The organism is Noviherbaspirillum sp., from assembly GCF_035627455.1.
Classification (GTDB): domain Bacteria; phylum Pseudomonadota; class Gammaproteobacteria; order Burkholderiales; family Burkholderiaceae_D; genus Noviherbaspirillum.
This window is the reverse complement of record NZ_DASPLS010000101.1, coordinates 1-57199: the sequence shown is the minus strand read 5'-3', so window position 1 is coordinate 57199 and position 57199 is coordinate 1. Positions and strand designations below refer to the sequence as shown.

General features: G+C 64.3%; 51 protein-coding genes and 2 tRNA genes (1 of these 53 cut by a window edge). 25 read left to right on the top strand and 28 right to left on the bottom strand.

Features of this window, described 5'->3' with window-relative positions:
- Both VEC01_RS19690 and VEC01_RS19685 read left to right on the top strand, forming a co-directional pair.
- A protein-coding gene (locus VEC01_RS19690) for a sulfite exporter TauE/SafE family protein (protein ID WP_324902619.1) crosses the window boundary here: on the top strand, window positions 1-480 show its 3' portion. Its footprint begins 324 nt before the window's first position; the window shows 480 of its 804 coding nt (coding positions 325-804); its start codon lies off the left edge, out of view; it ends in the stop codon at window positions 478-480.
- Window positions 481-669: 189 nt separating this feature from the next.
- A complete protein-coding gene (locus tag VEC01_RS19685) occupies window positions 670-2376 on the top strand; it encodes an ATP-binding protein (protein ID WP_324902618.1) in 1707 nt (568 codons plus the stop codon).
- 58 nt (window positions 2377-2434) lie between these two features.
- Here the strand turns inward: VEC01_RS19685 and VEC01_RS19680 are convergent, their stop codons facing one another.
- A complete protein-coding gene (locus VEC01_RS19680) occupies window positions 2435-3070 on the bottom strand; it encodes a response regulator transcription factor (RefSeq protein ID WP_324902617.1) in 636 nt (211 codons plus the stop codon).
- Between the two features lie 323 nt (window positions 3071-3393).
- Window positions 3394-3549 (bottom strand): hypothetical protein, encoded by a 156-nt coding sequence (locus tag VEC01_RS19675; RefSeq protein WP_324902616.1) that lies wholly within the window; start codon window positions 3547-3549, stop codon window positions 3394-3396.
- Window positions 3550-3632: 83 nt separating this feature from the next.
- Here VEC01_RS19675 and VEC01_RS19670 point away from each other — a divergent pair, with 83 nt between their 5' ends.
- Entirely contained in the window at window positions 3633-3857 is a 225-nt protein-coding gene (locus VEC01_RS19670; protein ID WP_324902615.1) for a hypothetical protein, read from the top strand.
- Between the two features lie 275 nt (window positions 3858-4132).
- On the opposite strand, the gene VEC01_RS19665 is transcribed toward VEC01_RS19670, so the two are convergent.
- From VEC01_RS19665 to VEC01_RS19625, 9 genes are all read right to left on the bottom strand, one after another.
- Window positions 4133-5416, bottom strand: a complete 1284-nt coding sequence (locus VEC01_RS19665) for a glycosyltransferase family 4 protein (RefSeq protein ID WP_324902614.1) — start codon at window positions 5414-5416, stop codon at window positions 4133-4135.
- 24 nt (window positions 5417-5440) lie between these two features.
- Window positions 5441-6979 carry a class I SAM-dependent methyltransferase gene (locus VEC01_RS19660; protein ID WP_324902613.1) on the bottom strand — a complete coding sequence of 513 codons (1539 nt, stop codon included), beginning with the start codon at window positions 6977-6979 and terminating at the stop codon, window positions 5441-5443.
- 223 nt (window positions 6980-7202) lie between these two features.
- Window positions 7203-8561, bottom strand: a complete 1359-nt coding sequence (locus VEC01_RS19655; protein WP_324902612.1) for a glycosyltransferase — start codon at window positions 8559-8561, stop codon at window positions 7203-7205.
- Window positions 8558-8947, bottom strand: a complete 390-nt coding sequence (locus VEC01_RS19650; RefSeq protein WP_324902611.1) for a hypothetical protein — start codon at window positions 8945-8947, stop codon at window positions 8558-8560. Before VEC01_RS19650 ends, VEC01_RS19655 begins: the two co-directional genes overlap by 4 nt.
- 168 nt (window positions 8948-9115) lie before the next feature.
- A complete protein-coding gene (locus VEC01_RS19645; protein ID WP_324902610.1) occupies window positions 9116-10636 on the bottom strand; it encodes a glycosyltransferase in 1521 nt (506 codons plus the stop codon).
- A 166-nt stretch (window positions 10637-10802) separates the two neighbouring features.
- Window positions 10803-12311 carry a malonyl-CoA synthase gene (locus VEC01_RS19640; protein ID WP_324902609.1) on the bottom strand — a complete coding sequence of 503 codons (1509 nt, stop codon included), beginning with the start codon at window positions 12309-12311 and terminating at the stop codon, window positions 10803-10805.
- Between the two features lie 10 nt (window positions 12312-12321).
- A complete protein-coding gene (locus tag VEC01_RS19635; RefSeq protein WP_324902608.1) occupies window positions 12322-13095 on the bottom strand; it encodes an enoyl-CoA hydratase/isomerase family protein in 774 nt (257 codons plus the stop codon).
- A 52-nt stretch (window positions 13096-13147) separates the two neighbouring features.
- Entirely contained in the window at window positions 13148-13951 is an 804-nt protein-coding gene (gene lgt, locus VEC01_RS19630; protein WP_324902607.1) for a prolipoprotein diacylglyceryl transferase, read from the bottom strand.
- The gene (locus VEC01_RS19625) at window positions 13952-14848 is read right to left on the bottom strand and encodes a LysR substrate-binding domain-containing protein (protein WP_324902606.1); all 897 of its coding nucleotides are present in this window, start codon (window positions 14846-14848) and stop codon (window positions 13952-13954) included.
- A gap of 128 nt (window positions 14849-14976) precedes the next feature.
- Between VEC01_RS19625 and ilvD the strand changes: the two genes are divergently transcribed.
- A complete protein-coding gene (gene ilvD / locus VEC01_RS19620) occupies window positions 14977-16851 on the top strand; it encodes a dihydroxy-acid dehydratase (RefSeq protein ID WP_324902605.1) in 1875 nt (624 codons plus the stop codon).
- Between the two features lie 24 nt (window positions 16852-16875).
- On the opposite strand, the gene VEC01_RS19615 is transcribed toward ilvD, so the two are convergent.
- The gene (locus VEC01_RS19615) at window positions 16876-17097 is read right to left on the bottom strand and encodes a TIGR04438 family Trp-rich protein (RefSeq protein ID WP_324902604.1); all 222 of its coding nucleotides are present in this window, start codon (window positions 17095-17097) and stop codon (window positions 16876-16878) included.
- Window positions 17098-17237: 140 nt separating this feature from the next.
- Between VEC01_RS19615 and VEC01_RS19610 the strand changes: the two genes are divergently transcribed.
- Window positions 17238-17546: a c-type cytochrome gene (locus VEC01_RS19610; RefSeq protein ID WP_324902603.1), complete on the top strand. Its 309-nt coding sequence runs from the start codon at window positions 17238-17240 to the stop codon at window positions 17544-17546.
- Window positions 17547-17757: 211 nt separating this feature from the next.
- On the opposite strand, the gene VEC01_RS19605 is transcribed toward VEC01_RS19610, so the two are convergent.
- Window positions 17758-18903: a branched-chain amino acid ABC transporter substrate-binding protein gene (locus VEC01_RS19605; protein WP_324902602.1), complete on the bottom strand. Its 1146-nt coding sequence runs from the start codon at window positions 18901-18903 to the stop codon at window positions 17758-17760.
- Window positions 18904-19144: 241 nt separating this feature from the next.
- On the opposite strand from VEC01_RS19605, the gene VEC01_RS19600 reads away from it, so the two are divergent.
- A complete protein-coding gene (locus VEC01_RS19600; protein WP_324902601.1) occupies window positions 19145-19654 on the top strand; it encodes an Lrp/AsnC family transcriptional regulator in 510 nt (169 codons plus the stop codon).
- A gap of 244 nt (window positions 19655-19898) precedes the next feature.
- Here the strand turns inward: VEC01_RS19600 and VEC01_RS19595 are convergent, their stop codons facing one another.
- From VEC01_RS19595 to folD, 6 genes are all read right to left on the bottom strand, one after another.
- The gene (locus VEC01_RS19595; RefSeq protein ID WP_324902600.1) at window positions 19899-21215 is read right to left on the bottom strand and encodes a D-amino acid dehydrogenase; all 1317 of its coding nucleotides are present in this window, start codon (window positions 21213-21215) and stop codon (window positions 19899-19901) included.
- Window positions 21216-21353: 138 nt separating this feature from the next.
- Window positions 21354-21752: a hypothetical protein gene (locus tag VEC01_RS19590; RefSeq protein WP_324902599.1), complete on the bottom strand. Its 399-nt coding sequence runs from the start codon at window positions 21750-21752 to the stop codon at window positions 21354-21356.
- Window positions 21749-22174, bottom strand: coding sequence for a DNA polymerase III subunit chi (locus VEC01_RS19585; RefSeq protein ID WP_324902598.1), 426 nt, complete (start codon window positions 22172-22174; stop codon window positions 21749-21751). Before VEC01_RS19585 ends, VEC01_RS19590 begins: the two co-directional genes overlap by 4 nt.
- Window positions 22175-22178: 4 nt before the next feature.
- Entirely contained in the window at window positions 22179-22808 is a 630-nt protein-coding gene (locus tag VEC01_RS19580; RefSeq protein WP_324902597.1) for a glutaredoxin family protein, read from the bottom strand.
- A gap of 18 nt (window positions 22809-22826) precedes the next feature.
- A complete protein-coding gene (locus VEC01_RS19575) occupies window positions 22827-24902 on the bottom strand; it encodes a M3 family metallopeptidase (RefSeq protein WP_324902596.1) in 2076 nt (691 codons plus the stop codon).
- Between the two features lie 3 nt (window positions 24903-24905).
- Window positions 24906-25751: a bifunctional methylenetetrahydrofolate dehydrogenase/methenyltetrahydrofolate cyclohydrolase FolD gene (folD, locus tag VEC01_RS19570; RefSeq protein WP_324902595.1), complete on the bottom strand. Its 846-nt coding sequence runs from the start codon at window positions 25749-25751 to the stop codon at window positions 24906-24908.
- A gap of 252 nt (window positions 25752-26003) precedes the next feature.
- Between folD and aceE the strand changes: the two genes are divergently transcribed.
- From aceE to lpdA, 4 genes are all read left to right on the top strand, one after another.
- Complete coding sequence (gene aceE / locus VEC01_RS19565; protein ID WP_324902594.1) at window positions 26004-28715, top strand: pyruvate dehydrogenase (acetyl-transferring), homodimeric type; 2712 nt, start codon at window positions 26004-26006, stop codon at window positions 28713-28715.
- A 109-nt stretch (window positions 28716-28824) separates the two neighbouring features.
- Window positions 28825-30465, top strand: coding sequence for a dihydrolipoyllysine-residue acetyltransferase (gene aceF / locus VEC01_RS19560; RefSeq protein WP_324902593.1), 1641 nt, complete (start codon window positions 28825-28827; stop codon window positions 30463-30465).
- Between the two features lie 101 nt (window positions 30466-30566).
- On the top strand, window positions 30567-31151 hold the full coding sequence (locus VEC01_RS19555) for an MFS transporter (protein WP_324902592.1): 585 nt from the start codon (window positions 30567-30569) through the stop codon (window positions 31149-31151).
- A gap of 27 nt (window positions 31152-31178) precedes the next feature.
- Window positions 31179-32969 carry a dihydrolipoyl dehydrogenase gene (gene lpdA, locus VEC01_RS19550; RefSeq protein WP_324902591.1) on the top strand — a complete coding sequence of 597 codons (1791 nt, stop codon included), beginning with the start codon at window positions 31179-31181 and terminating at the stop codon, window positions 32967-32969.
- Window positions 32970-33217: 248 nt separating this feature from the next.
- Here lpdA and VEC01_RS19545 read toward each other — a convergent pair whose 3' ends face one another.
- Both VEC01_RS19545 and VEC01_RS19540 read right to left on the bottom strand, forming a co-directional pair.
- The gene (locus VEC01_RS19545; protein WP_324902590.1) at window positions 33218-34420 is read right to left on the bottom strand and encodes an acetylornithine transaminase; all 1203 of its coding nucleotides are present in this window, start codon (window positions 34418-34420) and stop codon (window positions 33218-33220) included.
- Window positions 34421-34641: 221 nt separating this feature from the next.
- On the bottom strand, window positions 34642-35682 hold the full coding sequence (locus tag VEC01_RS19540) for a CDP-6-deoxy-delta-3,4-glucoseen reductase (RefSeq protein WP_324902589.1): 1041 nt from the start codon (window positions 35680-35682) through the stop codon (window positions 34642-34644).
- Between the two features lie 12 nt (window positions 35683-35694).
- On the opposite strand from VEC01_RS19540, the gene VEC01_RS19535 reads away from it, so the two are divergent.
- The 3 genes from VEC01_RS19535 to cueR all read left to right on the top strand — a co-directional run bounded on the left by VEC01_RS19535 (window position 35695) and on the right by cueR (window position 39505).
- Window positions 35695-36597, top strand: a complete 903-nt coding sequence (locus VEC01_RS19535; RefSeq protein WP_324902588.1) for an SDR family oxidoreductase — start codon at window positions 35695-35697, stop codon at window positions 36595-36597.
- 71 nt (window positions 36598-36668) lie between these two features.
- Window positions 36669-39098 carry a heavy metal translocating P-type ATPase gene (locus tag VEC01_RS19530; RefSeq protein WP_324902587.1) on the top strand — a complete coding sequence of 810 codons (2430 nt, stop codon included), beginning with the start codon at window positions 36669-36671 and terminating at the stop codon, window positions 39096-39098.
- Entirely contained in the window at window positions 39095-39505 is a 411-nt protein-coding gene (gene cueR / locus VEC01_RS19525) for a Cu(I)-responsive transcriptional regulator (RefSeq protein WP_324902586.1), read from the top strand. The genes VEC01_RS19530 and cueR overlap by 4 nt, the downstream gene beginning before the upstream one ends.
- Window positions 39506-39531: 26 nt before the next feature.
- Here cueR and VEC01_RS19520 read toward each other — a convergent pair whose 3' ends face one another.
- Window positions 39532-39738 carry a heavy-metal-associated domain-containing protein gene (locus VEC01_RS19520; protein WP_324902585.1) on the bottom strand — a complete coding sequence of 69 codons (207 nt, stop codon included), beginning with the start codon at window positions 39736-39738 and terminating at the stop codon, window positions 39532-39534.
- A gap of 120 nt (window positions 39739-39858) precedes the next feature.
- Window positions 39859-40959: a helix-turn-helix transcriptional regulator gene (locus VEC01_RS19515; RefSeq protein ID WP_324902584.1), complete on the bottom strand. Its 1101-nt coding sequence runs from the start codon at window positions 40957-40959 to the stop codon at window positions 39859-39861.
- Window positions 40960-41459: 500 nt separating this feature from the next.
- Here VEC01_RS19515 and VEC01_RS19510 point away from each other — a divergent pair, with 500 nt between their 5' ends.
- The 12 genes from VEC01_RS19510 (at window position 41460) to VEC01_RS19455 (ending at window position 53575) form a co-directional block, all read left to right on the top strand.
- Window positions 41460-42005, top strand: a complete 546-nt coding sequence (locus VEC01_RS19510) for a hypothetical protein (RefSeq protein WP_324902583.1) — start codon at window positions 41460-41462, stop codon at window positions 42003-42005.
- Between the two features lie 92 nt (window positions 42006-42097).
- Window positions 42098-42415, top strand: a complete 318-nt coding sequence (locus VEC01_RS19505) for a hypothetical protein (protein WP_324902582.1) — start codon at window positions 42098-42100, stop codon at window positions 42413-42415.
- A 5-nt stretch (window positions 42416-42420) separates the two neighbouring features.
- Window positions 42421-43968 (top strand): DUF4384 domain-containing protein, encoded by a 1548-nt coding sequence (locus VEC01_RS19500; RefSeq protein ID WP_324902581.1) that lies wholly within the window; start codon window positions 42421-42423, stop codon window positions 43966-43968.
- Window positions 43952-44281, top strand: coding sequence for a hypothetical protein (locus tag VEC01_RS19495; protein ID WP_324902580.1), 330 nt, complete (start codon window positions 43952-43954; stop codon window positions 44279-44281). The genes VEC01_RS19500 and VEC01_RS19495 overlap by 17 nt, the downstream gene beginning before the upstream one ends.
- Window positions 44247-44960 (top strand): head GIN domain-containing protein, encoded by a 714-nt coding sequence (locus VEC01_RS19490; protein WP_324902579.1) that lies wholly within the window; start codon window positions 44247-44249, stop codon window positions 44958-44960. The genes VEC01_RS19495 and VEC01_RS19490 overlap by 35 nt, the downstream gene beginning before the upstream one ends.
- Before the next feature lie 22 nt (window positions 44961-44982).
- Window positions 44983-45879: a hypothetical protein gene (locus tag VEC01_RS19485; protein WP_324902578.1), complete on the top strand. Its 897-nt coding sequence runs from the start codon at window positions 44983-44985 to the stop codon at window positions 45877-45879.
- Window positions 45880-45907: 28 nt separating this feature from the next.
- Complete coding sequence (locus VEC01_RS19480; protein ID WP_324902577.1) at window positions 45908-46606, top strand: OmpA family protein; 699 nt, start codon at window positions 45908-45910, stop codon at window positions 46604-46606.
- Window positions 46607-46616: 10 nt separating this feature from the next.
- Window positions 46617-47177: an RNA polymerase sigma factor gene (locus VEC01_RS19475; protein ID WP_324902576.1), complete on the top strand. Its 561-nt coding sequence runs from the start codon at window positions 46617-46619 to the stop codon at window positions 47175-47177.
- Window positions 47178-47189: 12 nt separating this feature from the next.
- Entirely contained in the window at window positions 47190-47864 is a 675-nt protein-coding gene (locus VEC01_RS19470) for a hypothetical protein (protein ID WP_324902575.1), read from the top strand.
- 18 nt (window positions 47865-47882) lie between these two features.
- The gene (locus VEC01_RS19465) at window positions 47883-48779 is read left to right on the top strand and encodes a caspase family protein (protein ID WP_324902574.1); all 897 of its coding nucleotides are present in this window, start codon (window positions 47883-47885) and stop codon (window positions 48777-48779) included.
- Window positions 48776-51748, top strand: coding sequence for a caspase family protein (locus tag VEC01_RS19460; protein WP_324902573.1), 2973 nt, complete (start codon window positions 48776-48778; stop codon window positions 51746-51748). The genes VEC01_RS19465 and VEC01_RS19460 overlap by 4 nt, the downstream gene beginning before the upstream one ends.
- A 75-nt stretch (window positions 51749-51823) precedes the next feature.
- On the top strand, window positions 51824-53575 hold the full coding sequence (locus VEC01_RS19455; protein ID WP_324902572.1) for a hypothetical protein: 1752 nt from the start codon (window positions 51824-51826) through the stop codon (window positions 53573-53575).
- Between the two features lie 149 nt (window positions 53576-53724).
- Here VEC01_RS19455 and VEC01_RS19450 read toward each other — a convergent pair.
- From VEC01_RS19450 to VEC01_RS19430, 5 genes are all read right to left on the bottom strand, one after another.
- Window positions 53725-53799 (bottom strand) — tRNA-Thr (locus VEC01_RS19450).
- 62 nt (window positions 53800-53861) lie between these two features.
- A tRNA-Lys gene (locus tag VEC01_RS19445) sits at window positions 53862-53937 on the bottom strand.
- Window positions 53938-54017: 80 nt separating this feature from the next.
- Window positions 54018-55748 (bottom strand): GspE/PulE family protein, encoded by a 1731-nt coding sequence (locus VEC01_RS19440; RefSeq protein WP_324902637.1) that lies wholly within the window; start codon window positions 55746-55748, stop codon window positions 54018-54020.
- An 83-nt stretch (window positions 55749-55831) separates the two neighbouring features.
- Entirely contained in the window at window positions 55832-56668 is an 837-nt protein-coding gene (locus VEC01_RS19435; protein ID WP_324902571.1) for a methyltransferase, read from the bottom strand.
- Between the two features lie 54 nt (window positions 56669-56722).
- Window positions 56723-57199, bottom strand: a 477-nt coding sequence (locus VEC01_RS19430; RefSeq protein ID WP_324902570.1) for a DNA-deoxyinosine glycosylase, incomplete at its 5' end; no start/stop codon positions are given.

Genomic DNA, 57199 nt, shown 5'->3' with positions numbered 1-57199 from the left:
CTCGCCGCCTTCTTCGGCGTGTTCGTCGCGTTCTCCGCCACGCAGATGCTGCTCGATAAGAAGCCCGCCCCGCATCGCAACCTGCCTAAGGCGGCCGGCATGTTCGGCGCCGGTAGCGGGATAGGGGTGCTGTCCGGGCTGGTCGGCGCCGGCGGCGGCTTCATCTCGGTGCCGTTCATGGCATGGTGTAACGTACCCATCCATACCGCGGTCGCCACCAGCGCCGCGCTCGGCTTTCCGATTGCACTGGCCGGCACGCTGTCGAACATCTATTATGGGATGCAGACACCGGGGCTGCCGCCCGGATCGCTCGGCTTCATCTACGTGCCGGCGCTGCTCGTGATTTCGCTCGCCAGCGTAAGCACTGCCCCGCTCGGAGCGAAGACCGCGCACAGCCTGCCGGTGAAGTCGCTGAAGAAGGTTTTCGCGGTGATGTTGTATTCACTGGCAGCATACATGTTCTACAAGGCGTTCGGTTAACCGCGGCCGCTGTCGCGATCCTTCCACGCAGCGCGGATCATTCGTTCCGTTGTATTGACATATTGCAAATTTGCGAGCGTAATGATCACATGCTTGCATGTGTCCATGCGGCGGTAGACAGGAACTGTTAGAACGAAGCTGCGTATGCTCCCCGGTTTTTCACCTTCCCCGCACCCAGACCATCCGCTCGTGAAGGCGGAACTGATCAACCTGTTGTATCGGGTGGCGCCACCCATGCTGTTCAGCTCGATCGTGGCTTGCATTCTCCTGGCAGCAGTCTTGCATGGCCGCGTCCCGGATAACCGCTTGTGGCTCTGGGTCTCGTTGAGCCTTCTCGTCACACTGGTGCGGATAGGTCTGGTCCTGGTGTTCATGCTGCGAAAACCGAAGCACGAGGAGGTCGGGCCATGGGGCCTCGCCTATACCGTTCTTGCCGGCGTGGCCGGGTTCGTATGGAGCCTGCTCGCTGTACTGTTCTTCAATCCGTCCGACCTGTTCCTGACGGTGTTGCTGTCCATCGTGCCCGCGGCATTGACCAGCAACGCCGTCGGTACGCTGGCACCCCACCTTCGCGCATATCTGGCGTTCGCGCTGCCGGTCGCCGTGGCGATCGAATACGAGTTGTTTGTGCACGGTGGCGTTTATTCTGCGATCGGCATACTCGGGCTGCTTTTCTTCGCGGTTAGCTTCGGCAACTGCCTCAACGCCCATCGGACCCTGCGCAAGTCGATCATTCTGGGTTTCGAGAACACGGAACTGGTGCGCCAGCTGACCGAAGAAAAGGAACGCGCCGAGGCCGCCACCAGGGACAAGTCACGCTTCCTCGCGGCCGCCAGTCACGACCTGCGACAACCTATCCATGCGCTCGGCCTGTTCGGCGCGGCGCTGCGCAACATCGCCCGCCGCCCGCAGATCTCCCCGTCCGACGTGGCCGACATTTCCGAGCGCCTGCAAGCGTCGGTCAAGCATCTCGGGCAACTGCTTCACGCGATTCTCGATACCTCTCATCTCGATGCGGGCGTGCTCAAGCCGAAGATCGGTCCGGTGGCGGTGATGGATGAGTTCGAGGGCTTGAACGACAAGTTCATGGAAGTTGCGGCGCGCAAGGGGTCGCGCTTTGTCGTGCGCCGCACGTCGGAATACGTGCTGACCGACCCGATCTTTCTCAGGCGTATCTTGTGGAATCTGATCTCCAATGCCCTCCGTTATACGACCCGGGGCGGTGTGCTGGTTGCGTGCCGTCGACGTGGCGAGTCAGTCGAAATCCAGGTCTGGGATACCGGCGTCGGCATTGCTGAGGATCACCAGGGCCGGATCTTTGAGGATTTTTACCGGGTCGCGCACCAGGGCCGCGAACCGGAGCATGACCAGGGCATGGGTCTCGGTCTTGCCATTGTACGGCGGTCGGCGCAGTTGCTCGGCGCGCCAGTCAGGGTGCGCTCGCTGCCCGGACGCGGCTCGATGTTTGCCGTGACGCTGCCGCGCTGCGCCGCGCCGGCGGTGCAACCGGTGAGCGAACTCCTGATCGCGCCAGAATGCCTGCGGATTCTCGTGATCGATGACGACCCGGTGGTGCTGCACGCGACGGCGTCGCTGCTTGCGGAATGGGGGCATGACGTGGTTGCGGTCGGCGACCTCGCGTCGGCGCTGAAGGCAGCGCGCACGGAGACGTTCGACCGGATACTTTCCGATTTCCGTCTGGCCAATGACGTCACGGGCGTACAAGCCATCCATGCTGTACGCAAGCAAACCGGGCGCTCTATCCCGGCTGTCATCGTCAGCGGCGATATTGCGGTCGAGAGCATGCGGGAAATTGCGGCCAGCGGACTACGCCTGCTTCAAAAGCCGATCGAGCCCGACGAGCTGCGGCTCGCGGTGCATTCCCCGGACGCGTAGCGCATCTTGCCGGGCACAGTGGCGGCGGCGGTTGTCGTGGCCCCCGATTCAGGCGATCTCAGCCGTCATAGACGCCGTACTTGATCGCAAAAGCGGTAATCTCGGCAGCATTATGCAGGCCCAGCTTTTCCATCAGGTTCTGGCGGTGGGTCCGCACCGTCAGCACGCTGATATGCAGGGTTTCGGCAATTTCATGATTCCCCAGCCCGTGTGCAATCAAGCGCAGGATCTGGCTTTCCCGCGGCGAGATGCGGTACGTGGTTCCGCCGGCGACGGCCGGCTCGAACGCACCCGCAATACAACTGCTGACATAGCGCTTCCCGGCCATCACGGCCTCAATCGCGTTGAGCAGCTCGGCGCTGTCCTCATGCTTGACCACGTAGCCGTTGGCGCCTACCGAAAGCGCCTTCTGCACCGTTTCGCGTGAAATGTTACCGGTCAGGACGATGATCTTGAGCGCAATCTGGTTCGCCCGGATCCTGGCCGCGATTTCGATGCCGCTCAGTCCGGGCAGCGTCAGGTCAAGCAGGAGAATATCCGGCTTGGTCGCGGCGATCAGCTGTTCCACGGCGCGGCCCTCGCCGGTTTCGCCGACCACCTCAATTCCCGGGACGGTCGACAATAACAGCTTCAGGCCTTCGCGCACGAGCGCGTGGTCTTCCGCGATCAGAAGCCTGGTCGTTATAGGTTGCATGTTGTCCGCACATTGGAGCATTGCGCCGTCGGAACGGAGGGCTGTGCCGCCGCCGGTGCTTGGGCCGTATGTAATTTATGGTTGGTGAAACCGGCCTCTTAAGAAAACAGTATATACGTTGCTATAGGTTTAGCATTGCTATTCGGCAAAAATTTGCGATTGTTTTTCACAGGGACCGGCAGAGGCATTCTGCCGGCTCGCAATGCCATTTCTTTCTTACCGAAGTATAAAGCGCTGACCGTGGGCGTGCCGCCTTCCGGCGGCAGGCGGACACTGCCCGGTGCCTGCAGAATCCGGTCGCCCGCGCTCATCGAGTATGCATTCTACGACAGCAGCAAAACCTTTCCAGCCGCGTGGAGGCAGCTGAGCCGGCGCGCAATTACGACCACCGTCTTGCCGAATGCGCGCAGGTCGAGCAGTACGAGGGCCGGTGCGTCTTCTCCGGCCTCGTCCTGGTGTGCATCGGGTTCGTCAAGCACGATCATGCTCCGGTTGCCGTAGAGCGCACGCGCCAGCGCGATTCGCTGCGGTTCGGCCTGCGGCAGGCCGCGAGCAGGAGAACGTGAATACGGCTGCGGCGTACAACGGCGCAGTGAATGCGTCGATCAGGGGCGCGAGCATGCTGCCGGAAAGGAAGCGGCGCAACTGGTCGATATCGCGCCATCAAATCGAATACCAGGCACTCACAGCCGCTCTCCCGCTCACTTCATGGTTCCCGCTCCTGAACTACGTTCAGTGGTTCACCGTCATGCCGGCATTGGGCTTGCTCAATGCTGAATCGGCATGAAAGGTCCTTTTTCGTCTCTGCTTGTCCTGGCTATCATGTCGGGCACAATGGGACGACCACTGCAGTGCATGGCAGGTATCCGGGAAAGAAGCGAATGGAGCCAGCTTTTCTGCATTACTGCCTTAAAAATGGCCCCATATTGCCGCTTTTCAATGATGAAATTAATACTGCCGGTACAGTATTTTTCTGCACGTCCGCTTGGTTCTCGCACGCGATACCGGATGTGCACGGGCGGTGGCGATTCCGGCGGGGGAGCGGGTACGCCCGGCAGCCGGTCAGCAGGTGGTGACGCCGGGTGTCTGGAATGGCGCGGCGACGGGTAGCGCAGGCGGCACCTGCTCCGCCAGCGCCTCCACCAGAGCGACCTGCCGGGGCAGGCAGACGCCGTGCAGATCATATTTCGCGAGCGCGTCGGCGCGCGCCCGTTCGCGCAGCGGCAGGCAGGCGCCCGGGTCGGCAAGTGCGTCAGCGATGGTGCATGCCAGCGCTTGCGGGTCGAAGAAGTCGACCAGCAAGCCGTTCCGTCCATCGTCGATGACCTCTTCGACTGGTCCGGTACGCGAACCGATGACCAGGCAGCCGCTGCTCATCGCCTCCAGCGCCGACCAGGAAAGCACGAAGGGGTAGGTGAGATAGACATGCGCGGCAGAGACCTGCAGCAGGCGCAGAAATACCGGATAGGGAACCGTTCCCAGGAAGTGCACGCGCGCGAGATCGATATCGGCACGAACTTCGTCCAGGAAAACTTCTTTCCAGGTACGCCCGGCGGGGGGCGGCGCGCCGTACCCCTGCTTGTCGCCGCCGACAATCAACACCTGCGCCTTCGGGCGCCGGCGCAGCAGTTCGGGCAGCGCACGCATGAACACGTGACAGCCGCGCTGCGGCTCCAGGTTGCGGTTGACGAAGGTGACGACTTCATCGCCGTGGCGCAGGTCCAGGCCGAATTCCTCCAGTTGCAGGCGCGCGCGCGGATCCGGGCGCGCGAGACTGGTATCGATGCCGTCGTGAATGACGGAGATGCGGGACTGTGCCCATTCAGGGAAAAGACTGCGCTGCCAATGCGTGGGACTGATACCCCAGTCGGTCGCTTCGAGCGACAGCAGGTTGCCCGCATTCTTGGCCCGGATCCGTGCATCCGCGCCGGTGCCGGGCGTGGCGAATTCCGGGTCGAAGTTCATGTCGGCCCCGTATGCCCGGTAATAGAACTCGCAGTAGGTCAGCAAGCGCGCGTCGGGCCACACGTCCTTGAGAAACAAGGCCTCGCCCCAGCCCGGATGGGCGCATATGACATCCGGCTTGAAGCCCTCGGTTCCCAGCTTGAGGGAAGCGAATGCCGCGCTCTCGCCGCGCAGGACCTTGGTTTCGAATTCCGCCGCCCAGGGATGCATGCCCGGCGCATTGCCGCGGCGGACGGTGTAGCGGACCACGTTCACGCCAGGCTGCGCCGCCGGCTTCGCGCCCATCGTCAGCGCCGCGACCTGGTGGCCGCGCGCTGCCAGGGCCGGGGCGAGATGACGGTACTGCCCGGGAAAGGATTGGTGGACGAACAGGATATTCATGAGGCGCCCCGAAAAGCCGCATCGCTAGGCGACGCGCAGCGCACGCAACAGCGGCAGCTGCTTGTCCGTGAAATGGGCTGCAAGACGCGCAAGCTCCGCGACGGCGCCTGCTTCATCGTCGATCGCGGCGCCATCCTTGATCAGCCGCTCTCCCTGCGCATCGAGAATCTTCCACACGAACGACGCCAGTTCCTCCGGCTGCGACAAGCCCTCGCCGGCTGCATGCAGGAACAACTTGGAAAAGCGGTGTACCGGAAATCCGCCGCCGATGAGCGGGCTGGCCAGGAAGTCGATGTCGCGCTGCGCGCCGCCGTCGCCGCACAGCGCCGCGTTCAGCTTGTCGGTATGCCGCCTCGCCTGTTCCACTGCGCTTTCTTCCTGCGCGGGCGAGAGCAAATTGGTGCTGATCAGCAGCATGACGGTGTCGACCAGTTTCTGGAAACTGATGTCCTTGCCGGCAACCGCCTGCTCGATCTGCTCCAGCGTTCTCGGCTCATGATCGGCCAGCACATCGAACACCGGACGCACGACCTCATCCGGTACTTGTACGGTTCCCAGTGGCGTGGAAAGCGTGATCGCAGGGATGTCGGCAGCCGGGAAGGTGAGAACCACGCGCTGCTTCCGCAATTCCTCCAGCTGTTGCGCCTGGCCGAGCCGCCTCGCGCCCTTTGTCCAGTAGTCGGCGCGGAACTGGCGATTCACCATCAGATCCCAGACTGTCTGCATGAACAGCGGATCGGGGATGTCGCGCAAAACCTTTCTCTGCTCGGACGTAAGACCGAGGCCCGGCACGTGATCGAAATAGGAGGCGGAACAGGCGAAGTTCATCCGTGCGCCCGCCAGCCAGCGCGAGGTGCGGGCAAAGGTGGTCGGCTGCCAGTGGCGGGTGAAGTACTCGTGGGCGAGATAGCTGCGGTTCGATTCCTTGAGGGACTTGATCCGCTCGGCCGCCTGCGGGTGCGCGCGCAGGTAGGCGGGATCGGCGGCCAGCAGCTTATCCGCAAAGTCGATCGCCGCGTCGATCTTCGAAACCAGGCTCTGCCCCGCGACGTTCATCTGTTCGACATGCTCGAACAGCATTTCCCGGACCGGAAGCATGGAAGCACATCCCGGAAGCGTGTTATAGCTGACGTATAAAACGCCGCCCGGCCTCAGTTTGCGCCGGACGAAATCGACGATGCCTGCGCGGTCTCGATCCGAAATCCAGCTCCACACGCCATGCAGGGCGATGTAATCGAATTCCGGCAGATCGGGACGACGGCAAAAATCGGCGAAGCTTTCATCGAACAGGCGCGCACCTGCGCCCGATGCGGCCGCCAGTTCACCGGCAACGGCTGCATGCGCGGGATTGAAGTCGGTGCCGTACCACTGGCCCGAGGTGGCTGCCGCATGGATATTGACGCTGACACCCTGGCCGAATCCGAGTTCGCACGCAGTGGCACAAGGAGGCGGCGTCAGCCCGGCTTTCAGGAAAGCGAGGCGCAGCCGCACCGGATTCATCTCGACCGTATAACTATAGGGATAAGCGACGTCGGTCCAGTCGCCGGCAGTCCGGTGATTCATGGCAGGCCTCCTTCAGGTTAGCGTGATACTGCTATTGCGACGCCGCGACATGCGGCGACAGGAAAGGATGTGGCGCAGGACGTCCGGCCTTCGGCTCGATCATCCCGTCTGTCCGCAAGAAATCGTCGATGCGCTGCCGGGAAAAATGAATACCGCGTTTGCAGTATTTGTCCGCATGCAGGCCGGCCCGGCCACAAGGATGCGCGTCTCTGCAGCGGATCTGCTACCCGCCGCCCCGCGCTCCCGGGGCAAGGACATCGCCCGCGATTTCAGGATGGCAGAAATGTTGTGCAACCGGTGTCGGCCCCTGTGCCGTCGCAACATCCAGGCGCGAAAAATGCGGCGGCGGTGGCAATGCCTGCGGCTGCAGCGACTCGATGAATGCGACTTGCTGCGGAAGGCAGACCCGGTGCAGGTCGTACTTCGCAACGACGTCGGCGCGCGCGGTCATGCGCAGCGGCAGAAATGCGTCCTGGTCGTCCAGCACCGCGGCGATTGTGCGCGCCAGCTCCGCGGTATCGAAGAAATCCACCAGCAGCCCGTTTCTTTCATGGTCGATGACTTCCTCGACCGGGGGGGTACGCGCGCCGATCACCAGGCAACCGGCGCTCATCGCCTCCAGCAAGGAAGCGGAGACCGGGCGGGGATACGCGAGATGGACATGCGCGGCGGAGACTTGCAGTAGCTGCAGCAGGAAGAGGTGCGGAACGCGACCGAGAAAATGAACGCGGGTACGGTCGATGCTGCTTCTGACTTCCTCGAAAAAGATATCCTTCCAGGTGCGGCCCCGGGGCGGCGCCGCGTCGCTCCGGTTGCCGTTGCCGCCCACGATCACCACCCGTGCCGCCGGCCGCAAGCGCAGCAACGCCGGCAAGGCGCGCATGAAGACATGATAGCCGCGTTGCGGGCAGAGGTCCCGGTTGACGAAGGTGACAATTTCGTCACCGGGGAAGAAAGTGCGGTCGAATCGCGCCGGTCTGAAACTTCCCTGTGGGTCGGGGCGCACCAGGTCGGTATCGATTCCGTGATGAATTACGGCGATGCGGGCCTGCGCCCAATCGGGAAACAATGCACGCTGCCAGTACGTCGGGCTGATTCCGAGGTCCGAAGCTTCCAGTGACAGCAGGTTGCATGCATTCCTGGCTCGCAGGCGCGCGCTGGTGGCGACGTCCAACGTGGAAAACTCGGGATCAAAGCCGGCTTCGGCGCCGTGCGCGCGGTGATAAACCTCGCAGTAGTTAACCTGTTTTGCGTCGCGCCAGACATCCTTGAGGAACAATGCTTCTCCCCATTCCGGATGAACGCAGATCACGTCAGGCATGAAGCCGTCGGCGCGCAGCTTCAGGGCGACGAATGCCACCCGCTCGCCATGCAGGACCTCGGTTTCGAACCCCGCCGCCCACGGGTGGACACCGGCTGCGCCGCTGCACCGCATCCCGTAGCGGATGATCTTTACGCCATACCTGCCGGATTCGACCGGCGCCATCGTCAGCGCCAGTACGCAGTGGCCGCGGGCGGCCAGCGCCGGTGCCAGGTTGTGATAGGGACCTGGGAAGGCCCGGTGAACGAAGAGTACGTTCATGGGCGCACCGCGTGAAGGGCGTGGTAGTAGAACTCGGCGTAATTGAGAAGCCGGGCGTCGGGCCACACGTTCTTGAGAAAAGTGCCTTCTTCGGTGCCGGCATGGGTACAAATAAGGTCGGGCGTGAAACCGCCGGCGCGCAGTCCAAACGCGGCGTGCGAGGCGTGTTCTGTCTGCACTTTGCCTGTATCAGGATCGGCGTCGGCTGCCCGGCTTTCCTGCAGGGCGACCTGTCCAGGCCGGTACCAGTTCACTTCGATGCCGGATACGTCATGGCCCGCAGGCGGCGTGCTCAACGCCACTAACTGGTGCCCGCGTGCTGCCGCAGCGGCGGCCAGATGCAGGTATTGTCCCGGGAACGCCTGGTGAAAGAATAGGATGGTCATGATCCGGCGCCTGCGGCAAGAAAGCAATGGTGCGTTGGCGGGGCGCCGTCTGCCGGCTCTGCGACGCGACAAGCTCCCCTTTACCAGCGCAGTTTCATATTGCTCCCCGCTGTGAACAAAAAAAATACTGCTTATGCAGTATTTTGAAATCGCAACCCGGAAGGCCTCTCAGGCGCCGGTGTAGCGTGCGCGCAGCAGGTTTTTTTGCACCGCGCCGGCGGTATCGCGCGGCAGCTCGGGCACGAAGAAAATATGACGCGGCACCATGAAGTTCGCCACCTTCGGTTTGAGTGCCGTCACGACTTCCTGTTCGGACAAGTGAACCCCGGGCTTGGGCACAATCACCGCCGTCACCGCTTCGCCGCCATCCGGATGAGGTACGCCAACCACCGCCGACTCGACGACGCCGTCGATCTCGTCGATGATGCACTCGATTTCTTCGGGATAGACGTTGTAGCCGCTGGAAATGATCATGTCCTTGCTCGCGAGAGATTCGACCATCTCGATATGCCGGGGCAGGCAGACCGTGCGCAAGTCGTAGTTTGCGATGATGTGGCTGCGCGCATTCTTTCGCAGTGCTGCGTACGCCCGCGGATCGGCGAGCACGGAAGCGACGGTGCGGGCAAGGGCGGAGGAGTTGAAGAAGTCGACGAGCAGTCCGTTTTGTCCACGTTCGACGACCTCCTCCACGGGCGGCGTGCGGGATGCGACGACCAGGCAGCCGCTGCTCATCGCCTCCAGCAACGACCAGGAGAGCGCAAGGGGATAGGTGAGATAGACGTGCGCGGCCGATACCTGCAGCAGGCGCAGCAAGTCTGAATGGGACAATTCGCCGACGAAGTGCACCCGCGACATGTCCAGCTTGCCGTCAAGCTCGTCCAGCAGGATCTTTTTCCAGCTCGCGCGCGAGGTCGCGCAACCGTTGTCGCGGCCGGCGACCAGCACCCGGGCCGCGGGCCTGAGCTCCAGCAGCTCCGGCAGGGCGCGCATGAATACATGAAAGCCGCGTTCGGGTTTCAGGTCGCGGCTGGCAAAGGTAACGACTTCATCGCCGCAGGCGAGTTCGAGATTGCCTTGCTCCACGCGGAACCGTGCATGAGGATCGGGATGCGCCAGTTCGGTATCGATACCGTCATGGATGACGGAGATGCGGGCGCGCGACGACTGCGGGAAAAGGCTGCGCTGCCAGTGCGTCGGGCTGACGCCCCAGTCCGCGGCTTCGAGCGAAAGCAGGTTGCACGCGTTCCTGGTGCGCTGCCTTGTCTGCTGCTCCACGCCGGCCGTGCCGAACTCGCGATCGAAATGCAGCTCCGCGCCATGCTGCCTCTGGTAAAACTCGCAGTAGCTGAGCAGGCGCGCCCTTGGCCACACATCCTTGAGGAACAACGCCTCGCTCCAGCCTGGATGGACGCAAATAACGTCGGGCGAAAAACCGCGGCTGCGAAGGCGTAACGCGGTATGCGCGGCCCGCTCCCCGAGCAGGACTTCAGTGTCGAATTCAGGCGTTTGCCGGCCGGCTGCCGGAGCGCTTGCGCCGCCCGTGCGGTAGCGCACGATCTTCACGCCCGGGACGCTGCTCCCGGTCGACGCGACGGTGAGTGCGATGACGGTATGGCCGCGCCGCGCCAACGCCGGGGCGAGGTGCAGGTATTGCCCCGGGAACGACTGATGAGCGAAGAGCATGTTCATGGCGGCACCCAGGGCGTGGAACACAAGGTGCACCAGTGGCGGCAGCGCCTTCCGCCAAGGCGGGAGAGGGCGCAGCCGCGCTCCGGTACAAGACCATCTTGCTACTCATTCGTGCGGAAATGGATACTGCGGTTGCAGTATTTTTTACCAGTAGTCGCTAGGGAAATCACGTATTGACGAGGCGCTCGCGCAGCAGGTTTTTCTGTACCTTGCCCATCGTGTTCCGAGGCAATTCCGGCACGAAAAGCACGCGCTTCGGTACCTTGAAATTGGCGATCCTGGACTTGAGCGCGGCGACGATTTCTGGCTCGGAAATCCGTGCGTCCGGCTTCAGCACCACCACCGCGGTCACCGCTTCCCCGAAGTCGGGATGCGGCACGCCGACCACCGCCGACTCGACCACGCCGTCGAGTTCGTCGATGAAGGATTCGATTTCCTTCGGATACACGTTGTAGCCGCCGGAAATGATCAGGTCCTTGCTGCGGCCGACGATGGACAGGTAACCCCGTTCGTCGAAGCGGCCGACGTCGCCGGTCTTGAAGTACCCGTCCGCGGTGAATTCCTCTGCGGTTTTCTCCGGCATGTGCCAGTAGCCCTGGAACACGTTCGGTCCCTTGACCTGGATGTCGCCGACCTCGCCCGCCGGGCAGGGCGAGCCGTCGCCTTTCACCACGCGCACCGATACGCCGGGCAGCGGCAGGCCGACGGTGCCGCCGACGCGTTCGCCGTCGCAGGGATTCGACACCAGCATCGTGGTCTCGCTCATGCCGTAGCGCTCGAGGATGGTGTGGCCGGTGCGGCGCCGGAATTCATTGAACGTATCCATCAGCAGCGGCGCCGAGCCGGAGACGAACAGGCGCATATTGGCGCACACCTCCCTGCCGAAGCCGGGTTCGGCCAGCAGCCGCACATAGTAGGTCGGCACACCCATGAAGACGGTGGCGCGCGGCAGCCGGCGCAGGACCTCGGCGGCGTCGAACTTCGGCAGGAAGATCATTTTGCTGCCGTTCAACAAGGCGCCGTGCGACGCGACGAACAGGCCGTGCACATGGAACAGCGGCAGCGCATGCAGCAGCACATCGCCCGGCTGCCAGCGCCAGTACTCCTGCAGCACCAGCGCGTTGGAAGCCAGGTTGTCGTGGGTGAGCATCGCGCCCTTGCTGCGGCCGGTGGTGCCGGAGGTGTACAGGATGGCGGCAAGCTCGCCCGGCTCCCTGTGCGCGGTGTCGAAGCTGTTCGATTGCAGCGCGGCGCGCTGGAGCAGCGATCCCTGCCGGTCTTCTCCCAGCGTGAAGACGTGCTTTGTGCCGGACTTGAAGGCGATCTGCGACACCCAGCCGAAATTCTGCGGCGAACAGACCACCACCGCCGGTTCCGCGTTGGTGACGAAGTACTCGATCTCCGCTGCGCGATAGGCAGTGTTGAGTGGCAGATAGACGTAGCCGGCACGGATGGTCGCGAGGTAGAGCATCAGCGCTTCGGGAGACTTCTCGACCTGCACTGCAATGCGCGCGTCCCTCGGCAGCTTCAGGCCCGCCAGCAGGTTGGCGATCTTTGCGGTCGCGCGGTCCAGGTCGTTCCAGGTGTAGTACAGGCCGTCGTGCGTTTCGATGCAGCAGGCGCTGCGGTCTTGCGGAAAGCGGGAGGCGAACAGGGCGTAGAGATTGGCATTCATGGGAATCGTGTTAACGGCCTTTGAAATCGGGCTGTCGTTTTTCGATGAAGGCGCGTACGCCTTCGCGGTAATCGTCGGAGTCGAGGAAGGCAAAGGCAGCGCGCAATTCTTCCTCGGTCAGCGCCGGCGGCTGCACGCTCAGGCGGCGCACCAGCTGCTTGTTCATGCGGGCGGCGAGCGGCGCCCCGCAGGCGATGCGCTGCGCCGCATGCCCGGCCTCGGCCAGCGGATCGTCGGCGATCCGGTGCAGCAAGCCTTTTTCCTTCGCTTCGGCGGCGCCGAAAACCCTTCCTTCGAGCAGGATTTCGAGCGCCACCGCCTTGCCGACAAGTTGCAGCAGGCCCTGCAACTCTCCCGGCGCCAGCGGAAAGCCGAGGCGGTTGATCGGAATGCCGAAGCGCGATCCCGGACCGGCGATGCGCAGGTCGCAGGCGCAGGCAATCTCCAGCCCGCCGCCCACGCAGACGCCGTCGATCGCGGCCACCAGCGGATGACGGCAGGCGGCGATGGCTGCCAGCGCGCTGGCGATGTCCTTCGTGTGGTAGGCGTAACCCTGTGCGAAGTTGCTGCGTACGCTTGCGAATTCGTCGATGTCGGCACCCGCCGCGAAGTTGCCGTCGGCGCCGGTCACGATCACGCAGCGCAATGCGTCGTCCGCATCGAGCGCGGCGAAGACGTCGGCCAGCGTACGCCACATCGACAGGTCGATGGCGTTGAGCTTGCCCGGATTGGAGAGCGTCACCGCGGCGACGGCGCCGTCGATGGCAACGCGGATTTCGGACATGTTTCCCCTTGTATATTCAATGCCGGCGCAGGACGTGCCTGCATGGCCGGCGTCAGGCCTGCGCGGTTTTTCTTCTGTACGCCAGCAGCAGCAGCACGATGCCGAGCGCCACCATCGGCAAGGACAGCATCTGCCCGGCCGAAATGCTCACCGCGCCGAACGCCACTTCATAATCCGGCGTGCGGAAATATTCGGTAAAGAAGCGCGCGCAACCATAGCCGACCGCGAACACGCCGCTGACCGCCATCATCGGACGCGCATGCCGCGCAAACAGCCAGAGCACGATGAACAGCAGCACGCCATCCACCAGCGCCTGGTAGAACGGAGACGGATGGCGCGGCAGGTTGTCGACGTTCGGCCAGATCATTGCCCAGGGCAGCGAAGGATCGGCAGTCCGGCCGGGCAGCTCGGCATTGATGAAATTGCCGATGCGCCCCGCCGCGTAACCGAGCGGCACCAGCGGCGCGATGAAGTCCAGCACTTCGAACATATGGCGTCCCTTCTTGCGCCCCCACAGCGCCATCGCGATCATCACCCCGAGAAAGCCGCCATGGAACGACATCCCGCCCTTCCAGACGGCGAAGATCTCCAGCGGATGCGAGAAGTAGTAGGCCGGATGATAGAACAGCACTTCCCCCAGCCTGCCGCCCACCACCACGCCGAGCACGCCGTAGAACAGCATGTCGTCCAGGTCCTCGACCTTCCAGCCGGCCGCCGCGACGTGCGGCTGGCGCACGCGCAGCCGCCCCAGCAGCAGGAACTGCGCGAAGGCGACCAGGTACATGAGCCCGTACCAGTGCACCGACAGCGGGCCGAGGGTGAAAGCGATCGGATCGGGAAGAGGGTGGGTCAGCATCTATCGTTTCTTTCGCAAGAGTTCCAGGAAGGCGCGCAGCACCGGCGACACGTTGTCGCGCCGCCAGGCCAGGCCGGTTTCGAAAGCCGCGGTGCGCTGCGACAAAGGCTTGTAGTCGACGCCCGGGCGCTTCAGATTCGACACGGATTGTGGCACAAGTGCAATGCCCATGCCGGCCGACACCAGGCCGACGATAGTCTGCATCTGGATGGCTTCCTGTCCGATGCGCGGCGTCAAGCCGGCGTCGCGGAAGCAGCCAAGTATCGCATCGTGAAAGGCGGGGGCGATGCGGCGGGGGAAGATGATGAGCGGCATGTCGGCCACCGCTTCCAGGCTGACGGCCGCCTTGCCGCGCACTGCCTTCAGTCCGCGCGGCGCGGCCAGCACCAGCGGCTCCGACAGCACGGTCAGGTAATCAAGTTCCGCCTTCGCCTTGTCGTGCAATGGCGGAATCAGCAGGCCGGCATCGATACGGCCCTGCATCAGGTCATCCAGCTGCACGTCGGTGGTCGCTTCCCGCAGGTCGATCTGCACCTGCGGATAGCGTTCCCGGAATTCGCGCAGCAGCGGCGGCAGCACGCTGTAGTCGGCGGTCGATACGAACGACAGCGACAGCAGGCCCGATTCGCCCGTTGCCGCGCGGCGCGCCAGTGCCGGTAGCGCCTCGGCCTGGTGCAGGATGCGGCGCGCTTCCGGCAGCAGGGCGGCGCCGGCCGGCGTCAGCGCGACGCTGCGCCTGGTGCGCAGGAACAGCGGCGTGCCGAGTGCCGTCTCCAGCGCCTGGATCGTCTGCGACAGCGGCGGCTGCGTCATGTGCAGGCGGGCCGCCGCGCGGCCGAAGTGGTTTTCCTCGGCCACGGCAACGAAATAGCGCAGTTGTCGCAGTTCAATGTTCATATGAAATACGTATCAGTTGGGAATGAATCATATATTTGACACGCATCTATAGGCAAGGCACTCTAATGGTCCCTTGCCCCGTTCCGTTCCGAACGGGCGTATACGAACAGAATTTCCGGAGATAGAAGATGCCGCATTACCGCTCCCGCACCACCACTCACGGCCGCAACATGGCCGGCGCGCGCGCCCTCTGGCGCGCCACCGGCATGAAGGACGGCGACTTCGGCAAGCCGATCATCGCCGTGGTCAATTCCTTCACCCAGTTCGTGCCCGGCCATGTGCACCTGAAGGACCTGGGGCAGATGGTGGCGCGCGAGATCGAAGCGGCCGGCGGCGTCGCCAAGGAATTCAATACCATCGCGGTCGACGACGGCATCGCGATGGGGCACGGCGGCATGCTGTATTCGCTGCCCTCGCGCGAGCTGATCGCCGACTCGGTCGAGTACATGGTGAATGCGCACTGCGCCGACGCCATGGTCTGCATCTCGAATTGCGACAAGATCACGCCCGGCATGCTGATGGCGGCGATGCGCCTGAACATCCCGGCGGTCTTCGTCTCCGGCGGCCCGATGGAAGCCGGCAAGGTGATCGAGGCGCTGCACGGCAAGCAGGAAGGCAGCCAGAAGATCATCAAGGTCGACCTGATCGACGCGATGATCCAGGCCGGCGATCCGACGGTGTCGGACGAGCAGGTCGCCAACATCGAGCGTTCCGCCTGTCCGACCTGCGGTTCCTGCTCCGGCATGTTCACCGCGAACTCGATGAACTGCCTGACCGAGGCGCTCGGCCTGTCCCTGCCGGGCAACGGCACCATCGTCGCCACCCATGCCGACCGCAAGCAGCTGTTCCTGCGCGCCGGCCGCCTGGTAGTGGAGGCCGCCAAGCGCTACTACGAACAGGACGATGCGTCTGTCCTGCCTCGCAACATCGCGACCAAGGCCGCTTTCGAGAACGCGATGGCGCTGGATGTATCCATGGGCGGCTCGACCAATACCGTGCTGCACCTGCTGGCGGCGGCGCAGGAAGCCGGTGTGGATTTCACGATGGCCGACATCGACCGCATCTCGCGCAAGGTGCCCTGCCTGTGCAAGGTGGCGCCGGCGACCCAGGATTACCACATCGAAGACGTGCATCGCGCCGGCGGCATCTTCGGCATCCTCGCCGAGCTGGACCGTGCCGGCCTGCTCGACACCAATGTCTCCACGGTGCACAGCAAGACGCTGGCCGAGGCGATCGCCGCCAACGACGTGATGACGAACCAGGACCAGGGCTTGCGCCAGCGCTTCCTTGCCGCGCCGGGCGGGGTGCCGACGCAAGTGGCTTTTTCCCAGGACAAGCGTTTCGACAAGCTCGATACCGATCGCGAGCATGGTTGCATTCGTGACAAGGCGCACGCGTATTCGAAGGATGGCGGACTGGCGGTCTTGTACGGCAATCTCGCCGAGAAGGGTTGCATCGTGAAGACGGCCGGCGTGGACGAGAGCATCCTCAAGTTCACCGGCCGCGCGCGGGTGTTCGAAAGCCAGGATGCGGCGGTCGACGCCATCCTCGGCGACGTGGTGCAGGCGGGAGACGTGGTAATCATCCGTTACGAAGGGCCGAAGGGCGGCCCTGGCATGCAGGAAATGCTGTACCCGACCTCGTACATCAAGTCCAAGGGGCTGGGCAAGGTGTGCGCGCTGTTTACCGACGGCCGTTTCTCGGGCGGCTCGTCCGGACTGGTGATCGGTCATGCATCGCCGGAGGCGGCAGAGGGCGGGACGATCGGGCTGGTCAACGACGGCGACGTGATCGAGATCGATATTCCGGAGCGCCGCATCCAGCTGAAAATCAGTGACGCCGAGCTCGCGCAGCGCCGCGCGGCGATGGAAGCGAAGGGCGACAGGGCATGGAAGCCGGAGAACCGCGAACGCGTGGTGTCGCAGGCGCTGCAGGCGTATGCGGCGCTGGCAACCTCGGCGGACCGCGGCGCGGTGCGCGACTTGTCGCAGTTGAAACGGTAACGGAAAACCGGCAGCGGGAGGCGATTACTTCTTGAAGGTTTTCGTCACCCGCTCCTTGCGGGCTTTTTCAAGTTGTTCCTGCGCGTCATTGCGCCTGTCGAGGCCAAAGAGGCGTTCGCCGAACTCGAACCAGAGGAAGGAGACGCAGAACAAGCCGACGATCCACCACCAGGACAGTTCCGCCACCGGCGCGACTTCGAGGTATTTCAGGATCGATAACAGGACGATTGCAAGAATTAGTGGCATGACGGCTCCCTTTCCGCCAGAATATTGCGAAAAATTGTAACGGTCAATTCACGCGGTCAACCGGCGTGGAGTGAACCGCGTTTCACAGTGGTAATCCCGGTTGTATTTTCCCGTTTCGGGTTTTTCGTATGGAGAGAGTAATGAAACGTTCTTTGTTGGTTTGTTTTGCCCTGGGCGCCCTGGCTTCCAATGCTGCGTTCGCGAATGCTGACCTGGCCAAGGCCAAGAACTGCATGGCGTGCCACGCAGTGGCAAACAAGCTGGTCGGCCCGTCCTTCAAGGATGTGGCAGCGAAGTATGCCGGCCAGAAGGATGCCGAAGGCAAGCTGGTGCAGAAGGTCCTGAAGGGCGGCAGCGGCGTCTGGGGCGCAGTCCCGATGCCGGCCAACCCGCAAGTCAACGAAGCGGAAGCCCAGACCCTGGTGAAGTGGGTCATGAGCCAGAAGTAATTCCGGTTTCCGGACAAAAGCGCTCCCTCGGGAGCGCTTTTTTTTTCGGCCTTCATTTTCGGCCAGGCAGCGCCGCCAGCACGTTTTCTCAGGAAGAGCATGGCCGAGGTTCACAGTAACTCGCCGTTGTTCAAAATCATGTGCGGCCGGCGCCACGGACGAAAAAAAGCCCCGTCCAAAGGACGGGGCTCCTGATGCGGCAGGAACAGAATTACTTGGTCACACCGATCACTTCACGCTTGCCGCCCTTGTAGGTGTACAGGGTCAGCGTACCGTCCTTGATGTCGCCCTTGGCATCGAACTCGACGTTGCCGGTCACGCCCTGGTACTTGATCTTGGCCAGTTCCGGCGCGTACTTCGCCGGTTCGGCAGAACCCGCCTTCTTCATTGCCTCGACCATCACCATCACCGAGTCATAGACGTACGGTGCATAGATCTGCACGTCGGTGTTGAACTTCTTCTTGAATGCGGCACGGAAGTCTTCCATGCCCTTCTTCTGGTTCTCTTGCACACCGCCTGCCTCGGCGCACACCACCTGGCCGTCGCCCATTGCGTCGCCGGCCAGCTTCGTCAGCGCTTCGGAGCAGATGCCGTCGCCGCCCATGAACTTGGCATTGATGCCCAGCGCCTTCATCTGGCGCAGCATCGGGCCGGCCACCGCGTCCATGCCGCCGAAGAACACCACGTCCGGCTTGGTGCCCTTGATCGTCGTCAGAATCGCGTTGAAGTCGGTCGCCTTGTCGTTCGTGTATTGCTTCGAAACGACCTTCACGCCCTTGGCCTGGGCACCCTTCACAAACTCTTCAGCCACGCCCTGGCCGTACGCGGTGCGGTCGTCGATGACGGCCACTTGCTTGGCGCCGAGCTTCTCGGCTGCATAGCGGCCCAGTGCACCGCCCAGCTGGCCGTCGTTGGCCACCACACGGAACGCGGTCTTGAATCCCTGCTGGGTGTACTTCGGGTTGGTCGCGGACGGGGAGATCTGCGGAATGCCGGCCTCGTAGTAGATCTTGGAAGCCGGGATCGTGGTGCCCGAGTTCAGGTGGCCAATCACGCCGTGGACCTTGGCATCGACCAGCTTCTGCGCCGCAGCGGTGCCTTGCTTCGGATCGGCTGCGTCGTCTTCGGCCAGCAGTTCGAACCTGGCTTTCTTGCCGCCGATCGTCACGCCCTTCGCGTTGAGCTCGTCGATCGCCATGCGCGCGCCGTTTTCATTGTCCTTGCCCAAGTGAGCGATGGCGCCGGAGATCGGGCCCACATGGCCGATCCGGACGACCAGTTCCTGCGCCGATGCCGCTCCTGCAAAGGCAAATGCAATCGCGCCAGCCAGCGGAATCATTTTTGTCTTGAACTGCATAAAATATCCTCCTAAGGATTGTAAATACACAAGGTTGCTGCAAGACTCACTTGTTTTCTACTTGCCCCGCGCAAGGCAGGGAGCGGTAGCCCATCGGTCAGAACCGGCGTTTTGACTGCATCGGAGCCGGAGCATGACAAACTGTAATGATTCATTTCTCTTAACACGCAGACGGTACAACAGATAAAAGGGTTCGCAAAGAGTTTTTCTGCGGTTTTTTGTAAGTTTTTTCAATTTTTATATGTCTAAATTTCACGTGCTGGACAAGGTCGACCGCAAGCTTTTGAACCTGCTGCAAAAAGACAACCAGATGCCCACGCGCACCCTTGCCGAGAAGGTTCACATTTCCCAGCCGACATGTTTGCGCCGCATCCGCGAATTGCGCGAATCCGGGGTGATCAGCGCCGACGTCGCGCTGGTCGATCCGTTCGCGCTCGGCTACGGCATGCTGGCCTTCCTCGAAGTGTCGCTGAACAACCAGTCCGACGAACACATGCAGGACTTCGAGGCGCGCATGGCGAAGGAGGCGGAGGTCATGCAGTGCTACTTCGTTTCCGGCGAATACGACTACTTCCTCGTGGTCCATGTGATCGATATGGATGCGTACTACCAGTTCGTGCGGCGGGTCATCTCCGGCTCCGGCAACGTGCGCCATTTTCAGTCGCGCTTTCCAATGAAGCGCGCCAAGTTCGCCACCCGCATCGCCTTTGATGAAAAACTTGCCGAGGTGCAGGTGAAGGTGGGGAAGTAGGCAGCGCTGCTATACAGGCTATAACGCGTGGCGCAGGAAGGGGATGACAGCACGCAGGGATCGTGCATCGATTTTTTTGCGCTTGCAGCCGGGCCTGCAGTTGACGCTTTCAGATAGCCGCTATCGCATTCGGCGTCTTCCGTACCCGGCCCGCTTCGACGATTCGACGGCGACATGCAATCGATTCCCGCCTTCGCATATGCCCCCTAAACCGGCGTGCGGAAACTGCCTGCGATGTTCACCTTCAGGCGCGCGCTGCTTGCCGTGCGACCACACGATCCTGCCCGTGTGCACTCATCCCGGTAAACGCAAAATCCACTTCCGGCCGTCGCCCCGACACGATGTCCGCGATCGCCCGTCCCGAGCCGCAGCCCATGGTCCAGCCGAGCGTGCCGTGGCCGGTATTGAGGTACAGGTTCGGGTACCTGGTCCTGCCGATGTAGGGCACGTTCGATGGCGTCAGGGGACGCAAGCCGGTCCAGTACACCGGGTCGCCGTAGTCGCAGGCTTCCGGGAACAGTTCCCGGGTACGCCGCGTGATCGCCTCGCAGCGGGTGCTGTTCAGTTCCCGGCCGTAGCCGTTCAGTTCGCAGGTGCCGGCGACCCGCAGCCGGTCGCCCAGGCGGGAAATCACCAGCTTGTGGCCGTCGTCCGTCAGCGATACCCGCGGCGCCGCATCCGGCCGCGTGATCGGATAGGTCGCCGAGTAACCCTTGCCCGGGTAGATCAGCAGGTCGATGCCAAGCGGCTTGAGCAGGGGAACGCTGAAGCTTCCCATCGCCACAACAAAGGCGTCGGCCCGCAGCAGCTGGTGCCGGCCCTGTCCGTCGATGACTTCCGCGCCGGTGATCCTGGCAGCCTCGCCCGCGCCTTCGGTCAGCAAGCGGGTGACGCTGGTGTTGAAGCGGAAGTCGACGCCGGCATCGGCCGCCTTGCGCGCCAGTCCCGCGGCGAACTTGTAGACGTCGCCGGATTCGTCGGTCGCCGTATAGTCGCCGCCGACGATCTTGTCGCGGATCGCCGCGAGCGCCGGCTCGATGCGCACGACTTCGTCGGCATCGATCGACTGCCGCGGACAGCCGAGTTCGCGCATCAGCCGCGCTGCATCGAGCGCATGCGCAAATTCGCGCCGGTCGGTATAGAAATGCAGGATGCCGCGCGTCAGCTGGTCGTACTCGATGCCGGTTTCGGCGCGCACCGCCTGCAGCGTCTGCCGGCTGTATTCCGCAATCGCGACGATCTGCCGGATGTTGGCCGCGGTGCGGCCCGGGGTGCACTCGCGCAGGAAGCGCAGCCCCCATTTCCATTGCAGCCATTCGGGACGGAAGCGGTAGAGCAGCGGTGCGTCTTCCTTGCCCAGCCACTTCAGCACCTTGAGCGGCGCCGACGGATTCGCCCAGGGTTCGGCGTGCGACACCGAGATCTGGCAGCCGTTGGCGAAACTGGTTTCGAGCGACGCGCCGGGCTGTCGTTCGACGACGGTGACCTCGTGGCCCGACTTGTTCAGGAACCACGCCGAGGCGGTGCCGACGATGCCCGCACCAAGCACGATGACTTTCATGACGACTCCTGAGCGAAACGATAACAGGATTGTAGGAAGTTATCGTTTTTCCAGGTATTCAATCCGGTCCGCGAAATTTTCGCGGATCATCAGCGCAGTCAAAAATCTGCGCAATCAGAAAAGAATACTGAAGTATTTTTATTTTTTTGTGGATTTCAGCTTGGCGATTTCCTGCGACACCGCGCCGCTGACGGCGTCGCGCACGGAGTTGTACAGCCCGGCACGGATGTCGGTCGCCAGGCCTTCGACCGCGGTCTGCAGCGCATCGGCCAGGCTGTCCCTGACCCGTTGCACCAGCACGACGTCGATGCGCTCGAGCAGCTGCAGCAGCACGCGCTCGCGGATTTCGCGTTCCAGCCGGTCCCATTCCGCTTCATCCCAGACGCCTGCCGAGCGCGGGTCTCCCAGCGCCAGGCTGTCCTCCAGGGGCACGATCGCCGGCTGTGCCGGCGCGGTCCTGGCGATGTCGACCGGGGCCGGGCCGGGAATGACTTCCGTCAGAAGGGGGATGCCGGCGTCCGATGGATGGTGTGTCATGCCTTGTCTGCTTCGAAATGGGTAAGGGGGTAGCCGCGCTGCTGGTAGAAGCGGTAGCGCGCGCGCCCCGCGGCAATGTCGGCTTCGTCGGCGGAAACGATTTCGATCATGCGCTCGAAGCGCGCGAAATGCGCGGGCGTGCCCGCCGACAGGTTGACCAGCACCTGGTGGTGCGGCAGCGCCGCCTCGGCGCTGTCGGTCAGGATGATCGGCGTCGACGCCGCCAGCGGGTCGCCGGCCAGCACATGCGGCAGGAACTCCTGCTCCGCGAAGGTCCACAGCGCCTGGTCCAGCGCCATCAGGTCCCGGCGGTCCCGCGTGAGCAGCACGACCTGGCAGTTCGCCGCCCGCGCCTTGCGCGTCAGACGGCACGCATAGGCGATCCGGTCCGCCACCTTGCTGTGGAAATCGATGCGGGTCATGGCGTCAGAAGCGGAAACCCGGGGGCGCATTGCCTGTCGGCGGCGGCAGATCGGTTGCGCGCGGCAAGGCTGCCGCCCGGTCTGCCGGCGCAGTGCTTTCCTGCTTTTCCGGTGCCGCCGCCTGCGGCGCGGCGGCCTGTGCGGGAGGATTGCGGTAACTCTTCGGCAGGCGGCTGGTCTCCGGATAGCCGGCGCTGGAGAGCAGCCGGTTCCACGCGCCGAACTCGTAGCCGCGCTCCTTGTTGCGGCCGACGACCAGAAGCGGCAACTGGTTGTCGCCGCCGGCCTGGCGGAACTGGGCGATATCCTCGTTCGAGCTGACCGTCTTCTCCGCAAACGGAATGCCGCGCTCGGAAAGTAGCTTGCGCCCTTCTTCGCACGGCGGACAGTTCTTGCCGGTGTACAGGGTGACCGGCTGGTTGCGCATCGCTTCCGCGACTTCGAACGGCAAGTCGGACGTGCTGACGCCGTCCGTCGTGAGCGACTTCGTTTCGACCCGTGCCGCCGACTTTGTCGGCGGCACGTCGCTGTAGGTGACCTTGCCGTCCGGCCCGACCCACTTGTACAGCTGCGCATGCGCGGTCGCCGCGCACAGCAATACGAGCAGCGAACAGGACTGCAATACACGTTTCATTTGTTTTTCTCCCTGATGTCAGGCAGTCATCCCGTTGTGCCGCAACAACGCGTCGATGCTCGGCTCGCGTCCGCGGAAGGCCTTGAACGACTCCAGCGCCGGCCGCGCCCCGCCCATCGAGAGGATCTCGATCAGGAATTTCTGCCCAATGTCCGGCGAAAGCACGTTGCCGCCGGACGCCGCAGCTTCCTCGAAGGCGCTGTACGCGTCGGCCGACAGGACTTCCGCCCATTTATAGCTATAGTAACCTGCCGCATATCCGCCTGCGAAGATGTGGCTGAAGGAATTCTGGAAGCGGTTGAACGGCGGCGGGATCAGGACCGCGACCTTGCGGCGCACATCGTCCAGCACCTCCTGCACCGTTTTCGCGGCAGCCGGATCGTAGTCGTGGTGCAGATGCATGTCGAACAACGCGAATTCCACCTGGCGCAGCGTCTGCAGCCCGGACTGGAAATTCTTGGCGGCGATCATCTTGTCGAACAGTGCGCGCGGCAGCGGTTCGCCGCTGTCCGCATGCGCGGTCATGTGCTGCAGCACATCCCATTCCCAGCAGAAGTTTTCCATGAACTGCGACGGCAGTTCCACCGCATCCCATTCGACGCCGGAGATGCCCGACACGCCCAGTTCGTCCACCTGGGTCAGCATGTGGTGCAGGCCGTGGCCGAACTCATGGAACAGGGTGATCACTTCGTCATGGGTAAACAGCGCCGGCCGCGCCTTTCCGTCCACGACGGCGGGTTCGGAGAAATTGCAGACGAGGTAGGCGACCGGGGTCTGCACGCCGCCGCCGACGCGGCGCCGGCCGCGCGCATCGTCCATCCACGCGCCGCCGCGCTTGCCGCGGCGCGCGTACAGGTCGACGTAGAACTGGCCGATCAGGCGGCCGTCCTTCTCGATGCGGAAGAATTTCACATCCTTGTGCCAGGTCGGCGCGGCGTCCGGCTTGATCTCGACCGAGAACAGCGTCTGCACCACCCGGAACAGGCCCTCCATCACCTTCGGCTCGGGGAAGTACTGCTTCACTTCCTGCTCGGAAAACGCATAGCGCTGCTCGCGCAGTTTTTCCGATGCGTACGCGACGTCCCAGGCCTGCAGCGTGTCCAGGCCGAGTTCCTGCTTCGCGAAGTCGCGCAGTTCGACCAGGTCCTTTTCGGCGAACGGCCGGGCGCGTTCTGCCAGGTCTTCGAGGAAGGCGATCACCTGGTCCGGCGTCTCGGCCATCTTGGGCACCAGCGACACGTCGGCGAAATGCGGGAAGCCGAGCAGCTTGGCTTCCTCGTCGCGCAGCTTCAGGATCTCGACGATGTTCTGCGTGTTGTCCCACTCGGCCTTCGCGCCGAGTTCCGACGCGCGCGTCACGTTCGCGCGGTAGATCATCTCGCGCAGTTCGCGCTTGTCCGCGTATTGCAGGATCGGGAAGTAGGACGGGAAATGCAGCGTGAACTTGAAGCCCGGTTTGCCGTCCTTTTCCGCGGCGGCGCGCGCGGCCTGCTTCACGTCATCCGGCAGGCCGGCGAGGTCGGTTTCATCCTCGATGAACAGGCCGTACTCGTTGGTCGCGTCGAGCACGTTCTCGGAGAATTTCGTCGACAGCGCCGCCTGCTGTTCCTGGATCTCGGCGAAGCGTGCCTTCTTGTCTTCGGCAAGCTCGGCGCCGCCGAGGCGGAAGTCGCGCAGCGCGTTCTCGATGATCTTCTTGCGCGCCGGCGGCAGGCTCTCGTATTCGGCGCTCGCCTTCAATGCCTTGTACTTCTCGAACAGCGCCAGGTTCTGGCCGAGTTCGGTCCAGAATTCCGTGACCTTGGGCAGGTTTTCATTGTAGGCGGCGCGCAGCTCCGGCGTGTCGACCACCGAATTCAGGTGGCCGACCACGCCCCAGGCGCGGCCCAGCTTTTCGGTGGCGTTTTCCAGCGGTTCGACGAAGCTGGCCCAGCTAACTTCGGCGCCCCCGGCCAGCGGCGCTTCCAGCCGCGCCACCACGGCGCGGTTTTCTTCAAGCAGCGCTGTCACCGCCGGCGTCACATGCTCCGGCTTGATGTCGGCAAAACGGGGCAGGTCGGAAAAGTCGAGCAGGGGATTCAGGGAGGATGTCATCAATCAGGTTCTTTCTGCGGCCTCAATAGTGTTGACGAGCAGCATCGTAATCGTCATCGGGCCGACACCGCCCGGTACCGGGGTGATGTGGCCGGCGACCTCCTTCGCATTGGCGAAATCGACGTCGCCGCACAGCTTGCCGTTGTCGTCGCGGTTCATGCCCACGTCGATCACGACCGCGCCGGGCTTGACCATGTCGGCGGTGACGATATTACGTTTGCCGGTGGCGACCACGAGGATATCGGCCTGCCGCGCATGGTGGCCGAGGTCCCGGGTCTTGGAATTGCAGATGGTGACGGTGGCGCCCGCCTGCAAGAGCAGCATTGCCTGCGGCTTGCCGACAATGTTGGAGGCGCCGACCACCACTGCGTGCGCGCCGCGCACCGGGTAATCGATCGATTCGAGCATCTTCATCACGCCGTAAGGCGTGCACGGACGGAACAGCGGCTGGCCGGTCATCAGCAGGCCGGCATTGCTGATGTGGAAGCCGTCGACATCCTTTTCCGGCGCGATCGCCTCGATCACCTTATGAGCATTGATGTGCGCGGGCAAGGGAAGTTGCACCAGGATGCCGTGAATTTTCGGGTCGCGGTTCAGCGCATCGATGCGCGCCAGCAGCGCTTCCTCGGACAGGTTCGCGTCGTACTTGTCCATCACCGAATGGATGCCGTTGTCTTCGCAGGCCTTGACCTTGTTGCGGACATAGACCTGGGAAGCCGGATTGTCGCCGACCAGAATCACGGCCAGGCCGGGCTGCCTGCCTTTCGCGGTCAGCGCGGCGGCGCGCTGGGCCACTTCGGCACGCAGTTGCTTGGAGAGGAGGTTGCCATCGATGAGTTGTGCGGACATGGTTGTTGGATGGGTTGGTAGGGATTAAAACGAGATTATAAGTCGCCATGCCCGCAGGGCCGCAGGCCGGCGCCATTCCGATGCTGCACTGCCGCACGAAATACCGCATTATGAAACGAAATCCCGTAATTTGAAAAGTTGAAAAAGTGCTGATAGAATCTTTTCACCGCGCACCATCCCGACGAATTCTTGTCAAAAAACTTCCGCCCGCGACCCCGGCCGGAACCAGCCTTTAACCTAGGAGACACACCAATGTCCGCCCAGCTCGACCAAGTGTTGGCGCAAGCAGCCAATGATCCCGATGTCATGGAAACGCAGGAATGGCTCGATGCGCTCGAAGCCGTGATCGAAACCGAAGGCCCGGAGCGCGCCCATTACCTGATGGAGCGCATGGTCGACCTGGCCCGCCGCCGCGGCGCCTACATCCCGTTCTCCGCCAATACCGCTTACGTCAACACCATCCCCGCCCACCTCGGCGAACACTGCCCCGGCAACCTGGAATATGAAGAGCGCCTGCGCTCCTGGATGCGCTGGAACGCGATGGCGATGGTGGTCAAGGCCAACCGCGCCGACGGCGACCTCGGCGGCCACATTTCCTCCTTCGCGTCGCTGGCCAACATGCTGGGCATCGGCTTCAACCACTTCTGGCATGCGCCGACCGAAGAGCACGGCGGCGACCTGCTGTACATCCAGGGCCACTCGGCGCCGGGCATTTACGCCCGCGCCTTCCTGGAAGGCCGCATCAGCGAAGAGCAGTTGCTCAATTTCCGCCGCGAAGTCGACGGCAAGGGCCTGTCCTCCTACCCGCATCCGAAGCTGATGCCGGATTTCTGGCAATTCCCGACCGTGTCGATGGGCCTGGGCCCGCTGATGGCGATCTACCAGGCGCGCTTCCTGAAGTACCTGCATGCGCGCGGCATCGCCAAGACCGACAACCGCAAGGTCTGGGCCTTCTGCGGCGACGGCGAGATGGACGAGCCGGAATCGATGGGCGCAATCGGCATGGCCGGCCGCGAACAGCTCGACAACCTGGTGATCGTGGTCAACTGCAACCTGCAGCGCCTCGACGGTCCGGTGCGCGGCAACGGCAAGATCATCCAGGAACTGGAAGCCGACTTCCGCGGCGCCGGCTGGAACGTGGTCAAGGTGATCTGGGGCGGCTACTGGGATGAGCTGCTGGCGCGCGACAAGGAAGGCATCCTGCAGCGCGTGATGATGGAAACCTGCGACGGCGAATACCAGAACTACAAGGCCAAGGACGGCGCCTACGTGCGCAAGCACTTCTTCGGCAAGCATCCGAAGCTGCTGGAAATGGTTTCCAAGATGTCCGACGACGATATCTGGCGCCTGAACCGCGGCGGCCACGATCCGCACAAGATCTACGCCGCGTTCAAGAACGCGCAGGAACACAAGGGTCAGCCGACCGTGCTGCTGGTCAAGACCATCAAGGGCTTCGGCATGGGCAAGTCGGGCGAGGCGCGCAATACCGCCCACCAGACCAAGAAGCTGGACGACGAGGCGATCCGCGAGATGCGCGACCGCTTCAACATTCCGATTCCGGACGACAAGCTGCCGGAAATCCCGTTCTTCAAGCCGTCCGACGACACGCCGGAAATGAAGTACCTGCATGAGCGTCGCAAGGCACTCGGCGGTTACCTGCCGCAGCGCCGCGCGAAAGCCGAAGAAATCCTTCCGGTGCCGGAACTGTCCGCATTCCAGGCAGTGCTCGATCCGACCGCGGAAGGCCGCGAGATCTCCACCACCCAGGCGTATGTGCGCATCATCACCACGCTGCTGCGCGACCCGCACCTGGGCAAGCGCGTGGTGCCGATCCTGGTCGACGAGGCGCGCACTTTCGGCATGGAAGGCCTGTTCCGCCAGATTGGCATCTTCAACCAGCAGGGCCAGCTGTACGAACCGGTCGACAAGGACCAGGTGATGTACTACCGCGAAGACAAGGCCGGCCAGATCCTGCAGGAAGGCATCAATGAAGCGGGCGGCATGAGTTCCTGGATCGCCGCGGCGACGTCGTACTCGACCAACAACCGCGTGATGATTCCGTTCTACATCTACTACTCGATGTTCGGCCTGCAGCGCGTGGGCGATCTCGCGTGGGCGGCGGGCGACATGCGCGCGCGCGGCTTCCTGCTCGGCGGCACCGCCGGCCGTACGACCCTGAACGGCGAAGGCTTGCAGCACGAGGACGGCCACAGCCACATCCTGGCGTCGACGATTCCGAACTGCATTCCGTACGATCCGACTTTTGCGCACGAGGTAGCGGTCATCATTCACGATGGCCTGAGGCGCATGGTCGGAAATCAGGAGGACGTGTTCTACTACATCACCCTGATGAACGAGAACTACGCGCACCCCGGCCTGAAGCCGGGCACCGAACAGGACCTGCTGAAGGGCATGTACCTGCTGCAGGAGGGCGCGGCGCACGAAAGCGACAAGAAGTCCAAGAAGCGCGTGCAGCTGATGGGCTCCGGCACCATCCTGCGCGAAGCGATCGCGGCCGCCGAGCTGCTGAAGAACGACTGGGGCATTGCCGCCGACATCTGGTCCGCGCCGTCCTTCACGCTGCTGGCGCGCGATGGCCAGGATGCGGAGCGCTGGAACCTGCTGCACCCGACCGAGACGCCGCGTGCCGCCCATGTGACGAAGCTGCTGCAGGGCACGACCGGCCCGGTGGTCGCGACTTCCGACTACATGCGTACCTTCGCCGAACAGATCCGCGCCTTCATCCCGAAGGGCCGCAACTACAAGGTGCTGGGCACCGACGGCTTCGGCCGCTCGGACAGCCGCGCGAAACTGCGTGAGTTCTTTGAAGTCAACCGTTACTACGTGACGGTCGCGGCGCTCAAGGCGCTGGCGGAAGACGGCACGATCGAGGCATCGGTGGTGGCGCAGGCGATCGCGAAGTACGGCATCGATGCGGACAAGCCGAATCCGGTGACGTTGTAATTCCAGAGTAAAAACACCTTTGCGCTTCCTCAGTGGTGTTCCCTTCCCCCGGCAGGGGGGAGGGGGGCACGTAGTGGGAGAACAAGAACGAAAGAACGGAGCGAAAGCTATGAGTATGGTGGAAGTCAAAGTCCCGGACATCGGCGATTTCAAGGAAGTGGAAGTCATCGAACTGATGGTCAAGCCGGGCGACACGATCGCGGTCGACCAGTCGCTGATCACGGTGGAATCGGACAAGGCCAGCATGGAGATTCCCTCCAGCCATGCCGGCGTCGTCAAGGAAGTGAAGGTCAAGGTCGGCGAGAAGGTGTCGGAAGGCACGCTGGTCCTGTTGCTGGAGGAGAGCGCAGGCGCGGCCGCACCGGCACCCGCACCGGCAGCGGCGCCCCAGGCAGCTGCGCCGGCGCCCGCCGCGGCACCGGCGCCGGCTGCAGCCGCAGCGGCCGGCCCGTCGCTGATCAATATCGAGGTTCCCGACATCGGCGACTTCAAGGATGTGGAAGTCATCGAGCTGATGGTCAAGCCGGGCGACACCGTCAAGGCCGAGCAGTCGCTGATCACCGTTGAATCCGACAAGGCCAGCATGGAAATTCCGTCCAGCCACGCAGGCGTGGTCAAGGAACTGCTGGTCAACGTCGGCGACAAGGTGTCCAAGGGATCGCTGGTGCTGAAGCTGGAAACCCAGGGCGATGCCGCCGCGGCAGCCCCCGCGCCGGCCGCAGCCGCAGCCGCCCCGGCCGCCTCCGCAGCCGCCGCCGCTGCGCCGGCGCCCGCAAAGGCTGCGCCGACCGCGGCGCTGGAGCCGGCGGTCCCGGCGAACACCAAGGCGCATGCATCGCCGTCGGTACGCAAGTTCGCGCGCGAACTCGGCGTCGACCTCGGCCGCGTGACCGGCTCCGGTCCCAAGGGCCGTATCCTGCATACCGACATCCAGGGTTTCGTGAAGTCCGTAATGGCGGGCAGCACCGCCGCGCCCGCGGCCGCGCCTGTCAAGGGTGGCAGCGGCGCGGGTCTGGACCTGCTGCCGTGGCCGTCGCTCGACTTCTCCAAGTTCGGCGAGACCGAGCTGCAGCCGCTGTCGCGCATCAAGAAGATCAGCGGCCCGAACCTGCACCGCAACTGGGTGATGATCCCGCACGTGACGCAGTTCGACGAAGCGGACGTGACCGACCTGGAAGAATTCCGCAAGGAGTCCAACAACGCGATGGCCAAATCCGGCGTCAAGCTGACCATGCTGGCGTTCGTGATCAAGGCCAGCGTCTCGGCATTGAAGAAGTTCCCGGCCTTCAACTCTTCGCTCGACGAGAAGGGCGAGAACCTGATCCTCAAGAAGTACTACAACATCGGCTTTGCCGCCGATACGCCGCAAGGCCTGGTGGTGCCGGTCGTGAAGAACGCCGACAGGAAGAGCATTTCCGAGATCGCCAAGGAAATGGGCGACCTGTCCGCCGCCGCGCGCGACGGCAAGCTCAAGCCGGCCGACATGCAGGGCGCAACCTTCACCATTTCCTCGCTCGGCGGCATCGGCGGCACCGCGTTTACGCCTATCGTCAATGCTCCGGAAGTCGCGATCCTCGGCCTGTCCAAGTCGAGCATCAAGCCGGTATGGGACGGCAAGCAGTTCGCGCCGCGCCTGATGCTGCCGCTGTCGCTGTCCTATGACCACCGCGTGGTCGATGGTGCGATGGGGGCGCGCTTTGCGGCTTACCTGGCGGAAGTGCTGGGCGACATGCGCAAGACATTGCTCTGATTCCAGCCCGGGAAGCGGGCGCCGCGCTGCCGGGAAAATGCGAAAATCGCTGACTTTTCCCGCAGCGCCCCGCGCTGGCTTCCCATTTACGGAGATCAACAATGACTACCTGCGTCGTCGTCAAGAAGAACAACGAAATCGCCATCGCCTCGGATTCGCTCGTCACTTTCGGCGATACCCGGCTGTCGCATGCGTATGAACTCAACGAAAAGGTATTCCCTGTCGGTGATTCCTACGTGACGCTGGCCGGCACGGCCGCCCACTTCCCGGTCATGCGCAAGCTGTTGACCGGCATGGGCGAGGAGTGCAGGCTGTGCAGCCGCGACGACGTGTTCGAGACCTTCCAGCGGGTGCACGAGATACTGAAGGACAAGTACTTCCTGAACACCAAGGAAGACGAGGACGATCCCTACGAGTCTTCGCAGATCACCGCGCTGATCGCGAATCCGAGCGGGATCTTCGGCGTGTACTCCTACCGCGAGGTATTCAGCTTCGAGCGATTCTGGGGCATCGGCAGCGGGCGCAATTTCGCGCTCGGTGCGATGTACGCGGTGTATGACAGCGACCTGACGGCGCGCCAGATCGCCGAGATCGGCGTGCGTGCGGGCGAGGAATTCGACAAGAGCACATCGGGACCATTCCGGATTTTCAGTTTTCCGATGAGAGATCAAAGCGCCTCTTTGTAGAAGAGGTCAACAATATGGAGCAAGGCTATGAGCGTGGTTGAGGTAAAGGTCCCCGACATCGGCGACTTCAAGGAAGTCGAAGTCATCGAAGTGCTGGTCAAGGCTGGCGATACGATCAAGGCTGACCAGTCGCTGGTCACCGTCGAATCCGACAAGGCGAGCATGGAAATTCCGTCCAGCCATGCGGGCGTGATCAAGGAGCTCAAGGTCAAGCTCGGCGACAAGGTATCGGAAGGCTCGCTGCTGCTGACGCTGGAAGCATCCGGCGCGACCGCCGCCGCCTCCGCGCAGGCATCGGCCGGTTATGGAACCGCCACCTCCGCCGCTGCGGCGGCCGCGCCGGCGCCGGCACCCGCCGCGGTCGTGCCGCAGGCGGCAAGCTACGGCGGCGCCGCCGACATTCAGTGCGACATGCTGGTGCTGGGCGCGGGCCCCGGCGGCTATTCCGCCGCGTTCCGCTCCGCCGACCTCGGCATGAACACGGTGCTGGTGGAAAAATATGCGGCGCTCGGCGGCGTCTGCCTGAATGTCGGCTGCATTCCGTCCAAGGCGCTGCTGCATGTGGCCGCGGTGATCGACGAGGCGGCGGCGATGGCCGCGCACGGTATTTCCTTCGGCAAGCCCGAGATCGATATCGACAAGCTGCGCGACTACAAGGACAAGGTCATCAAGAAGATGACCGGCGGCCTGGCCGGCATGGCCAAGGCGCGCAAGGTGAACGTGGTGCAGGGCGTGGGCCAGTTCCTGAGCCCCAACCACCTGGAAGTGACGGCTGCCGACGGCAGCAAGAAGACGGTGCAGTTCAAGCAGGCGATTATCGCCGCCGGCTCCGCCGTGGTGAAGCTGCCCTTCGTGCCGGAAGATCCGCGCATCGTCGATTCCACCGGCGCGCTCGAGCTGCGCCAGGTGCCCAAGCGCATGCTGGTGATCGGCGGCGGCATCATCGGCCTGGAAATGGCGACGGTGTACTCCACCCTTGGCACGCGCATCGACGTGGTCGAGATGATGGAGGGCCTGATGCAGGGCGCGGACCGCGACATGGTCAAGGTCTGGCAGAAGTTCAACGAGAAGCGTTTCGACAAGGTGATGACCAAGACCAAGACGGTCGCGGTCGAGGCGCTGAAGGAAGGCATCAAGGTCACGTTCGAGGCGGCCGATCCGTCGGCCACCGCGCCCGAGCCGCAGTTGTACGACATGGTGCTGGTGGCGGTGGGCCGCAGCCCGAACGGCAAGAAGATCGCCGCCGACAAGGCCGGCGTGGCCGTCACCGATCGCGGCTTCATCAACGTCGATGCGCAGATGCGCACCAACGTGCCGCACATCTTCGCCATCGGCGACATCATCGGCCAGCCGATGCTGGCGCACAAGGCGGTGCATGAGGCGCACGTTGCCGCGGAAGTCGCTGCGGGGCAGAAGTCCTTCTTCGACGCGCGCGTGATTCCGTCGGTGGCCTACACCGATCCGGAAGTGGCATGGGTCGGCATCACCGAGGATGAAGCCAAGGCCAAGGGCATCAAGCTGGAAAAGGGCCTGTTCCCATGGATGGCGAGCGGCCGCGCGACCGCGAACGGGCGCGACGAGGGCTTCACCAAGCTGCTGTTCGACGCCGAAACCCATCGTATCGTCGGCGGCGGCATCGTCGGCACCCATGCGGGCGACATGATCGGCGAGATCGCGCTGGCCATCGAGATGGGCGCCGATGCGGTGGATATCGGCAAGACCATCCATCCGCATCCGACGCTGGGCGAGACGATCGGCATGGCGGCCGAAGCGTTCGAAGGCGTCTGCACCGACTTGCCGCCGGCGCGCAAGAAGTAAGGCACGCAGCCGGTTGTGCGCAGGGCCATCCCGGTAGTTGCCGGGATGGCCTTTTTGTTTGCCGCATGCGGCTGCGATCGAGCAGCGCATTTCAGCTCACACTAGCGTCCACCACCCTTCGTCGTCCCCGCGAAGGCGGGGACCCATGGTGAGCATGCGCGGCGGCGCAGGGCATTCTTTGTCAGCGAATCGCAGGGGGAAACGCCGCTGCGCTTTCACTCCGGCCCAACACCGGACGGCGGCGAAAATCAGTGGCCCAGCCTGGTCAGCACATCGGACAGCATGGAAATCATCTGGTCGATTTCTTCCGTCGTGACATTCAATGCCGGCATGAAGCGCAGCAGGTCAGGACGCGGCGAGTTCAGCAGCAGGCCGACCGGTTCCATGTCGCGCGCGGTCTCGACGATCTTGGGACCGATTTCCTTGCCGAGCTTGAGCGCGCGCAGCAGCCCTTCGCCGCGCTCGCCCTCGAGGCCGTGCTTGTCGCACAGCTTGAGCAGTTCGGCACGCAGATAGCCGCCAGTGTCCTTCACCGATTGCAGGAAGCCGGGCTTGAGCAATTCGCTCAGCACCGCGATGCCGGCGGCGGTCATCAGCGGGTTGCCGTTGTAGGTGCCGCCCTGTTCGCCCGGTTCGAAGCAGGCGACTTCTTCGCGCGCCAGCAGCGCCGACAACGGCACGCCGCCGCCGATACCCTTGCCGAGGGTCATCATGTCCGGTTCGATGCCCGACAGCTGGTAGGCGAACAGTTCGCCGGTGCGGCCCATGCCGGCCTGCACTTCATCGACGATCAGGAGCAGATTGCGCTGCTTCGTCAGCGCGCGCAGCGCCTGCATGAATTCGCGGGTCGCGGGGATGACGCCGCTTTCGCCCTGTACCGGCTCCAGCATGACCGCGACGGTCTTGTCGGTGATGAGACTTTCGACGCTCGCGATGTCGTTCAGCTCCGCCTTTGCGAAACCCGGCACCTGCGGCGCGAACATCGTGTCCCAGCCCGCCTTGCCGCTGGCCGACATGGTGGCCAGCGTGCGGCCGTGGAAGCCGTGGTTGAAGGTGATGATTTCATGGCGGTTCTCGCCGGCCGCATTCCTGTTCAGCTTGCCCCATTTGCGCGCCAGCTTGATCGCGCCCTCATTCGCTTCCGCGCCGCTGTTGGCGAAGAACACGCGGTCGAAGCAGGAATTCGCGGTGAGCATCGAAGCGAGGATGATCGACGGCTCGTTGTAGAACGCGGGCGACGGATTGATCAGCTTGCCGACCTGAGCGTTCACCGCGTCGGCGATGCATTGCGGCGAATGGCCGAGGCAGTTCACCGCCCAGCCCTGCAGGTAGTCGAGGTAGCGCTTGCCCTTGTGGTCGGTCAGCCACATGCCGCGGCCCTCGGTGAACACCAGCGAAGGCCGGTTGGTGATCTGCATGAGGGCGTTGACGTCGTACTGGTTGAATTCCATGGCGGGCTCCTGGACTGAAACGGGCAAAGATCGAAAAGGGGTAAAGATGGAAAGGGGCAAGGATCAAAAAAAAAGCCACAGGGCAGGCCTGTGGCTTTGTGAGCAGCAAACGCTTACACGCACGGCTTCCCGGGCTGAGGCAGCAGGGCACGGCGTCGCAGGAGTTTGGCTGTCATGTTCATGCGGTCAATATTATGATGTTTTCTGCACTGCGTCAAAAACTATTTCGTTGCCATATCAACAGCAAGATCGGCCTCGGAAGTGAACGCGTCCGCATAGAACTCCTGCTCCGGCAGCTTGCAGCAGGCGACGAAATCGCGCTTGGCGGAATCGACCATCACCGGTGCGCCGCAGGCATAGACCTGCCAGCCGGACAGGTCCGGCAGGTCGTCCATCACCGCGCGGTGCACGAAGCCGGCGCGGCCTTGCCAGTTGTCCTCGGACTTGGCGTCGGACACCACCGGCACATACCTGAAGTTCGGCACGGTGCGCGCCCATTCCTCGCACAGCGCATGCATGTACAGGTCCTTCGGACGGCGGCCGCCCCAGTACAGCACCATCGGCCGTTGCGTCTTCTGGTGGATCGCATGCTCGACGATCGCCTTGATCGGCGCAAAGCCGGTGCCGGAGGCGAGCAGCACCATCGGCTTGTCCGAATCCTCGCGCAGGAAGAAGGTGCCCAGCGGTCCTTCGAAGCGCAGGATGTCGCGCTCCTTCATGTTGTTGAACACATGGTCGGTGAACGCGCCGCCGCTCATGTGGCGGATGTGCAGCGTCAGGTGCTCGTCCAGGTGCGGCGCGTTGGCCATGCTGTAGCTGCGGCGCTTGCCGTCCTTGAGCAGGAACTCGATGTACTGGCCGGCCTTGTACTGCAGCCTTTCGTTGGCAGGCAGCTGCAGCGACACCACCATCACGTCGTCGGCCACCTTGTCCAGCTTCGCCACGCGGGTCGGCAGCTTCTTGATCGGGAACTCGCCGGCGCCGAGCACTTCGCGCGCCTCGATCACGATGTCGGAATGCGGCGTGGCGCAGCAGAACAGCGACAGGCCCTTTTCCTCTTCGGCGACGGGCAGCGCCTTTTCCTGGTGCGCGCGGTGGCTGACGCTGCCTTCCAGCAGCTTGCCCTTGCAGGTGCCGCAGGCGCCATTCTTGCAGCCGTAGGGCAGGCCGACGCCGGCACGGATCGCGGCGGTCAATACGGTTTCGCCTTCATCGCAGCTGAACTGCCTGCCGCTGGGCTGAACGGTTACTTGGAAAGTCATACAATCTCGACGATGAATAAAAAAATCAACCTGACTGCGCCGGGCTTCGGCCGGCCGCGCCTCCTGATCGTCGGCTGCGGCGATGTCGGCATGCGCCTCTTGCCCCTCGTGCGCGATCGCTTCCGCGTGTTTGCCGTCACCAGCCAGGCCGTTCGCAGTGAAGAACTGCGTGCCGCCGGCGCGGTGCCGGTCATCGCAGATCTCGACCAGCCTGCGACGCTGGCGCGGCTCGCGCGCCTGGCCCGCTGGGTCGTGCACCTGGCGCCGCCACCGGCCGAGGGCCTGATCGACCGCCGCACCCGGAATTTGACCGCCATTTTACCCGACGGCGGGAACCTGGTTTATGTGAGCACGACCGGTGTGTACGGCGACTGCGGCGGCATGCTGGTGGACGAGACCCGCACCGTCAATCCGCAAAACCCGCGCGCGAAGCGCCGGGTCGATGCCGAACGGGTGCTGCGCGGGTGGGCCCGACGTTCCGGTTCGCGCCTTTCCATCCTGCGCGTGCCCGGCATTTACGCCGCCGGCCGCCTGCCGCTGGAGCGCTTGCAGAAGGGCACGCCGGCGCTGCGGCCGGAGGATGACGTGTATACGAACCACATCCATGCCGACGACCTTGCGCGCATCATCGCGCAGGCCCTGTTCCGGGCGCAGTGCTGCCGTGTTTATCACGCGGTGGACGATTCGGACATGAAGATGGCGGACTACTTCGACGCGGTGGCCGACCGCGCCGGCCTCGCGCGGCCGCCGCGACTGCCGCGCGAGGAATTGCGGCACGCGGTGTCGCCGGTGTTGTTGTCTTTCATGTCGGAATCACGGCGGCTCTCCAATCTGCGGCTGCGTGCCGAACTCGGCGTGCGCCTGCGCTACCCGCGCGTGGAACACGCGCTGGACGAGATTTTTTCCCCGGCTTGATTCCCTGCTTGACCTTCCCATCATGGTAAGGTCGATAATGCAGGCATGCTGAATCAACCAGGAGCTGTACCATGGGCAACGCGCTTCCGTTATCCACTGTTTCTTCCGCCGCGGGCATGCATGAAATCGATGTTGCCATCGAGGGCATGACTTGCGCATCCTGCGTCAACCGTGTTGAAAAGGCCTTGCGCGCGATTCCCGGCGTCGCTTCCGCCGATGTGAATCTCGGCACCGAGCGCGCGCGCGTGGTCGCCGAGCGCGGCGTGGATGCCGGCAAGGTGCAGCAGGCGATCGAAAAGGCCGGCTACCAGCTTGCACAGCAGGAATGGGACTTGCAGATCGAGGGAATGAGCTGCGCGTCCTGCGTGGGCCGGGTGGAAAAAGCCCTGCGCAAGGCGCCGGGCGTACTCGATGCCAGCGTCAACCTGGCCGGCGAGAGCGCGCATGTGCGGATGGCGTCCGGGGGCGGCGCCGATACGCTGGTCGCCGCAGTCGAGGCGGCCGGCTATCACGCGCGGCTGCGCGACGACGGCACGGCGGCACCGGCAATCGAGGCCAGGCGCGATGATGGATTGCTGAAAGTCATCATCGCGGCGCTGCTGTCGCTGCCGCTGATCATCCCGATGTTGCTGGAGCTGGCCGGCGTGCACTGGATGCTGTCCGGATGGGCGCAGCTCGCACTCGCCACGCCGGTGCAGTTCTGGCTGGGTGCGCGCTTTTACCGCGCCGGCTGGAAGGCGCTCAAGGCGGGCGCCGGCAACATGGACCTGCTGGTGGCGCTCGGCACCAGTGCCGCATACGGCCTGAGCGTCTACCTGCTGTTCATCCACCGGTCGGATGGCATGCCGCATTTGTATTTCGAAGCGGCGGCGGTGGTGATCACGCTGGTACTGCTCGGGAAGTGGCTGGAAACGCGCGCCAAGCGCCAGACTGCCGACGCGATCCGCGCGCTGCAGGTATTGCGGCCGGACGTGGCGCGGGTGCGGCGCGGCGATGCGGAAACCGAGGTGCCGATCGCCCAGGTGCGGCTCGGCGATATCGTCGTGGTGCGGCCCGGCGAGCGGGTGGCGGTGGACGGCGTGGTGCAGGAAGGGCGCAGCCATATCGACGAGTCGCTGATCACCGGCGAAAGCCTGCCGGTCGCCAAACAGGGGGGCGACAAGGTGACTGGCGGATCGATCAATGCGGAAGGCCTGCTGCTGGTGAAGACGACCGCGGTGGGCAGCGAGACGACGCTTGCGCGCATCATCCGGCTGGTCGAAAGCGCGCAGTCGGCGAAGGCGCCGATCCAGCACCTGGTCGACAAGGTCAGCGCGGTCTTCGTGCCGGTGGTGCTCGCGATCGCGCTCCTGACCTTCGCCGGCTGGTGGATCGCGGGGGGCGACATCGAATCTTCCATCATCAATGCGGTGGCGGTGCTGGTGATCGCCTGCCCGTGCGCGCTCGGTCTGGCAACGCCGGCGGCAATCATGGCCGGCACCGGCGTCGGCGCGCGCCATGGCATCCTGATCAAGGATGCGGAAGCGCTGGAACTGGCGCATGCGGTGACCACCGTCGTGTTCGACAAGACCGGCACGCTCACCGAAGGCAAGCCGGCACTGACGGCCGCGCTTCCGGAGGGCCTGGATGAAGCGGAGCTGATCCGGCTGGCGGCGGCGATACAGCAAGGCAGCGAGCACCCGCTGGCACGGGCGGTGGTGGAGGCGGCAAAGGCAAAGGGCATCGCCGTTCCGGCGGCCGCGCAGGTCGCGGCGCTGCCGGGGCGCGGAGTCGCTGCCGTCGTCGGCGGCCGCGCGCTCAAGCTGGGCAGCAGCCGGCTGCTGCAGGAGTCCGGGATCGCTCCCGGGCGGCTGGCCGAGGCCGCCGCAGCGCTGGAGCAGCAGGGCAATACCATCTCCTGGCTGATGGCGGACGACGGCGCGCAGCGCCTGCTCGGGCTGCTGGCCTTCGGCGACCGGGTGAAGGCATCGGCGCAGCAGGCAGTGGCCGGCCTGCATGCGCTCGGCGTCAAGACCGTGCTGCTGACCGGCGATAACAAGGGTAGCGCGGCGACGGTGGGCAAGGCGCTTGGCATCGACCAGGTCATTGCGGAAGTGCTGCCGGCCGACAAGGCGAACAAGATCGCCAGCCTGAAAGGCGAAGGGCAGGTGGTGGCGATGGTCGGCGACGGCATCAACGATGCGCCGGCGCTGGCCGCAGCCGACGTCGGCATCGCGATGGCGACCGGCACCGACGTCGCGATGCATGCGGCCGGCGTCACCCTGATGCGCGGCGACCCGGCGCTGGTGCCGGATGCGATCGATATATCGCGGCGCACCTACCGCAAGATCCGACAGAACCTGTTCTGGGCCTTCGTCTACAACCTGGTGGGCATTCCGCTGGCCGCGTTCGGATTATTGAGTCCGGTCATCGCCGGCGCCGCGATGGCGTTCAGTTCCGTCAGCGTGATCACGAATGCCTTGCTGCTGCGCCGCTGGTCCGCGCTAGGAGGAAGAAAATGAATATCGGGGAAGCTTCCAAGGCATCGGGCGTCACCGCCAAGATGATCCGCTATTACGAAAGCATCGGGTTGATCAGGGCGGGGCGGCGCACCGAGTCGGGTTACCGGATTTATGGCGACAACGACGTGCACACGCTGCGTTTCATCAAGCGGGCACGCACCCTCGGTTTTTCGCTGGAGCAGATCCAGGACCTGCTGTCGCTGTGGCAGGACCCGGAGCGCGCGAGCGCCGACGTGAAGGCGATCACCCGCACGCACCTGGCAGAGCTCGACAAGCGCATCCGCGAGCTGACCGAAATGCGCGACACGCTGCGCCACCTGGAACATGCGTGCTCGGGTGACCACCGCCCGGATTGTCCCATCCTGCACAGCCTGGAAGCGCCGGGCGAGGGCGCTTCCTGCCACTGAACCGCGCCGCGCGCCGCGGCACCGAGTCAGCGCACCGAGCTGGCCAGCACGGGATAGCCTGCATCTGCGACCGCTGCGGTGATTGCCTCCAGCGGCGCGCCGGAGTTCACCGTGACTTTCTGCTGCGGCAGGTCGACATCCACGCTGGCACCGGCATCCACTGCCTGCACCGACTTCGTGACGGCATTGACGCAATGGCCGCAGCTCATTCCTTCGACTTTCAATTCATACATGTTTCGACTCCTGGCGGGTGTTGTTGGGGTGAACCTGGATGCTAGAGGTGCCCACGATGGGAAGGTCAAGCATTTTATCGCGGCTGCGGAAGGCGGGCCGCGCATGGCTCACGCCGGGTTTCACCCTCCTGCGCGTTCAGTTTCCCTGTACGGCGCCTGCAGTCCCGCCGGTGCCTGCGCGACCATGTAGCGGGCGAGCTCGGCCTTGTCGTGCAGACCGAGCTTGCTGTACGAGCTCTTGAGATGATTGCGCACTGTAAACTGCGACACGCCCAGATGCTGCGCAACTTCCTTATGGCTCATTCCCGCGGAAAACAATGCAGCGACGCGGCTTTCTGAAGGCGTCAGCTTGGGCAGGATCAGCGCCTCGCGCGCGTGGCACATCAGCTGGCCGCGTTGCCGCGAAAAACGAACCTCGATCCGCTTTCCCTGGTAGCCGGCATTCGTTACGGCGCACTCCCATAGTGGGGCGGGCAGCCGCGGCTGGCGGTGCCCCGGCCATTCCAGCTGCAGCAGCCTCTGGAACAGAGGATCGGCCGCGATAAGGATGCCGCGCCAATTGATCAGCGCTACGGCGCGATCACCTTGCTCGGGAAAAATCTCTTCGAGCAGGCGGCTGCGGTTGGCGTCCATCGCGATGCTCAGGTTTAACCAGAATGCATGGAGGTAATTCGCGTCCTGGCCGCTGAAAGGGCGGTTGTCGCCCCGGTATGCGACGAACCAGCGCGCCCCAAGCCTTTCCTGGGGAGGAGCGCCGAACAACATCAGTTCATTGATGTCGTGGCGCCGCGCGTACTTCTCAAGCGCGGCCAGGTTGCGCGCCGCATAGTAAGACGGACAGGAACAGAGCAAGGGCTCGCACAGCCCCGACATGAACGATTGGGTCAGGGGATCGCTGGCTGACACGTCCGGATAATCGGTCAGGATATCGGGAGAGCGGTTGTAAATATGGGCGTCCGCGATGCCGAGGGCGTCCTCCATCTTTCCCTCGGCATATCCGGTGCCCAGCACCCCGCCGTCGAACTCTATCCACTTGCGCAGCAAGCGGACAGCTTCCGCAGAGAATTCATGAGGCGACGCGTGCTGCGACGCATAGTGCAGATCGGCCAGGGTGCTAGCGAAAGCCTTCATCGCTACTCCTTGAATTCGGTCGGCTCCCTGGCTTTCGTTCGGGTCGGTCTCTGCCTCCTTGCGCGTCCACGCACTATAAATCGTGACCATGTGCGCTGAAGCCGATCTAGATCAAATTTATTCACTTTGTGTCACGGCCGCCGCGTGACCGTCGCGCTTCTTGCCCGCTTGCATTGCTGCTGCCATGCCTGCCGGCAGTCGTCTCTCCTTCTGCGCCACGTCATACATCTGCCCGGTAAAGCACCTGTCTAGCCCATTTGTACCATGGTTCTTCACATCCACTAAATACAGAATCAATGCATCGCGTTCCGACCGGAGCGTGTACGCGAAAGATCGGAGGACGTGGTGTGACATTTCAATCGTTGGTGTGCCGCGAATCCTTGCCCCGGGAAATATTGCAGTGTTCGTCACTGTTCCCGGGCGCAATAAGAGTCCAGCGAGCCAGCACAAAAAGATTTGAACCGTATCGCCCGCCACTGCGACTCAGGTGCAAGAACCGATCAGCAACGACATCACAGGATAGCTCGCCGCTGCACGGCTCGATTTTCCCAACCGGTCAACGAACCCTTTACCAATCCAGGAGATCTTTCATGAAAACCTCAGCATCCGCCATCGCACTCGTCGCCACCCTGTTCGCCGCAGGCAGCGCGTTCAGCCAGGAGTCCAGCGTCAACCTGGACAACATCAAGCAGAACCAGCAGGGCGGCATGGGCAACAACCAGAAATTCGAAGCGGGCAACGTCAAGGGCAGCGGCAAGTCGCAGACCCGGATCACCGACTACAGCGGATCGCAGCAGGGCGGCATGGGGAACACCCAGAGCGCAGAATTCGGCAAGGTCACCAACGGCGGCGAGTCCAACGTCACCGCGAACAAGACCCGGCAGTCGCAGAGCGGCGGCATGGGCAATTCCCAACAGCTGAAGCTGGGCGAAGTGTCCAACGGCGGCAAATCCAACGTCCGCACCAACAACCTGTCGCAGTCGCAAAGCGGCGGCATGGGCAACAAGCAGCTGATGGAAATGGGCAGCGCCAAGGGCGGCGGCAAGACCGACGTGCGCGCCAATGACGTCGCGCAGAGCCAGTCCGGCGGCATGGGCAACAACCAGTCCCTGCGCGCCGGTAACGTCGAGAAGTAATCCAGGCCGCGAACGCCGGCGCCGGGAAGGCGCCGGCGCCAGCGACAGTGTGAATACCTACCTTGCCGCCCACTTCATCGAGGAGCTTCGCAATGATGTCTTACACCCGTACCGCCGCCTTGCTTGCCCTTGCCGGATGGTGGGCGGCAGCGTCCCCGGCGCTTGCCGCCAGCGCAGACATCATCGATATGGAGCCGGATCTGGCCGCCAAGGTCAACCGCGAAAAGCTCAAGCAGAAGCGGCAGCAGAATGAAATGAACGCGGGTAACAAGGTGCGCGACAAGGAAAGCTGCGGCAAGATCGATATCGGCAACAACGACGCGCCCAAGCGCGGCGCCGCCGCGATCGCCCAGCGCGAAACCACGGTCGTGGTGACCGGCAACGTCATCAACGCCACGAACTGCCGGTGAGCGCCATGCACGCAAGGACCAGACGCTCTGCGGCAATTCTGGTGTCGGTGGCGCTTCTCGCCGGCCAGTTCGGCTGCGCCAGCCGCACCCTGCAGTTCAAGGAAGACGTGGCGCAGACCGCCGAGGAAATGCGCAAGGGCCCGGAAACCAAGCCGCACCTCACCGAAACGACCTTTGCCCAGGGCCTGCGCTGCATGGACATCCTGTTCATCAACTATGGCGTGCATGACATCTCGATGCTGATCGAGGACCTCAGCGACCAGACATCGAAGGTCAAGGCCGGCACCAAGGATATGTTCATTTCCGCAGTGTCGCAGATGACGCGCAGGAGCAAGGCGGTCCGCCTGGTCGCGTTCGGCGTGGTGACCGATACCACGCTCGGCGCCTATATACAGAACCAGTCGATCAAGGCCTTCGAGACCGTGCCGGAATTCTCGACGCGCGGCTCGATTTCGCAATTCGACGAATCGATGGTCAAGAAGCAGGGCGACGCGGGCGTGAGCCTCGGCCCGCTCAGCAGCAGCGTGGCCAAGCAGGCCAGCGCTTCCATCATGGGGCTGGACCTGAACGTGATCCGCACCGACGACCTGTCGCTGGTGCCCGGCGTCACCGCGCGCAATTCGGTGCAGATCCTGCGCGAGGGCACCGGCGTGGACGGCGAACTGTCGTTCAAGAAATTCGGCGCCAATTTCAACTACACCATGTCGCGCAGCGAAGGACAGGCGCAGGCCTTGCGCATGCTGACCGAGCTGGCGGCGATCGAGCTGTTCGGCAAGCTGACCAAGACGCCGTACTGGACTTGCCTGGGCCTGACCGACAAGGATCCGGCCGTCGACGCCGAAATGCGCGACTGGTGGGAAACCTTCGTGCAGGATCCGCAATCGCTGGTCGTGTACTTCCAGAACCAGATGCGCGCGCGCGGACTGTACCGCGGCGAAGTGGACGGCCGCGCCAATCCCGCCTTCATCGAGGCGGTGCGCGCCTACCAGCAGGCGCTCGGCCTGAACGGCGACGCGAACGTGAACTTCGAGTTCTTCCGCCGCTATCTGGCCGCCGATCACGCGAAGATGCAGGTCAAGGCCAAGACCATGCTGAAGGAAGTGCCGGTGGCCGATACCTTCACGCCGCCGCCGCCGCAGGCCGCAGCGCAGACCACGGTCACGATCGTCAATCCGCAGGGCGACGGGCGGCCGCTCCGGCGCGGCGAGATGTACAGCGTCGAGGTGCTGCTGAGCCAGGACAGCTTCATGTACTGCTACCTGATCGACGAGAACGGCCGCATCAGCCAGTTCTTTCCGAATCCTGCCAGCCCGAGCGCCGCGACCAAGGGCGGCGTGAAGATGCGCTTCCCCGGCAACCAGCCGTTCCGCTTCGTCGCCAATGGCAAGAGCATGACCGAAACGGTGGCCTGCTATGCCGCGCCCCAGGATCTCGGCGCCAGGCCGCTCGCTAATGCCGGCGGTGTGGCAAACCTCAACAGCCTGACCGACGGCTTCAGAAAGGTTGCCGGCACGGACGTCGGCGTCGGAGTGTTCAATGTCAAGCCGCAATAAGCTGATCGCGTTCGCGCTGGCCGCCGCCAGCCTTTCGGCGGACGCCGCGCCCGCCAACGGTCCGGACGACGGCAGCTCCAACGTCGACCTGCGCTCGGTCAACTCGCGCCGCGCCGCCGATGCCGCGAAGGGACGGCGGCAGGAAGACAGGGTGCGCTGCTGGCAGTACGGAAAGCTCATTTATGAAAGCCGCGTCGCCGCGCCGGCGGAAAAGTCGGCAGGTGTCGTCGAAATGCGCAGCGGCGCCGGCGGTTCGGTACAACTCATGGACATGAATCATGGACTTTGCATTGTTGAAACGGGCAGGAAATAGGTGGCATGCGGCTGCAGTGCTGTCCGCGGCGGCGCTCGCATTGCCGGTGCAGGCGGCGGACACGCAGTCGCGCGACAAGGACCTTCCGGCATTTACGCAAGTGACGGTGGAAATCCCGGCCGAGGTGCGTATCCGCCAGTCCGGGAAGTCGCATGTGAATGTGACCGCCGAGCCGGCGCTGCTGGAAAAGATCGATGTCAGCGTCAACGGCTCGGTGCTGAAGGTGGCGGCGCGCGGGTCGTTCTCCACGCAGCAGCCGCTGGTGGTGGAGATCGACACGCGCGCGCTCAAGCGGCTGGAGATGAATGCGGCCGGCAACGTGACGGTGGACGGCGTGCGCGGCGACCAGCTCGCCGTCGTCGCCGCCGGATCGGGCGACGTGAAGCTCAGTAATTTGAACCTGAAATCACTTTTGATCGACTCACAGGCAAGCGGAACGATCACGAGCTCGGGGCGCGCGACCCAGCAGGAAGTGCGCGTCGGCGGTTCCGGCGCCTACCAGGGCGAGCAGACTGAAACCGAGCGCAGCGTGGTCGATCTGTCCGGCGCCGGCAATGTGACCGTCTGGGCAACGAAGTCGCTGCAGGCCAAGGTCGACGGCTCCGGGATGCTGCGTTACCGCGGCAAGCCGCAAGTGAAGCAGGACATTGCAGGAGCAGGTTCGATAGAGCAGTTCTAACCCCATCTTCCAGGAGCCGATCATGGCAAATCAAAAACACCTCATCCGCATCGCGATGCTCGCGCTCGCTGCCTCCGCATCGGCCGGCGCATCGGCGCAGTCAACCACCCTCAACGGCGTGACCCAGCAGCAGACCGGGCCGATGCAGGAGCAGACCATCAATCTCGGCAACATGGCGCGTGAAGGCAAGAGCAACACCAACGCAAGCAATGTGCGCCAGAACCAGATGGGTGCGCTGAACCGGCAGGGCCTGTCGGCGGGTAACGCCAGCGGCAACGCGAGCTCGCAGACCAGTGTGCGCAATACCCGGCAGACCCAGGCCGGCGCGCTGAACAACCAGTCGCTGGAAGTCGGCAACGCCAGCGGCAACGCACGCGCCAGGGCGGAACTGGGTTCCGGCTCGCAGTCCCAGTTCGGCGCGCTCAACGAGCAGAACGCGAGGATCGGCAGCGCCTCCGGCAATGGCAAGACGGACACGACTGTGCGCAGCATGAACCAGGTCCAGGCAGGCGCGCTGAACCGCCAGAGCGCATCGGTAGGCAATGCCAGCGGCAACGGCAGCGCCAGGGTGACGGTGGGTTCGCTCAACCAGGGACAAGCGGGCGCGCTAAACAACCAGCAGGCCGAGATCGGCAATGCGAGCGGCAACGGCAAGTCGAATGTCACCGTAGGCAACGTGATGCAGGGGCAGGCGGGCGCGCTGAACAACCAGCGGCTGCGGATCGGCAATGCCTCCGGCGCCGGCCAGAGCAACGTACGGGTCGGCAGCGTCGTGCAGGGGCAGGCGGGCGCGATGAACAACCAGTCGATGAGTGTCGGCAACGCGGACGGCGGCGGCTCGAACAATGTGTCGGTCGGCGGCGTGGTGCAGGGGCAGGCCGGCATGTACGGGCACGACAGCGTTCGCATCGGGAATTGAGCGGCGCCTACAGAAAGGGAGTGATGCGATGGAGCTTTTGAAATTCTTTGCACTGCAATGTGCCGCGGCCGCCGCGCTGGCCTTGCCCGCGGCCGCGGCGGTCGCGCAGGTGACGTACTTCGATACGCCGCCGTCGGTGGAGCAGTTGCAGGAAGCGCTGCGCAAGCCGGCGACACCGGATTCGGCGCCGGCGAACCGGCCGGCGCGGATCCAGGGCCGCGGCATCGAGTGGCAGGACTCGGCCGACGCTCCGGCTTCTCCGCCGGCGCAAAAGCGGCAGGAGCAGGAGATGAACGGCCAGACACGGGAATTCGGCCGGCCGGGCACGGCCAGCAGCGGCGCCTCCGGCGTCGCCTCGAACGGCGCGTCCGGAGGGCCGGCGCAGGACGGCGCGCCGGCGATCGCGGTGCCGGTGAACTTCGACCTCGGCAGCGCGCAGATCAACAAGGCGTCGATGCAGTACATCGACGCGATTGCCGGCCTCCTGCTGCGCGAGCCGAACCTGCAGTTGCTGGTGGAAGGCCATACCGACGCCTCCGGCGACCCGCAGCGCAACATGATGCTGTCCTGGGAGCGCGCGTTCACGGTGTTCAAGACCCTGGTGCAGCGTTACGGCATCGACCCCGGGCGTCTGCAGCCGGTGGGAAAGGGATCGACCGAGCCGATGCAGGGAAAGGCGCCGACGGAGGGCGTCAACCGCCGGGTGCAGTTCCGGGTGCTGGGATGACAGGGCAGCGATGGCCAGGCTGAAAGAACCGGATGACGTGCAGCTGAAAACGCTGCTGCAGCGGATCGAGCGGCGCGACGAGAATGCGTTGACCGAGCTGCACCAGTTGTTTTCCCGCCGCATCTTCGCATTTGCGCTGCATCGCCTGAGCGACGCGCATGATGCGGAAACGGTGGTGGCCGACACGCTGTTCGAAGTCTGGAAAAACCCTGGACGGTTCCGGGGCGAGTCGAAGGTATCGACCTGGGTGCTGGGCATCGCGCACTTCAAGATCCTGAACACGGTGCGCGCGCGGGGCGCGGCGCATGAGTGCATCGACGACTATGCGGAGGTATTCGAGTCGCCGGAGCATACACCGATGATGCACATGGAGTTGCGCCAGCAGCGGGATGCGGTCATCGGATGCATGGAAAAGCTGACTGCGCCGCACCGCGAATGCATGCAGCTGGTTTTTTATGAAGGCTTGAGCCTGGCGGAAGTGGCGCAGGTGCAGTCGGTCCCGGAAAACACCGTGAAAACCCGCCTGTTCCATGCGAGGAAAAACCTGAAGACCTGCCTGCAGCGGATTTGAACTGGAAGCGACATGGATACGACCGGCACCCTCTCCAAAGACAGCGATTACGAGCGTTTCCTCGACCTGCTGCCGTGGTACGTGAACCGCACCCTCGGGGAGGCTGACCGCAACTGGGTCGACGCCTATCTCGTGCGCGAGCCGGATGCGCGCTTCGACCTCGAACTGGAACGCTCGGTCGCCAACGAGGTGGCGCGGCAGATCGACGCGCAGCCCGCGGATGCCGGCCTGCGCCGGCTGCAGGAACTGGTGCGCACGGACAGCAAGACCGCTCGTGCCGTGCCCGGCCGGCCCGGGCGATGGGCCAGCCTGTGGCAACGCATGCGCGATGCCGCTTCCCGTATTACCGGCGGCCAGGCCGGATGGGCGATGGCATGCACGCTGCAGGCCGGCGTGATCGCGCTGCTGCTGATGCAGCCCGCGACCGAGAGCGAAGATCAATACCGCGCGCTGGGAGCGCCGGCCCTTCCCACCATCGTGGTGCAGGTGCGGGAATCCACGCCGGAAAAGGATTTGCGCGCGCTGCTGCTGCGCGAAGGGGCAGAGATCGTCGCCGGCCCGTCGCAGCTGGGCGAATACCGGCTGACGGCGAAACGCGGCGATGTGCAGGCGCTGGCCAAGTCACTGGTTACCTCGCCCATCATCGAGTCGGTGTCGGTGGAACGCAATTCGGGAAGCCAGCGCTAGGGTTACAAGGAGCGGCAGGTGAACAATCAGCCTGGAACCACATTTACGGCCTGCCGCCATACCCGCCGGCAGCTGCTCAAGGCCGCCGCCGCCGCGGCATGCTGTTACGCAGGCGCCGGACTCGCGCGCGCGCAAGGGACGGGATCGAGCGCGCTGGTGATCGGGAACGGCGACTATGGCGTCTCGCCGCTGCGCAACCCGGTCAATGACGCGCGCCTGATCGGCGACACGCTGGACGAACTCGGCTATCGCGTGGTCAGCATCGTGAACGCGCCGATGCAGCGTACGCTGGATGCCGCGCGCAGCTGGATCAGCGCATCCGCCGGTTCCCATAGCCGTATCTTTTATTTCGCCGGCCATGGCGTGCAAAGCGGCGGCAAGAATTTTCTCATCCCGGTCGATGCCGATATCCGCGCCGAGGATGAAGTGCCGTTCAAGGCGATCAATGCGATGGACATCGTCGACCGCTTGTCGCGCTTCGATGATGGCGTGAACATCGTGATTCTCGACGCCTGCCGCAGTTCCCCGTTTCCGCTGCTGGCGGGGAACATCAAGGGGCGCGGCGTCAACAACAATGCGCAGCAGGGACTGGCTGCGGCGAATGCGCCGCGCGGCACCCTGATCGCCTATTCCACCTCCCCCGGTGCTGTCGCCATCGACGGCGGCCGCGCCGGCAACAGCGTCTACACCCGGCAGCTCGCGGCGCAAATGCGCGTCGAGGGACTGCCGGTGGAACTGCTGTTCAAGCGTGTGCGCCAGGCAGTCATGCAGGAAACCCGGCATGCGCAGGTCCCCTGGGAGAGCAGCAGCCTGACAGGAGACTTCTGCTTCCGGCCCGACGCACGCGGCGGCTGCGGCGACAGCGGCAGGGACGCGGAAGTCCAAAGCATCGACCTGAAGAGGATTCCGCGATGAAACGCCTTCCATCCCGCCAACATGCCTTGCGTCTTGCGGCGGCGTTCCTCGCGCTGCTGCTCATCACGCTTGCGATACCGGTGCTGGCAGCGGACCCGCAGGTGCCGGTGCTCACGCTCGACAACGGCAGCCATACTGCGGCAATCCGCCAGATCGCGGTGGACGCGTCCGAGAACCTGGTGGTGACCGCGGGCGACGACAAGAGCGCGCGGGTGTGGGACATCCGCAGCGGCGAACCGGTCGGAACGCTGCACCCGCCGGTCGGCGGGGACCACCTCGGGCGGCTGTATGCGGCGGCGGTGTCGCCGGGCGGCATGCTGGCGCTTGCCGGCACTACCGCAGCTGCCGGCGGCGCGCACAGGATCTACCTGTACAACCTGCGCAGCATGGCGTTCGTGACTTCCTACGATGCGCGCGGCGGTGATATCAAGCGGCTGCAATGGTCGCCCGACGGCAAGCTGCTTGCCGCTGCGTATGCAGGCGAGCCCGCGTTCCGCGTGTTCGACGACGGCGGCAGGCTGGTGCATGAGGAAACCCTGCCCGCCGACGCTTGGTCGCTGACGTTTTCGGCCAGCGGCATGATCGCGCTGCCGGTGTCGGACCAGACGATACGCCTGTACCAGGCCGACGGTAACGGCGTGCGGCGCGGCGCGACGCTGCGCGCCAGCCTGCCGGACCCGCGCGGCGTGCATTTTTCGCCGCAGGGCAACCTGCTGGCGGTCGGCTACCTGTCCCGCAAGAACGGCCGGGAAGTGCAGGTCGACGTGTTCGACCTCGCGTCCGCTGCGCTGGCCAGGTCTTTCGTATTCGACGACATCGAACAGGGCAACCTGCGCAACGTCGCGTGGCAGAGCGACGGCGCGGCGCTGTATGCCGGCGGCTCCGGTTACCGCGGCGCCAACAGCTTCGTGGTGAAACGCATCGCGTGGCCGGATGGCGCGGCGAGCGACATTCCGGCGGCCACCAATTCCGTCACCGACCTGCTGCCGCTGAAGGACGGGCGCCTGCTCTTCGCGACCGTGGAGTCGAGCTGGGGCGTGCTGAAGGACAAGCGCGCCGACGTGGTGGTCAAGGCAAAAAGCGCGCAGTTCTATGACAGCCGGGTGCTGAGCATCAGCGACGATGCCGGCGTCGTCGCCTGGCGCTTTGCGCCGGGCGGAAAGATCTTCAATTTTTCCGTGGACGGAAGGCGGCTGCGCGAAGGGCCGGGGGAGGCGACGCGGGCCGCGACGCCGAGCGGATCGCGCATCGAAGTCAGCGGCTGGGAAAATTCCTTCAAGGCCAGCGTGGCCGGCAAGCCGGTGCCGATGCAGCCGACCGAAATCGCGCGCGCGTCCGCCGTGCTTCCGGACGAGGCCGGCGTCGTGCTCGCCACCAGCCGCGCACTGCGCCGCTTCGATGCGTCGGGCAGCCAGATGTGGATGATGCCGCTGGCCACCGAAGCGCGCGCCGTCAATGTCAGCGCCGACGGACGCGTGTTCGCGGTGGCGATGGCCGACGGCACGATACGCTGGCGGCGCGTGGAGGATGGCGCGATGCTGATGTCGCTGTTCGCGACACCCGACGGAAAGTGGGTGCTATGGACGGAGGATGGCTATTTCGATGCCGGCATGGGCTCGGAAAGCCTGATCGGCTGGACCGTCAACCGCAAGACCGGCGAGCAGGCCGACTACTATCCGATCTCGCGCTTCCGCGAACACTACTTCCGTCCCGATGTGCTCGACCGGATGCTGGTGGAACGCGATCCGGGCAAGGCGCTCGCCTCTGCCAACGCGCAGCGCCAGCAGCTGGCGCAGCAGTCGGATGCGCATGCGCAGGAACGGGTGCGGGAACTGGTGCGGCCGGCGCAGGTGAAGGAGATCCTGCCGCCGGTGGTCACGCTGCTGACACCCGGGTCGGTGGAAAGCAGCGACAGCAAGGTCACGCTCGAGTACCGGCTGTTCGCGCCCGAGGACAGCCCGCCGGCGACGGTGTATGTACGGGTGGACGGCAGGCCCTATGAACTGGGCGACACGCAGCCGTCGCTGCTGCCGGTCGGCGAAACCGCGGGCAAGCTGACGCTGACGCTGCCGCAACGCAATGCGGTGGTGCAGGTGTTCGCCAGCAATGCGAACGGCACCTCGGCGCCGGCCACCATGCGCTACACCTACAAGCCGCGTCCGGCCGAAGCCGCGCCGCCGCCCCGGCCGGCCGACAAGCGGCCCACGCTATACCTGCTTGCAGTCGGCGTGGGCGATTATGCCAATCCCAAGTTCAAGCTCAACCTGCCGGGCAAGGACGCCGACGACTTCACGCGCTCGCTGCGCCGGCAAAGCGGCCTGTTCTACAAGCATGTGGAAGCGCGCGTGCTGGTCGACCGCAACGCCACCCGCGAAGCGGTGCTGCAGGGATTGACCTGGCTCAAGACGGCGCCCGGACCGGATGACGTCGGCATCTTGTTCATCGCCGGGCACGGTGTCAACGACGTCGACGATACCTACTACTTCCTGACCCACGACTCGGACGTCGGCAAGCTCGCGGCCACCGCGATCCCGGAGGCGCAGTTCCGCGATGTCCTGTCCAACATGCGCGGCAAGACCCTGTTCTTCGTCGATACCTGCTATTCGGGAAAATCGCTGGGCATCCTCAGCCAGACCGACCTGACGCGCATCGCCAACAAGTTTTCCAGCCCCGAGCACGGGGTGATCGTGTTTTCCGCGAGCCACGGCAGGCAGCAGTCGCTGGAAAGCATCGACTGGGGCAACGGCGCGTTCACCAAGGCGCTGGTGGCCGGCATCGACGGCGCGGCGGACTACCGGCGGCAGGGCGTGATCACGCACCGCGGACTCGATTATTACCTCGGCTATGAAGTGGCGTCGCTCACCAACGGCATGCAGACCCCGGTCACGATGGTGCCCACGGGAGTCGCCGACTTCCCGGTGGCGAAGGGAAGCCAGGGCAACAAGGTCAGCCACAACAGCGTGCGATGACCGGGAACGGGCATACGAAGCAGCACAGCAACAGGATTTTTCAGGCCAACCAGACAGGACAGGAAAGGAATGCTCATGAACTTCCCGCGCATGGACTTGTTACCGATGATGAACTGGAAAGCGGCCGGCGCCGCCGTGCTCGCGGCGGCGCTCTCCGCTTGCGGCGGAGGGGGCGGCGGCGAAGCGCCGGCCGCGGCTGCGCCAGCCGGGCTGGAGACGCTGCCGCCTTCGGCCAGCGCCGGAACCAGTCCCGCTGCCAATCCAGCTGCCAATCCCGGTGCCAGTACCAGCACTAGTACCACTCCTGGTACCAGTCCTGGTACTGGCACCGGTGCCGTGCCGCCGGCCGCCATCCCGCCGATCATCACGCCTGGCGGCGACGGCAACAGCAACGGCACACCCGGCGTGGTGGAGCAGTTGCGGCCCTGCGCGTACATCAGCACCGGCTTCACCGGCGATCTCAATGCGGTTTACCCGGACGGTCTGGGTGCCGTGCCGACGACCGGACTGGCTTGCGCGAGCAGGGGCGGCGGCGCCGGCGGCGGCGATGGTGGCGGCGGCAGCGGAGGAGGTGGCGGCGGTAGCGGCGGCGGCGGGGGCGCGGCCGGCGCGGGCGGCGGCGAAGGCAAGGTGGTCGGCGCGCTCATGACCGTGACCCGGCTGTCGGACGGCGTCGTGCTTGGCTCGGCGCTGACCGACAGCGTGAACGGCCTGGTCACGATCCGCCCGGTTGCCTCCGACGGCCCGGTCCTGCTGACGCTGACCGGCCAGGCCGGCGCGAAATACTATGACGAAGGCACGGCGCAGATGACCGACTTTGGCCCGGGGCAGGTGCTGCATGCGCTGGTTGACCGCTTCGACGAGAACGTCGGCGTCACGCCGCTCACCGAAGCCGCGTATCGCTACGCCCTCAACAATTTCGCAGGCAATGCGCAGGCGGTTGCATCCGGCGGCGCGCAACTGCGGACCGAAGGCGACCTCAGGGGGCTGACGGCAGCGCAGGTGCAGGCGGCGAACAAGGCGGTGCTGGACGCCGTCAACGCCACGCTACCAGAGAGCGTGAAACTGGTGTCTGCAAAGACGCTGCCCACGCCGATCGACAACACCAGCCCCAGCAATGCGTTGCCGGCGAACCGTTACGGCATCGCCGAAACCGTCATCGGCGGCCTGGTGAAGGCGGCAGCGACGCGCCAGCCTGCATCGAGGACGCCCGCGCTTGGCATCACCGAGCAGCTCGCGCGCGACTTCACCGACGGCAAGCTGGACGGCGCCGCGCTCGACCGCACGCCGGCAGCGCCTGCGGCGCAGGCGTTCTACGAGCCCGGCAGCCTGCCCGGCGCACTGCGCAACGGGATGGCGGCGGTGGCGAACCAGTTCGGCCAGGGGACGACCAGCACCGTGGTGCCGCGCGCGACGACGACGGCGGACTTTGCGGGGGCATGGGGCGTGGTTGCGGGGAGTCCTGGCGTGACGGATGTAACTAATGTTGTGCCGACCACCAACTTGGATGCGCTTGAAGGCGTCGAGGGAACGGCCCTCATTACGGTCGACCAGGCGGGAAACCTGACGGGAGACTGGATTGATGTGGCAACACTGACCAGCGCGCCCCTCAGTGGCCAAGTGGCGAATGACGGCACGATCACCAGGCTTACGATCGGGGGCAGTGACGTGACTCTGCGGGGCGGCCTGAATGCGGACGGAGGCGGTTCCGGCACCTGGAGCGACAGCGAGGGCCGCAGCGGTATCTGGGAATCCGGGCGTAACCCCGAGGCGGTACCGGCAACAGCACCGGCAGCAACGACGCCGGCAGCAACGCCGGCCAGCTGAAGCGGCTTTCCCGCTGGCGTCATGCTGCCCTTGCTGGCTGCATGCGGCGGCGGAGACGACGGGCGCTCACGCTGCGCGATGATGGAGCGGAGGGGAAAAAAAAGCGGCGGCTCCATCGAGGAGCCGCCGCTTTCTGTTCTTGTAGCGACTGGTGCCCATGGGCAGGATTGAACTGCCGACCTCTCCCTTACCAAGGGAGTGCTCTGCCACTGAGCTACATGGGCAAACCGATAACTTCCACTTCAGTAAATGAAAAGCCCGGTCGCTTGACCGGGCTTGAATTCGCTGGTGGGTCGTGAGTGGCTCGAACACTCGACCTACGGATTAAGAGTCCGCTGCTCTACCAACTGAGCTAACGACCCAACGAAGACGAAGATTATAGCAATAACTTCCGCGCAGAGTCAAAGCCCGCCGGGAAACTTTTTTGCCGCGCGGCCCTCTGTCAGGTCAGCGCCGACGTCACCTTCAGCACTTCATCCACCGTGGTCACGCCTTCGATCACTTTCAGCGCGCCGGCCACCCGCAGCGGCTTCATGCCATCCTTGACGCTTTGCTGCTTGAGCGCATGGATATTGGTTTCTTCCCTGATCAGCTGCGAGAACGGCTGGGTGACCGTCAGCAATTCATACAGCCCGGTGCGGCCGCGGTAGCCGGTCTGCCGGCATTCCGGGCAGCCGACCGGGCGGTAGAGGGTGGCGGGTTTCGGCATCTTCCAGCCTTCCGTCAGCCCATCCCAGACTTCGTCCGATATCTCGCCTTCCGCCTTCTTGCAGTCGGAGCACAGCGTGCGCACCAGGCGCTGCGCCATGATGCCAATCAGCGTGGCTTCCAGCAGGTAATAGGGCACGCCGAGTTCCAGCAGGCGCATCACCGCCGACGGCGCATCGTTGGTATGCAGCGTCGACAGCACCAGGTGTCCGGTCAGCGCCGCCTGGATCGCCATTTCCGCGGTTTCGAGGTCGCGTATCTCGCCGACCATGATGATGTCCGGGTCCTGCCGCATCAGCGCGCGCACGCCGTCGGCGAACGACAGGTCGATGCCGTGCTGCACCTGCATCTGGTTGAATGACCCTTCGACCATTTCGATCGGGTCTTCCACCGTGCAGACGTTGACTTCCGAGGTCGCCAGCGCCTTGAGCGTGGTGTACAGCGTGGTGGTCTTGCCCGAGCCGGTCGGGCCGGTAACCAGGATGATGCCGTGCGGGCGCGAGGTGAGCATGTCCCAGCGCTTCGCGTCGTCCGCTGGAAAACCGAGTTCGGGCAGTGTCTTGACCACGACGTCCGGGTCGAAGATACGCATCACCAGCTTTTCGCCGAAGGCGGTGGGCAGCGTCGACAGGCGCAGCTCGATTTCCTGTCCGCCTGAGGTGCGCGTCTTGATGCGGCCATCCTGCGGGCGGCGCTTTTCGATTACGTCCATGCGCCCGAGCAGCTTGATGCGCGCGGTCATCGCGATCAGGACCGCCGCCGGCACCTGGTAGACCTGGTGCAGCACGCCGTCGATGCGGAAGCGGATCACGCCGAGCTCGCGCTTGGGTTCGAGGTGAATATCGGAGGCGCGCTGTTCGAACGCGTACTGCCACAGCCAGTCGACGATGTTGACGATGTGCTGGTCGTTGGCGTCGAGCGTCTTGTTGGCCTTGCCGAGTTCGACCAGCTGTTCGAAGTTGTTGCGCAGCGCAAGGTCGTGCTGGCCGCTCTTGTTCGCGCCCTTGATCGACTTAGCCAGCGTGAAGAACTGCGCGGTGTACTGGGCGATGTCGAGCGGATTGGCCACCACCAGCTTTACGTTGCGCCGCGTGATCTTGGCGATCTCGGCTTCCCATTCCAGCACGAACGGGTCGGCGGTGGCGACCACCACCTCGGCCGGCGTCATTTCCACCGGCAGGATGTTGAAGCGCGCCGCATAGGTGGCCGACATCACGTCGGCCACGCGGGTGAAGTCGATCTTGAGCGGGTCGATGCGGAAGAAGGGCAGCTTCGCCTTGCCCGCCATCCATTCGGTCAGCCAGTCGAGGGTGAGCTGCTTGTGCGGCGCGACCGCCGAATGCAGCTTGATCTGCGCGACCGCGGTCAGCGGATGCATGCTGGCCGATGCGTTGCGCAACAGGCCCTGCGCTTCGTTGTAGCGCGCCTTGACGTCTGCCTTGTCGATCAGGCCGTCGGCCAGCATCCAGCTGAAGATCTGATGCAGGTCGAGCGCCTTGGGCACGGGTTTGTGCTGCGGGGCGGCGGCGGGATGATCGGCTCGGGCGTTCACGTTGTCGGACTCCTGCGGTTGTTGGCTTGCGCCGTTTGCCATGCCTTCAGGCCGTTGACCCAGGCTTTTGCGGGAAGCCGGGTGGCGGCGGTGATTTCCGCGGCCCGCTCGTACAGCGCGGGGAAGTCGAGTTCGGGGCGGGTATTGAAGCCGAGCGCGACCACGTTGCCTTCATGCACCGGCGGCAGGCAGATGACGTCGGCGAACGCATGGCGCATCGCCTTGTAATTCTTCCCGTAGCTGGGATGGTCGCCGAACAGGTTGACCGTCATGATGCCGTCCGGCTTGAGACAGGCGGAACAGGCCTGGTAGAACTCGAAGCTGTCCAGCACCGGGCCCTGCACCGTGGCATCGTAGAGGTCGGCCTGCAGCGCGTCGAGGATGCCGTGGTTGGCGCTGTCGGTGACATAGTCCATCGCATCCATTTCATGGACGGCCAGGCGCTCGTCAGGCGGCGGCATCCGGAACAGGGTTGCGCAAACCGAGATTACCGCCGGGTTCAGCTCCACCGCGGTCACCTGCATCTGCGGAAACTGCTTGTAGCAGAACTTGGTCAGCGCGCCGGTGCCGAGGCCGAGCTGGGCGACGTGCTGGGGCTCGCGGTTGAAGAGCATCCACGCCATCATCTGCTGCGCATATTCGAGTTCGATCCAGAATGGCTTGCGCACGCGCATCGCGCCCTGTATCCATTCATTGCCGAAATGGAGGAAGACGACGCCGTTTTCTTCGGACAGGGTGATGGGGGCGAATTTCGGCTTGCGCCGCGCGCGGGCCTTGCCCGGCCCCGCCTTGCTGTTGGCCTGCGCTTCCATGGAGTTGCGTTTGATGAGCATGCTGTTTTTGTAAGGGCCGCGCAGGGCGCGGCGCCGGTATGGGTTTCTGCAATTCTACAGAAGGATATTCTTCCATACCGCCAGTTTTTGCTCGAAGGAGAGTTGCGCGTTGGCCGGGGAGGACGAGGGCAGCACCAGCGTGCGGAAGCCCGCCTGCGCGAATTGCGGCTCGAAACGCCCGGATGTCTTGCCATTGAAGCACACCTTGTCCAGGTCCGGGCACTGCCGTTTCAGCAACGCGAAGTCGTTCGACTGCGCATTGCGGATCGCGGTGTCGAGGCTGCCTTCGCGCTCGCAGGCGGCCAGCACGTCCCACAGACCGATCCGGCGCGACAACAGCTTTTGCAGCCGTTGCTCGTACGGCAAGCCGGTCAGCGTATCGCCGAGCACGGCCGACAGCAGGCGCCAGAGCTGGTTGCGCGGATGGGCGTAGTACTGCTGCGCCGCCAGCGAGGCTTCGCCGGGAAAGCTGCCGAGGATCACGATGCGCGTGTCCGGGGCGAGTACGGGAGGGAAACCGGTGAGCGGGGG

Coding starts and splice junctions, on each gene's coding strand:
- VEC01_RS19680 (WP_324902617.1), bottom strand. CDS start 3,070: ATGCAACCTATAACGACCAGGCTTCTGATCGCGGAAGACCACGCGCTC.
- VEC01_RS19665 (WP_324902614.1), bottom strand. CDS start 5,416: ATGAATATCCTGTTCGTCCACCAATCCTTTCCCGGGCAGTACCGTCAT.
- VEC01_RS19660 (WP_324902613.1), bottom strand. CDS start 6,979: ATGAATCACCGGACTGCCGGCGACTGGACCGACGTCGCTTATCCCTAT.
- VEC01_RS19655 (WP_324902612.1), bottom strand. CDS start 8,561: ATGAACGTACTCTTCGTTCACCGGGCCTTCCCAGGTCCCTATCACAAC.
- VEC01_RS19650 (WP_324902611.1), bottom strand. CDS start 8,947: ATGACCATCCTATTCTTTCACCAGGCGTTCCCGGGACAATACCTGCAT.
- VEC01_RS19645 (WP_324902610.1), bottom strand. CDS start 10,636: ATGAACATGCTCTTCGCTCATCAGTCGTTCCCGGGGCAATACCTGCAC.
- VEC01_RS19640 (WP_324902609.1), bottom strand. CDS start 12,311: ATGAATGCCAATCTCTACGCCCTGTTCGCCTCCCGCTTTCCGCAAGAC.
- VEC01_RS19635 (WP_324902608.1), bottom strand. CDS start 13,095: ATGTCCGAAATCCGCGTTGCCATCGACGGCGCCGTCGCCGCGGTGACG.
- lgt (WP_324902607.1), bottom strand. CDS start 13,951: ATGCTGACCCACCCTCTTCCCGATCCGATCGCTTTCACCCTCGGCCCG.
- VEC01_RS19625 (WP_324902606.1), bottom strand. CDS start 14,848: ATGAACATTGAACTGCGACAACTGCGCTATTTCGTTGCCGTGGCCGAG.
- ilvD (WP_324902605.1), top strand. CDS start 14,977: ATGCCGCATTACCGCTCCCGCACCACCACTCACGGCCGCAACATGGCC.
- VEC01_RS19615 (WP_324902604.1), bottom strand. CDS start 17,097: ATGCCACTAATTCTTGCAATCGTCCTGTTATCGATCCTGAAATACCTC.
- VEC01_RS19610 (WP_324902603.1), top strand. CDS start 17,238: ATGAAACGTTCTTTGTTGGTTTGTTTTGCCCTGGGCGCCCTGGCTTCC.
- VEC01_RS19605 (WP_324902602.1), bottom strand. CDS start 18,903: ATGCAGTTCAAGACAAAAATGATTCCGCTGGCTGGCGCGATTGCATTT.
- VEC01_RS19600 (WP_324902601.1), top strand. CDS start 19,145: ATGTCTAAATTTCACGTGCTGGACAAGGTCGACCGCAAGCTTTTGAAC.
- VEC01_RS19595 (WP_324902600.1), bottom strand. CDS start 21,215: ATGAAAGTCATCGTGCTTGGTGCGGGCATCGTCGGCACCGCCTCGGCG.
- VEC01_RS19590 (WP_324902599.1), bottom strand. CDS start 21,752: ATGACACACCATCCATCGGACGCCGGCATCCCCCTTCTGACGGAAGTC.
- VEC01_RS19585 (WP_324902598.1), bottom strand. CDS start 22,174: ATGACCCGCATCGATTTCCACAGCAAGGTGGCGGACCGGATCGCCTAT.
- VEC01_RS19580 (WP_324902597.1), bottom strand. CDS start 22,808: ATGAAACGTGTATTGCAGTCCTGTTCGCTGCTCGTATTGCTGTGCGCG.
- VEC01_RS19575 (WP_324902596.1), bottom strand. CDS start 24,902: ATGACATCCTCCCTGAATCCCCTGCTCGACTTTTCCGACCTGCCCCGT.
- folD (WP_324902595.1), bottom strand. CDS start 25,751: ATGTCCGCACAACTCATCGATGGCAACCTCCTCTCCAAGCAACTGCGT.
- aceE (WP_324902594.1), top strand. CDS start 26,004: ATGTCCGCCCAGCTCGACCAAGTGTTGGCGCAAGCAGCCAATGATCCC.
- aceF (WP_324902593.1), top strand. CDS start 28,825: ATGAGTATGGTGGAAGTCAAAGTCCCGGACATCGGCGATTTCAAGGAA.
- VEC01_RS19555 (WP_324902592.1), top strand. CDS start 30,567: ATGACTACCTGCGTCGTCGTCAAGAAGAACAACGAAATCGCCATCGCC.
- lpdA (WP_324902591.1), top strand. CDS start 31,179: ATGAGCGTGGTTGAGGTAAAGGTCCCCGACATCGGCGACTTCAAGGAA.
- VEC01_RS19545 (WP_324902590.1), bottom strand. CDS start 34,420: ATGGAATTCAACCAGTACGACGTCAACGCCCTCATGCAGATCACCAAC.
- VEC01_RS19540 (WP_324902589.1), bottom strand. CDS start 35,682: ATGACTTTCCAAGTAACCGTTCAGCCCAGCGGCAGGCAGTTCAGCTGC.
- VEC01_RS19535 (WP_324902588.1), top strand. CDS start 35,695: ATGAATAAAAAAATCAACCTGACTGCGCCGGGCTTCGGCCGGCCGCGC.
- VEC01_RS19530 (WP_324902587.1), top strand. CDS start 36,669: ATGGGCAACGCGCTTCCGTTATCCACTGTTTCTTCCGCCGCGGGCATG.
- cueR (WP_324902586.1), top strand. CDS start 39,095: ATGAATATCGGGGAAGCTTCCAAGGCATCGGGCGTCACCGCCAAGATG.
- VEC01_RS19520 (WP_324902585.1), bottom strand. CDS start 39,738: ATGTATGAATTGAAAGTCGAAGGAATGAGCTGCGGCCATTGCGTCAAT.
- VEC01_RS19515 (WP_324902584.1), bottom strand. CDS start 40,959: ATGGTCACGATTTATAGTGCGTGGACGCGCAAGGAGGCAGAGACCGAC.
- VEC01_RS19510 (WP_324902583.1), top strand. CDS start 41,460: ATGAAAACCTCAGCATCCGCCATCGCACTCGTCGCCACCCTGTTCGCC.
- VEC01_RS19505 (WP_324902582.1), top strand. CDS start 42,098: ATGATGTCTTACACCCGTACCGCCGCCTTGCTTGCCCTTGCCGGATGG.
- VEC01_RS19500 (WP_324902581.1), top strand. CDS start 42,421: ATGCACGCAAGGACCAGACGCTCTGCGGCAATTCTGGTGTCGGTGGCG.
- VEC01_RS19495 (WP_324902580.1), top strand. CDS start 43,952: ATGTCAAGCCGCAATAAGCTGATCGCGTTCGCGCTGGCCGCCGCCAGC.
- VEC01_RS19490 (WP_324902579.1), top strand. CDS start 44,247: ATGGACTTTGCATTGTTGAAACGGGCAGGAAATAGGTGGCATGCGGCT.
- VEC01_RS19485 (WP_324902578.1), top strand. CDS start 44,983: ATGGCAAATCAAAAACACCTCATCCGCATCGCGATGCTCGCGCTCGCT.
- VEC01_RS19480 (WP_324902577.1), top strand. CDS start 45,908: ATGGAGCTTTTGAAATTCTTTGCACTGCAATGTGCCGCGGCCGCCGCG.
- VEC01_RS19475 (WP_324902576.1), top strand. CDS start 46,617: ATGGCCAGGCTGAAAGAACCGGATGACGTGCAGCTGAAAACGCTGCTG.
- VEC01_RS19470 (WP_324902575.1), top strand. CDS start 47,190: ATGGATACGACCGGCACCCTCTCCAAAGACAGCGATTACGAGCGTTTC.
- VEC01_RS19460 (WP_324902573.1), top strand. CDS start 48,776: ATGAAACGCCTTCCATCCCGCCAACATGCCTTGCGTCTTGCGGCGGCG.
- VEC01_RS19455 (WP_324902572.1), top strand. CDS start 51,824: ATGAACTTCCCGCGCATGGACTTGTTACCGATGATGAACTGGAAAGCG.
- VEC01_RS19440 (WP_324902637.1), bottom strand. CDS start 55,748: ATGCTGGCCGACGGCCTGATCGACAAGGCAGACGTCAAGGCGCGCTAC.
- VEC01_RS19435 (WP_324902571.1), bottom strand. CDS start 56,668: ATGCTCATCAAACGCAACTCCATGGAAGCGCAGGCCAACAGCAAGGCG.